The following is a 57,671-nucleotide window of genomic DNA, read 5'->3' on the forward strand; positions in this document are numbered from 1 at the left end:
GCCCCTGATCTCACTATGAAATGTGTCAGCTATGTCCTCGTACAAGTGTCAACTATGTCTCCGGTCTAAACACAAACGGCGACAAAGAAACGAAGCAAAGAAAACGCCTTTCAACCGCTAATTCTTAAGTGTCCACAGCGTGCAGTGACAACTATTTGGGACCCCAAAAGCACGCTCAGCGCATAACGCCGGACAGTTGAAACCCTCCCCCTCCGTCAAAGGCAACCCACACGCTTCGCCACCAGTGTGGTAATCCGTTAACCAGGCCTCCGCGCTGCGCGCGCTGGCGCCCAAACCAAAGGGTCCGCTGTACCGGTGACGAAGTCTCGAATCCAAGATGCTTTGAACTCGTTAAGGGCTATTTCATTGTTATGCGCAGACCAGGTGTCCGTATTAACGGATTCCCACACTGGTGGCGAAGCGTGTGGGTATCTGTGTTCGGAGGGGGAGGGTTTCAACTGTCCGGGGTTATGCGCTGAGCGTGCTTTTGGAGTACCAAATCGTTGTAAATGCACGCTTTGGACACTTATGTGCCGATTGTTGAAAGGCGTTTTCTTTGCTTCGTTTCTTTGTCGCCGTTGGACAAAGAAATGAAGTCCCGCCACGGACAGTGGCTAATAGTGCTAGAGAGAACAGCTAGAAACGAACGCGCGGTAGCCTAAAAAGCAGCAACCCAACCCCAACCCCTCCCCCGCATCCAAGCGCTAGCGGCCTTTCCGTGAAATCCGGCTAAAAACCCCATAACACGCGCAAGCGCCCAAAATAGAATCAATCGATGGAATGCTCGTGAAGGTAAAAACATCCTTCACCGTCATAAACCCGACCAACGACCCGATGATCCACGCAACAAAAGTCATCACCTTGATCTGCGACTCATCAGCAAGCACCTTCTCGTCATACCCCGCACGGCGATACAGCAAAAAATCCGCAATATAAATCCCCGCCACCGGCGGTGTCGCAATCCCGAGAAACAGCAAGAACGGGATGAACCATCCCATGATGTCCATGCTCCCCACAATCACAGCAAGAACGCCCAGCGCAACGGTGATCTGCCATTTGGGAAACCGCGTGAACAACGTCGATACAACCAGCGTCCCCTGGAACATATTCCCGGCATTACCCGTGACCGTCGCGAAAATCAAAAGCAGCGCGGCCGGAAGAACAGCCCCGAACACGGCCATCGATCCGAGCAACGAACTCTGTCCCGTCATTCCGCTCGGCGTCGCACCCGCCCAATACAGCAACGGATAAGCAATCAGAAACGTCAGTCCCGCGCCCAGCACCGCATGCTTGCGGTCATGCACGAAACTGCCGAAATCCGGCAACGTGGCGACCAGAACGATGATCGTGCCCACAACCGTCGATACCGCCACGCCCGTATTCATCTCGGCAAGACGCGCCGGTATCTCAACCTGCCCGTGCGCTGCGACATAAAGACAATACGCGAGCATCAACGCAATGACGGGCACCGCGAACTGCGCAACCTTGCCCAATAACTCGAAACCAAACGCGGTCGCGGCGACGAAGATCACGCATCCTATGGCGACCAGAACGGGTACCGGCAGGTTGAGCCCGTGCTGCGCCAGAAGGTCGTGCACGGAATGACCGAACATGTTGGCCGTGACGGCAATCCATCCGAACAAGCTGACGGCAAGAAGAATGTTGATCGCGATCGCGCCTTTTTCGCCGAACGGGTACTTCACGATTCCATACGTCGGCAATCGCGCTTTCTCACCCACGCAAATGGTGATGATCGACAAGATGGTCAGGATGATGCTGCCAATCACCACCACCTTGATGAGAGCCGAACTGGACAACTGACTGCCCAGACTCGACGATGAAAGCAGCACCGGCGTCACCGCAATGCCCAATAAAATCATGGCAATGCGATGTCCGGGCGCAGTATTCAAACGTTCGCTAGTTTCGCGCATACAAATAGTCCTCAGTGCTCGTGCGTTTCACGCGGAATAGAAATGGCCGGTGTACGCGCGCCAACTGCCGTGCGAGGTGATCTCCTTCTGGTTTTCGACGAGCCACGGTTCGGCAAGGACGCCAAGCACCTGGGTGCCATCGCGCAACGTGACCTTGCCGATCGACAATCCCGACGGCTCGCTCAGCAACAAACCCGCAAACGAAACCAGCGGCAATGCCCAAATCTCGAGCGCGACGGACGTTCCGCCTTCGGCGACGCGAATCATCCCCGGATGACGATCGCCGATGCTCCAGATCCGGTAGTGCGCATCGGTTTGATCCTCGCGAACGAAGACGCCCTGCGCGGCCATCATGTTCGGGTTCAGTTCCAGTCCGCGCATGAGCGTGCCGTTGACGGCGAGCAAGGTGGTTTCCATAATCGATATGCCTTTGTTATATGTTTAAAAATCTGGATTGCTAAATAATTAATATGTGATCAAAGAACGCTTATTGCGTGATCCACGTACCGGTTTTTTGATCGAGCGCACGATGAATCGCTTCAGGGCTCGTGATCAAGCCTTTCCCGTTGCCGCCGCTCGCCCGGCTATACGCAACAAAACGCATGATTGCTTCGATCTTCGGCAACATGCTTCCCGCGCCGAATTGATCCTGCGCTATCAAGGTTTTCGCTTCTTCAAGACTCAACGTGTCGAGCCAGCGCTGATCCGGTTTGCCAAAGTTGATCGCGACCTGTTCAACGCCCGTGGGAATCAGAAGCAGATCAGCGCCCAGCTGTTCAGCGAGCAGCGCGGAAGCCAGGTCTTTATCGATAACCGCTTCCACGCCCGAGATCTGCTGCTTCTCATCAACCAAAACCGGAATGCCGCCGCCTCCGCACGCAATCACGATGCAACCCTGCGCCAGCAGCGACGCAATCACCTCGCGCTCCATGATTTCGAGCGGTTGGGGCGACGCCACCGTACGGCGCCATCCGCGTCCCGCGTCTTCCATCAGCGTCCACCCAAGTTCCTGCTGACGCTTGCGGGCGGTGGGTTCATCGAAGAAAGCGCCGATGGGTTTTGCCGGATTGCGGAACGCCGGATCGTCGCGGCTTACGCGCGTTTGCGTGACGACGGTCACCACGCGCCGGTCGATTCCCCGCCGACGCAACTCGTTACTCAACGCCTTCTGAAACATATAGCCAATAGCGCCCTGCGTATCGCCGACCGCATAGTCGAGCGGCACGGGACGGACTTCGTCGGCGGCGATTTCGGAGCGCCGCAGAATGAAGCCGACCTGCGGCCCGTTGCCGTGCGTGAGCACCAGATCCCACCCGGCCGCGATCATTTCGGCGATGTGTCCCGCGCTCTCGACCACGGCTTCGTATTGATCAGGAATACTATTGTGTTCGTCGTCGCGAATCAGCGCATTTCCGCCAACCGCGACGATCGCCAGAGGCTTCGTCATGTTGCGTCCCAGTGTGGATTAAACGTATTCGGCCAGCGCGCGAATTGCATCGATAAACCCCGGCATCGGCGCCGTGGTAATCCCCGCGCCGATTTGCCCGACGCCCGCCTGCTTGTGCGCAATGCCCGTGTTGATGATCGGCAGGATGCCGCGGTCGACGACCTTGCGTGCATCGATGCCCGCGGCTGTCGGCGCGAAATTCAGCGCCGGCAGCGTGAACGCGGGATTCCCGCCGATCGTGATCGCCTGCATGCGGCGGCTGTTGTTCGTGGCATCGGCGGGCGTTCCCCCCACGAACTTGACGATAGCCGGCGACGACGCCATGGCGAATCCGCCCACGCCGGCTGTTTCGGTGATGGCGCTGTCGCCAAGATCGGCGGCCGCGTCCTCCACGCCGTATCCCGGAAAGAACAGGCCTTCGACCGGATTGGCCGGTGCCTGGAACCAGCGGTCGCCGGTGCCCGACATCTGAATGCCGAAGTTCACGCCGTTGCGCGCCATGACGGTGATCATGGAACTGAAGGGGACGTTGTGGGCGGCGTCCATCATCGCCTTGCAGGCGGCCATCGAAAGATTCAGGAAGAAGTGATCATTCCCCACAATGAACGCCGTCACGCGCTGGATGGTGTCGATTGGCAAACCGCTGGACAGCAATGCGGGAATCAGCCGTTTGACGAGCAATCCCGTGGCGGCGGCGTTGCGGTTATGCACTTCGTCGCCCATGTGCAGTGCTTGCGCCATCATCGGCTTGAGTTCGACTTCGCCGAGCACCTTCAGCGCGGCCTTCAATGCGGGCGCGAGTTCGTCTTTCATCCAGTGAAGACGGTCGAGCACTTCGCCATTGTTCGCGCCGAAGCGCAGCACCTTGCCGAGCCCTTCGTTGAAGTTGCTGAACGTGCGGCGGCCGTTCGTCTTGTTTTCGATGACCCACAGCGGCATCGACGGGCTGATGATGCCGGCCATCGGACCGACTGCGCCAAAGTGATGACACGGCTCGAAGCGGATCGCGCCGTCCTGCGCCATTTTTTCGGCGGCTTCATGCGTCGGAGCCCAGCCTTCAAAAAGGATCGCGCCGATGATCGCGCCCTTCACCGGCCCGCACATGTTCGGCCAGTCGATAGGCGGCCCCGCGTGCAGGATCAGCTTCCTCTGCGACATTGCGCTGATCGCGCTCGACGCGGTCATCACGTCGACAAGCACCGGTTGCGCCGCAATGTATTGATGGAACGCCTGCTCGTTGGCCTGCTCGACCAGCGGATGGCGGATCAGCGACGCGAGCGCGAGCCCCGCATCAACGTCGCCAAGCGCGGGCGGCTGCCAGCTCAGGTTGATCACGTCGCCGCCGGCGAGCGCGAGGTTATCGGCGAAACTGCTCAAGCCCGCGTTGACCACATGCAGTGGCTGTTGGAATAGCGTATTCATCATGGTTCCGTTATTTTTGCGCCTGGATTTGAGCGACGTGGCAAGCCCAGAGCGCGGCTTGCGCGTTGCAACCCGCGACCAGCACGCGGGCTTCGCGCAAGATATCGACTTGGCGGCTTCGGACTTGCGGGTCGGCCTGCGTGCCGCAAACGTGCGAGATCAGCACCGGCAGATCGCGTCCGGCCGCTTGCAAACGCGCGTGTTCGATCAGCGAGAGCAACTCGGTTGCGGGGTCCATCGACGCGCCGTAGCCCAACACGAGGTCGAAGAGGACGACGGCGGTTTGAGCATCGTTCAATTCAGAGAGAACGCGTTGGTTGCGCAGCGTTGGATCGATCATCGGATGCGGGCGGCCGCGCGTGAAATCGTCGTCGCCCATGTCGACCAGCGTGTGGCCGGAGCTGCGCCAGATGTCCTCGAGTTTGGTGTTCTGTGCAACCGGCGTATTCGATGAAGCCGGAAATCCGCGTTCGCGCAGCAGCAACTGGCTTTCGTAGCAGAACGTGCCGCCGGCAAACACCCCGCGAACGAAACGGCGGATGGGCGGCATGGTGCGGCTGTATTCATCGAGACGCTTGGCATCCGGCGCGGCCACGACCGCCACCGATTCCGGCAGCGCGGTTCCGGCCAGCAACGCGACGGCGAAGCCGGCCGCATCCGCCAGGGTGTGCGCGGGCGTGATGCCGGGCACGTTCATCTCGCTCGCATTAGCGCCAAGAAAATTGACGACGACCGGCTTTCCCGCCGCCCGCGCGCGCGCCAGGATCTTCTCCGCGACGGCTGGCGCCGGCGGCTTCGAAATCAGCACGATCACCTTTGTGTCCGGATCTTGGGCGAGCGCGTCGAGTCCGTACAACATGGAGATGCCGCCGATCTCCTCGTGCAGGTCGTGCCCGCCGGTACCGAGCGCCTGCGAGATCCCGGCTCCCAACTGGTCGATACGGCTCGTCACTTCCTGCAGCCCCGTCCCCGATGCCGCCACCACACCGATCGCCCCGCGCCGCACCACGTTCGCGAACCCGAGCGGCATGCCGTTGACGATGGCCGTACCGCAATCCGGTCCCATCACCAGCAGGTTTTTCTCGCGGGCGAGGGTCTTGATTGCGCGTTCCTGCTCGAGGCTGACGTTGTCGCTGAAGAGCATCACCGACATTCCCAGATGCAGCGCCTTGGTCGCCTCGGCCGCAGCGTAATCGCCGGGCACGGAAATCAGCGCAAGGTTCGAGGCGTTTTCCAGCTCCGCCGCCATCTCAAGACTCACGAGCGGCGGCGGGCGCACGCCGTCACCGCCCGATTCCTGCGGCTTTGCGCTCAGCGCTTCTTCGGCGAGCGTGAGCGCGGCGTCACAGGCGGCGTCACCGCCACGCACGGCGATGACCAGATCGTTCGGACCGGCCTTGACGCCATCGTCGAGATTCGCATCGCGTAGTTGCGCCAGGTTGGTCTCGGTGCCCATTGCCACCGAAGCCTGCTCGATATCCGGCAACGCACTGATGCGAGCCGAGATCTGCATCAGAGAGACGGAGTCCTGATACATGTTCTTGAAGACCTTCGTTCTTATGCTCATTTCCAATTCCGGTGATCGTTACACCCGATGCTTCAAAAGCGCCCGAATGGGGGCCTGGCGAATCCGGCGTTGCACACGCCGAATGCCATCGAACTGATGAACAGTTATTCGCTGAGTTTTGCCAGTCAGCGGGTTTCTTCCTGCGCTACCGTTTGAAGTGACCTGATTCCATGCAAGAAACCTCCGAGACAATCCACACCAGAAGACGCGCCGAATTCCATGACTTTGTTCGCGGCGATCGCAATATCCGGAACTTGCGATCCGCGAATCAAAATGCTGATCAAATGATCAATGGGTTCGGAATAATGTCCCTGAAGTCCGAGGGTCAGATAATGCCGGCTGATACTCGTGGTCCGATGCAGCTGACTCTTGATTGCCGGCCGCAACAGTTTCAAATGCGCACTAATAACTTCATTGTGTTGCCACGGCTGTAACGCCGCGAGATAACCTAAAAGATAGTCGTCGCCATCGGGCGTCAACCCCGTGCCGAAGCCGATCAACTCGGCTACGGCCGCGTCCAGCGCCGGCTTTTCATCAGCGACATCCAGGCGCGGCGCGCGTCCGTCCAAGGGCCAGCCCGGCAGCAATTGCAGATTGCTTCGTACCTCGCGCTGCCGGCAATAAGTAATGAGCTGGCTCGCGAGCGCCGGATAGACGCCGAGGAATGCATCGAGCGAACACGCCTCCGGCGCCTTTTCCGCGCTCGGCCGCCAGCAAGGCGCCCGGCTGAGATCGGCGCGCCAGCGTGCAGCGCGCAACACGTTGCCCTCCAGCACCACGGGCTCGCGCGGCCGCGACTGATGGCGCCAGTCCCAGCCCGGCGGCGTGACTATCCGGATAGCCGTTGGCAAGTTCTGGAAACGCGGACTCAGCAAGGTCAGCAACTCTCCGCTCGCCGACGACAGGTTCAACGCATGCTGAAAGTGACTGTGCACCCAGAACCGCAGCGCTTCGCGTGGGCCGTGCTCGGCCAAATAGCCGACGGAGGACACTTCGAACGTGAGGAGCGCCATGGTCCGGAGCCTGAAAAGTCAGCTTGAGATCAGCTGCGCAATCCATCGATAACCCCAGCCGAATTGCTCACCCAGCCGAAAATCGCGCCTTGCGCCTTGATCATTTCCAGCGCCGACTTCTGGAATTCCGGGAAATACGAACCTACGCAGTCGGCCGGGATGATGCATTCATAACCGCGGTCATTGGCTTCGCGAACCGTGGTCGTCACGCAGACTTCGGTGGTCACGCCGCACACGATGAGCGTCTTGATGCCGTGGTTTTGCAGGATCAACTGCAGGTCGGTTTCATAGAACGCGCCCTTGCCGGGTTTGTCGATGATGGGTTCGCCGAGCGCCGGATAAAGCTCGGGGATGATGTCGTGACCCGCTTCGCCGCGCACCAGGATGCGGCCCATGGGGCCGTCCGTGCCGATGAAACGCTTGCCGCCACGCGTGAGTTTGGCCGGCGGACAATCGGCGAGATCCGCCCGATGTCCTTCGCGCGTGTGGATGATCAGCAGCTGGGCGTCACGCGCAGCTTTCAACACTTTTTTGCATGGTTCGATAGCGCTGCGCACCAACGAAACATCGTTACCCAGTGCTTCCCCGAAACCACCCGGCTCAACGAAATCGCGTTGCATGTCGATCACGACCAATGCGGTCGTGGCTGGGTCGAACGGTAACGAGAATGGCTCAGCCTGAAACTGTCTTTGTGGCATTTCAATTTTCCTTGATTAATGTCAGGGCCCGAAATGTTGCGTCAGATATTGCATGCAATATGAATAAGCCGTCGAATTATTATATGGAGGTTCTTTCCGCCGCACGAATGAATTTTGATGGATTTAAAGATTATTCATTTTCTTTTAAAGTTAATTCCATTCGTTTCCTAAATTTAATAAAACCATTATCACAAATGCATAACGCCCTTATTGCGAATGGATAAACCGGCTGGCGACATAATGGCGCGCACCGTGAATAAGAACACGCCATCGCACGCCGAAATTGGGTTGGCAGCCCGAAGCAGTACAGCTAATTGTCTGATGTTTGACGCGCTTCCCCCGTTCGCGCACAAGCCAAGTTCCGAACCCCCGAATTACCCCGCTTTCCCGGCTCTTATCAGCCGATGGCGTTGCAGCGCCCCACGCAATAATTCACTCACTGGATAACGGCACGTCGCTTGAGCGCAAGACTCAAGCAACCGCGACCGTTCAACCGCAATAAAACAGCGTGGGCGCGAGCTCAACGGGGGTCAAATGAACATCCGCAAATTCATCGGTGCTACAAGTCGCGACGCGTTTCGTCTCGTGCGCGAGGCGCTGGGTCCTGATGCGGTGGTCCTGTCGAACCGGGTAACGGAAGACGGCAGCGTCGAAATCGTGGCCGTGGCCGACGGCGATCTCGCGAAGATTTCCCCGAAAGCGGCGGCGCAGCAGCGCGAACTGAAGCTGAGAGAAGCGCCGGTGAGCACGAGCGCGCCTGCGGCTCATCACGCCAACCCCTACGCAAGCGGCGATGTCTTCTCGTCGGTGTTCGGCGCAAACCCGGAACCGCTCGACGATATCGAGCCTGAAGTTCGCCGCCCGGACGCGCAGGAGCCGCAGGAATCATCGCGCACGATGGCCGAGTCGAATCCCTGGCTGATCGAACACGCGCGCCGCGTCGCGCAATCGGTCACCGAAGGCATGCCGCAGCGTTCGCTGAGTGCATCGGCGGCGATTGCCAAGGGCCTCGGAAGTCCCGTTACCGTCGTGCCGCAAGACACGCGTGAAAAGGCCGATGCCCCGGAATGGACCCGCGAAGCCGCCCAGCTCGCCGCCCGCCGCGCCGAGAACAAGCTCGCCCAGCGCCAGGCCGCTGAAATGCCGATGCCGGCGCAAGTCCAGGCGCCCGCCGCCAGCATGACGCAGGAAGGCGCGTTCGCGGGCCTGCCGGCATCGGCGGCAGCGGCAGTGACTGAAGCTATCCGTGCGCGCATGGAACAGGTCGTCAACGACACCGTCATGCACGAACTCTCGTCCATGCGCGGCATGATGGAAGAGCACTTCGCCGGCTTGTTGTGGGGCGACCGCCAGCGCCGCAGCCCGAATCACGCCGCGCTCACCAAGCGCCTGTTCGCCGCCGGTTTCTCGGCGCAACTCGTGCGCATGCTGATCGACAACATGCCGGAGATCGAACACGCGGAAGCATCGATGCAATGGGTCCAGCAAGTCCTCGAGAACAACCTGCCCGTCATGGACAGCGAAGAATCGATGATGAACCGCGGCGGCGTTTTCGCGCTGATGGGTCCCACGGGCGTCGGCAAGACGACGACTACCGCGAAGCTCGCCGCGCGCTGCGTGATGCGCTTCGGCGCGAGCAAGGTCGCGCTCCTGACGACCGACAGCTACCGGATCGGCGCACACGAACAACTGCGCATTTTCGGCAAGATCCTCGGGGTATCGGTGCACGCAGTGAAGGACGCAGCCGACCTGCAACTCGCGCTTTCCGAATTGCGCAACAAGCACATCGTGCTGATCGATACCATCGGCATGAGCCAGCGCGACCGCACCGTTGCCGATCACATCTCCATGCTGTGCGGCGCCGGGCGGCCCGTGCAACGCCTGCTGCTGCTCAACGCAACCAGCCATGGCGACACGCTCAACGAAGTCGTGCAGGCGTACCAAAGCACGCCGGACCAGCCGCCGCTCGCGGGCTGCATCCTGACCAAGCTCGATGAAGCCACGAACCTGGGCGGCGTGATCGATACCGTGATTCGCTACAAGCTGCCGGTGCATTACGTATCGACGGGACAGAAGGTGCCGGAAAACCTGTACGTCGCGACCAAGCGCTTCCTGATTAAAAGCGCGTTCTGCATTCCGCGCGACGGCTCGCCATTCGTGCCGCAAGACGAAGACGTGCCGCCGCTCCTGTCCGCGCTCTCCGCGCGCGCTTCCACCGAACTGCATGAGGTTCACTTTGGATAAGTTCGTGTCCGATCAGGCTGAAGGCTTGCGCCGTCTGCTGACGCGCAACAGTTCACGAGTGGTCGCCGTGTGTGGGGCGCCCGTAGGCGGAATGCCCGGGACCGGCAACACCTCGACGGTCGTCAACCTCGCGGCCGCGCTCGCGGCGCAAGGCAAGGACGTTCTGGTTATCGATGAACGGCAGAACGCGATGTCGGCAAGCAGGTTGGCGAACGTGCCGTCCACGGGCGCGCTCGGCGCCGTGCTGACCGGCAAGCGCTTCTTGCAGGACGCCGTCACGCGTACGCCGTTCGGCTTTTCGATGATCGCCGCACCCCGCGACGAACGCATCAGCCACGACGCCGCCCATTGCCGCATTTTGCTCGATGGCCCCGCTGATATCGTTCTCATCGATACCCAGCCGGACCGCAGCGGCGCGCTGTCCACGCTCGCCGCCCAAGCGCACGACTTCGTGATCGTGACGCGCGTGGCGCCCGCCGCGATCACCGAGGCGTATGCCTGCATCAAGCGCCTGCATTACGCACACGCCATCTCGCGCTTCCGGATCGTGGTCAACCACGTGAAGAACGCCGCCGATGCGCAAATCGCCTTCGACAACCTCGCCGGCGTCGCCAGCCGCTACCTTGCCGTGCAGCTGATGCAGGCCGGATGCGTGGCGGAAGATCCGCGCGTGGCGAAGGCGCATGAACTGTCGCGCTGCGCGGTCGAAGCATTCCCCACGACCGCTGCCGCGCGCGATTACCGTCACATCGCGGCCGACCTGCAGTATTGGCCGATGCCAGAAAGTTCGCACTTCGAATGGCCGGTGCAAGCCGTCCATATGGAAACGCCACGCAATATCGAGCGTTCGATCAACCCGGGAGCGACCTCGCGCCGCACCGAAACAACGTTGCCGGAGTTTGCAATGCGCAGCCCGGCGTCGGTGTGACGAAGCAAAAGAAGGAACAAAGGTGAATGCGATGTATAACGCCCAGGGAAAACTGTCACAAGCCGAGGTCCTGACCCGCTACGCGCCGCTCGTGCGCCGGCTGGGTCTGCAACTGGTCGCCAAGATGCCGGCCAGCGTGGATCTCGACGATCTGATTCAGGCCGGCATGATCGGTCTGCTCGATGCCGCCAGCCGCTACAAAGAGGACCAGGGCGCGCAGTTCGAGACCTACGCCAGCCAGCGGATTCGTGGCGCGATGCTCGACGAGTTGCGCGCCAACGACTGGTTGCCGCGCAGCATGCGCAAGACCTCGCGCGAAGTCGAGTCCGCGGTGCACAAGGTCGAACAGAATCTTGGCCGGTCGGCAAGCGAACAGGAAGTCGCCGAGCATCTCAAGATGCCGCTCGACGAATACCAGACCATGTTGCAGGACCTGCACGGCAGCCAGCTGATCTATTACGAAGACTTCGACCGGTCATCGGATGACGAGCCCTTCCTCGACCGTTATTGCGTCGATAAAGCCGATCCGCTCTCCGCTTTGCTCGATGGCAGCTTGCGTTCGGCACTCGTTGAAGCCATCGATAAATTGCCCGAGCGCGAAAAATTGCTGATGAGCCTGTATTACGAAAAGGGCTTGAATCTGCGCGAAATCGGCGCCGTGATGGAAGTCAGCGAATCGCGCGTGTGCCAGTTGCATAGCCAGGCCGTTGCGCGTTTGCGGGCGAAGTTGCGGGAACAGGCGTGGTCGGGCGTGGAGGCTTGAGTCGAGGACCTTTGAAGCGGCTCAAGTCGCTTCAAAGTCCGCGCCTTCGGCAAATACCGTCCGGCCTTTGCCGAGCGCTTTAGCACGATACATCGCACGATCCGCCGCGCGCATGAGTGCGGCGTTATCGGTGTAGATGGATTTCAGGTCCGGCGAGATCAGGCACGCGCCAATACTCGCCGACACATTCACCATCCGGTCCTGAACCGACGTCATTTCAGCCAGCACCGCGTGAATCCCGTTCGCGACCGTGTGCACGGCGTGGCTGCCCGTCACGTGGCGCGCGAGGACCACGAATTCATCGCCGCCGAGACGTGCGACTGTATCGGTGGTCCGCACGCGGCGTATCAGCGAATCCGCGAAGGTTCGCAGCACGACGTCGCCGACTTCGTGGCCGTAGGTATCGTTGACTTCCTTGAAGCCATCGAGATCGATCAGCAACAACGCCGTTGCGCCCTCCTGTCCCGTCGATACCGCCGTCACCGCCCGCCCGATGGTTTGTTCCAGTGCGTACCGGTTGCTCAGGCCGGTAAGCGGATCGGTGCCCGCCCGGAGCGCCAGGTCGCGATTCGCGTTGCCGAGCCGCCCGATCAGCACGCTCAGATAAACCGATGCCGCCAGCACGCTCAAACCAATCCCAAGCGCTGCTGGCCAATTGAGTTGCCACCATGGCTGCAGCATCGATAGCGCCGCTATGCCGACAAGCGCCGTGACGCACGATAAAGCCAGCGTCCTTTTGCCGTAACGTCCCCCCGCACCGATCAGGAAAAGGAAGATGGCCCAGAGCATGGGCAGTGCGAGTGCGCCGCCGGCGGCAAGTATCAGCGCGAGAAGCGCCTGATCCGCGATCGTGGTGATGGCGAGGCGCACGTCGGAATGACGCGGCATCCAGCCGATGATCACCCGGCTCGCAACGCCATAGACCATGTACAGCGCCAGCACGCGAAAGCATGCCGTGGCCGCGGGAGACGGATCGAACCACGCCAGCGCGCCGTACGCGACGGCGGCAAGTCCGCCGAGTGCGACTCTGAGCGTGGCCTGCTCCCTTTCCGGATCGCGATGCGGCGACCACACGTAGCCGCGCGGCCGCTGCACGGGGTCGTTCGCCTGCCCCATTTGTGTCCCCTTTTTTCTGGCTTAGTGGTTTAAAACCGCGTTTTCTGAAGTGGCTGCGTAGTGCGCAACCGCAATCCTACTGCGTCAGAGGACGTTGTAAGTAAAGGGAAAATTGGGGCGCGGATGGATCGGCGGACGGGGATTTGGGGCGGGAGTGAAAGGGTCAATGGCGGAGGTGGCTCTTGTTTCGGCCCGGTTGGGAGGTTGAGGGTAGCTACGATGCGTTGTTTGCGGCGCGCGGAGCCGAGGTTTGGATTGCCCGGCTTCCGCGCCCACTTAACTACGCACGTTTTCTTCGAACCGATGCAGAGACGGTTGCAAAGCGGGTTCAAGCAAGGCGCGACTTTTACAGATGGCACCCGACACATAAAAGTCTACTTAAACGGACGGCAAACCACGCTACCAAGGCATCCGAGCCAAGAAATTTCAGAACCACTCCGAAAGGCGATTCTCAAACAACTAGGCATTAATTGATTGCAAGCCCGTCGTGGCTGGCGCCGTGCTAAGAAAACAGGAAAACATAATGTTCCGCTATCCCGCCCGACTCAAAGCCGACGAGGCTGGTTTTACGGTCACCTTTCGCGACATCCCCGAAGCCATTACCGCAGGCGCCACTCGCGAGGAAGCTATTGAAATGGCAACGGACGCGCTCGCGACGGCGATGGATTTCTATTTTGAAGACAAGCGCCCGGGTCCAATGCCTTCCGACGCAAAGCGTGGGGAGACACTGATAGAGCTTCGCGCCAGCGTCGCGGCAAAAGTACTGTTATTAAATGCGATGCTCGCGCAACACGTCACGCCCGCCGAACTGGCTCGACGCATGCACACGCGCCCTCAGGAAGTGAACCGTGTAATTGATCTTGGGCACGCAACGAAAATCGATACGATCGCTTCTGCGCTGGCAGCGCTTGGCATGCGTTTGGAGCTAAATGTGATCCCGGCATAACCGGGCAACTCGATTTGCGCTAATTCTTGGTGCGCCCGGCTGGGATCGAACCAGCAACCCCTGCCTTCGGAGGGCAGTACTCTATCCATTGAGCTACGGGCGCATATGAGCGAGGGGCTCCGCGTTCCATATACAAAATCATGGAGGCAGGACCGCTGCGAGTCCGAAACAATACCTGTTTTCGGCCGGTTCGTCCATCGCGAGGCCTCTAACGTCAAATGCCCGCCCTTCGCGAAACCTGGGCATAAACCGCAAAAATCCGGGTTAACACGCGCTGCGACAAGCCTTTGCGAGCACGCCGCCACGTAAACGTTCCGTCTATAATCGACCGTGCTGGCGAAAACGTTTAAAAGCATTCGAGAGATCTGCCCCTGCTGTCACGCTGTCGCTGGACCGACTCACAAATAAAAAGGGAGACGAGACGAGCATGAGTGAAGCACCCCACGGAGTCCCGATCAAAACGCCCGGCCAACTCATCGCGGCAATCGTCGCCGGGTTCGCCATTCCTATCGTCGTGATCGTCCTGCTGGCCGTCTACGTCAACAACACGACCCGCACCGGCGCCGGCACCGACTCGCTGTCGGATGCCGCCGTCGCCCAGCGTATCGCCCCGGTCGCACAAGTCGATATCCGCGCCGCCAACGCCCCCCGCGTCTACAAAACCGGCGAGGAAGTCTTCAAGGCGGTCTGCACGACCTGTCACACGGCAGGCGTAGCCGGCGCGCCGAAGTTCGGCAATGCGGGCGATTGGGCGCCGCGCATCGCGGAAGGCTACGACACGCTGCTTCACAACGCGCTCAACGGCAAAGGCGGCATGCCGGCACGCGGCGGCACGAGTCCCGACGACTATAGCGACTTCGAAATCGCCCGGGCAGTCGTCTATATGGCTAACGACGGCGGTGCAAAATTCGCCGAACCCGCGCAACCGGCGCCGGGCGCGGCAGCGGGCGCCTCGGCTGCAGCGGCAGGTCCGGCCAGCGGCGCGGCGGCCGGAGCAACCGATAACGCCCAGGCCGCAGCGGCGGTCGCCGCCTTGGCGAATGTCCCGCAGGCAGGCTCGGCCCCCGCCGCAGGTGCGCAAAGCGCGGACGCATCGCAAGCTGGCAAGGCGCTGTACACGCAGGTTTGCCAGGCGTGTCACGCCGCCGGCGTGCTCGGTGCGCCAAAATTCGGCGATAAGGAAGCTTGGGCCGCACGCCTGAAAGAGCCAATGGACACCGTCTACGGCTACGCGCTGCACGGTAAAGGCGCAATGCCGCCAAAGGGTGGATCGAATGCATCCGATGCCGACGTAAAAGCCGCTGTCGATTACATGGTTGCGGCGTCGAAATAGGGCGGATTTTCGGCCGATTTTTTAATCCAGCGACGAAATCAAGCCGGCTTCTGCAACAGCTCCTTGAGCCTCGCCATCCGGTCTTTCGGCGACATCGGCGCTTCCTCTTCGGTGGGTGGCGGGGCATCGTCGAGAAGCATTTCCGGGATAAACCGCGACGCCTCGCAGACCACCGTCTCGCGCGCCCGCTTGCGCTTCTTGCACCAGTTCAGATGCAAACTGCGCTGCGCACGCGTGATCGCGACGTACATCAGCCGCCGCTCTTCCTCAATACGGCCCGTGTCCACAGGCGCATCGGCATCGGCGTCCGGATTGCCACGGTGCGGCATGATTCCCTCTTCCACGCCGACCAGAAAAACGTGCGGATATTCGAGTCCCTTCGATGCATGCACCGTCGATAACCTTACGGCATCGGGATTTTCGTCCTTGCCTTCGAGCATGGACATCAGCGCGACCGTCTGGATCAGGCCGAGCAGGTTCTTGCCTTCATCGCCGAAACCGTCGGCATTGTCGTAGCCCGTTGCTTCCGCGCCCGCTACCTCCGGCTTCGTGCCCTTCTTCTTCAGCCACTCGCAGAATTCGAGCACGTTCTGCCATTTGGACTGGGCTTGCCGCTCGTCGTGGGCATCGTAGAGATAGGCCTCGTAATGGATGGCTTCCATCATGTCGTCGAGCACTTCGGTCGCCGGATCACGCCCCGCCCGGTCGGACAAACGCTGCATCCAGTCGCAAAACGCGCGCAACGGCTCGACTTGCCGGGCCGACAAACGCGCCTCGATCCCGCCCATGAACACGGCCTCGAACAACGAAACCTTCGCCTGGCCCGCGAACGCGCCGAGCGCCTCGAGCGTCGTATTGCCGACACCGCGCCGCGGCGTGGTGATCGCGCGGATGAAAGCGGGATCGTCGTCGGGATTTGCGATCAACCGCAGATACGCGACGATGTCCTTGATCTCGGCTTTATCGAAAAAGGATTGGCCGCCGGAAAGCACGTACGGAATCCGCTCGCGCCGCAAGACTTGCTCGAAAATCCGCGCCTGGAAATTCCCGCGATACAAAATCGCGTAATCGCGAAACGCCGAGCGCCGCTCGAATTTATGCGCCGATAACCGGAACACGACCGATTCGGCCTCGTGTTCTTCGTCGTTGCAGGCAGTCACCGTGATGGAATCGCCCATGCCGTGTTCGGACCAGAGCTTCTTCTCGAACAGCTTGGGATTGTTCGCGATCACGTTGTTCGCGGCGGTCAGAATGCGAACCGTCGATCGATAATTCTGTTCGAGCTTCACCACATGCAGCTTCGGAAAATCCTTGCCCAATTGTGCGAGGTTTTCCAGCGTCGCGCCGCGCCAGCCATAAATGGCCTGATCGTCGTCGCCTACGGCCGTGAACGCCGCACGCGGGCCGGCCAACAGCTTCAGCAACTCGTATTGGCAGGCGTTCGTGTCCTGATATTCATCGATCAGCAGGTAACGCAGCCGGTTCTGCCACTTTTCGCGAACCTGTTCGTTCTCCGCGAAAAGCTGCGCGGGCTTGAGAATCAGGTCATCGAAATCCAGCGCCTGATACGCGTGCAACGTCGCCACATAGCTCCGGAACACAATCGCGGCCTGCATCTCGTCCTCGTTCGATGCCATCGCCGCCGCCTGATCCGGCGACACCATGCCGTTTTTCCACAGCGAGATGATCGATTGGACCTTGCGGATCATGCCCTTGTCCGTGGTTCCGAGCTGTTCCTGGACCATGCCGAAACAATCGCTGGAATCCATGATCGAGAATTGCGGTTTCAGGCCGACGTGCTCCGCTTCCTGCCGCATGATCTGGACGCCGAGCGAGTGAAACGTCGAGATGGTCAGCTGATTCACCGGCACGCGACGGCCTTCCTTGCCAGGCGTGGTCAGCGTCTTCCCTTCGAGCAACTTGGCCGTGCGTTCCCGCATTTCGAGCGCGGCCTTGTTCGTGAAGGTCAGCGCGGCGATGTGCTTGGGCTCGAAACCCTTGCCTTCGATCAAATGCGCGATCTTCTGCGTGATCACGCGCGTCTTGCCGCTGCCGGCGCCGGCGAGCACGAGACACGGACCATCGAGATAGCGCACCGCTTCGGATTGCGCGGCGTTCATACCTGCTGCGGACATCGTTCGGACACTTTGAGATGCGTAAATCGGGCGGACGTTTCAGCCGCCGGAGCTACGCGTTGGTGAGCAAGAAAGCGAGAAAAATCGTGCGGTTAAGTGAACCGCTCGATTTCGAGAGCGCGATGTTAACACGGAAGAAACTGTCGATCGAAGGCATTGGTTCTGACCCTTTCGCTTTGAAAAATGAGCTCGACCGATGGCGTTCCGGGCCGAAACTGCCCCGTGCCACAATACCGGCGTCGCCAATACAAACAGGATGCCTGCATGACAGCAATTCTAAAAGTAGGCCTGATGGGCTATGGCTTTGCCGGCGAGACTTTTCACGCGCCCGTGATCGAGCACTGCGGCCGTGCAACGGTCGCCGCCATCGCGACGGGCAAGCCCGAGCGCGCGCAAGCCGATTATCCCAATGCGAAAATCGTCGAGGATTTCGACGCGCTGCTGGCGCTCGACGACATCGATTGCATCGTGATCGCGACGCCGAACGACACGCACTTCGACATGGCCAAAAAGGCGCTCGAAGCGGGCAAGAACATCGTTGTCGATAAACCCGTCACGCTCTCCGGCGCAGACGCCAAAACGCTCGCCGATCTCGCCAAATCCCGCGGCTTGCTGTTCGCGCCGTTCCACAACCGCCGATGGGACGGCGATTTCATGACCGTGCGCGCGCTGATCGAAAGCGGCCGTCTCGGGCGAGTGACGCATTACGAGTCGCATTTCGACCGGTTCCGCCCGAAAGTGCCGCAGCGTTGGCGCGAGGAGGCATCGCGCGGCGGCGGTCTGTTGTTCGATCTGGGGCCGCATCTCATCGATCAGGCGCTCGCGCTTTTCGGCGCGCCGCAGACGGTTTTCGCGAGCGTCAAGGCGCATCGCGATCACGCCAGCGCGCCGGATTACGTCCATTTGCTGCTTGGCTATCCGGACAAGGAAATCGTGCTGCACGCGACCGCGCTCGCCGCGCTCGAACCGCCGCGCTTCGCCATTCACGGCACACGCGGCAGTTATGTAAAGACGGGACTCGATGTGCAGGAAGACCAGCTGAAAGCCGGTCTGCGCCCGGGCAACACGGAATTCGGCAAGAATCCGCCGGGCCTTTTGCGCGAAGTCGACGGCGACCACGACCTGCGCCAGGAATTCGCCACGCGCGATGGCGCTTATGTTGAGTTTTATCGATCGCTTGCGGCGTCCGTGCTCGATGGCAAGGCGTTCCCCGTCACGGCGCAAGATGCCGTCAACGTCATGACGATCATCGATATTGCCATTCAGAGCAACGCCGAAGGACGCCGCCTGGACTTTACGCCGCAGCCATAACAAACGCCCCACGCCGGACTTTCAAACACACAGCGTTACATTTGCGGGCCGCTCCGGCGTCAGCCGGCGCCGCTCGCGGACCGTTCTTCTCCGGTCGTCCAGGTCTTATCTTAAAAAACCAGAAGGGGAGAACTTTCATGCTGACGCTCAAGCAAAGTTGCGCACGTGCGCTCATTGGCGTGGCGCTCGCGGGGTCGCTCGCGGCGTGCGTCGTCGAGCCAACCCGCCAAGTCGATGTCGTGCGCGAGGCGCCTGCGCGTCCCGATCCGCATGCCGAGGCGGTGCATCGGATGGATCAGGTCAATGGCCGCATCAATTCGCTCTGGCATCACGTCGATCAGCGGGTGAATCAAGGGTTCTATCCGCCGCCACAGGGCGATGCGTTTCATCATCGCCTGGATGTGATCCGGCAAGAGTCGCGGGACATGGCTTCGCAGCACGGCGGCGGTTTGTCGGGCGAAGAACAGCGCACGTTGAACGGCGAGCTGGACGGGCTTCAACACGCAATCCAGTAAGTTCGATCGCGCTGGCGGACGTTCCCAGCGTCCGCCAGCCATTAGTCTTTCTCATGGCGCTATCAGCAAAGCTCGTTTGACATTCGTATATCGGTCGCGTAAATTCGCCGCACGCGTCGGGAGAGAGCGCTGGTTGTGTTCGTTGCATCTGGAACAACAATCGAGCGCCGCCGAAGGGGCACACCCACAAACTCTCAGGCAAAAGGACCGGCTGCGTCGAAATTCCGTTTGTGCAACATCGAATGGAAAATCGCACTCTGGAGAGCGGCATCGGCTGATCAGGCAGTAACGGCCAGTTGCCCACCGAAGGGGCGCGCGTTGGAAGTCGAAACATCGGCTCAACAACGTGCAATCTCTCAGGTACCGAGGACAGAGGGGTCATGTACCGGATCGCTACGCGGTTTGGGCTTTGCGTTTAAAAGCCCCAGCTCCGAGCGGGTTCGTCGCATGGCCTTTTTTTGTTTTCGCGTACGCCCGAGGCCCGCTCCATGTCTGATCTTCAACACACGCCCTTGCACGCCACGCACCTCGCGCTCAACGCGCGCATGGTCGATTTCGGCGGCTGGGACATGCCCGTCAACTACGGTTCGCAGATCGACGAACACCACGCGGTGCGCACCGACGCAGGCATGTTCGACGTGTCCCACATGCGCGTCGTCGATTTCACCGGCGACAAAGCGCGCGAATTCTTCAAGTACGCCATCGCGAACAACGTCGACAAGTTGACCGTTCCAGGCAAGGCGCTTTATTCATGCTTGCTGAACCCGGACGGCGGCGTGATTGACGACCTGATCGTCTATTTCTTCGCCGATGACAATTTCCGCGTCGTCGTGAACGCCGGCACGGCCGAAAAAGACATCGCGTGGTTCGGCCATCTGAATGCGGAAGGCGGCTTCGGCCTGACGATCACGCCGCGCCGCGATTTCGCGATCGTCGCCGTGCAAGGTCCGAATGCGCGCGAAAAGGTCTGGCAAGTGTTGCCGGAAACGCGCGAAGCGACCGCCGATCTCAAACCCTTCAACGCGGTGCAATTTCCCGAATCGTCATTCGGCGACGTGATGCTCGCGCGCACCGGCTACACGGGCGAAGACGGCTTCGAAATCATTGTTCCGGCCACGCAAGTGGAAAAATTCTGGAACGCGCTGGTAGCGCTTGACGTAAAGCCGGCGGGTCTCGGCGCACGCGACACGCTGCGTCTGGAAGCCGGTATGAACCTCTACGGCCAGGACATGGACGATAAAGTCTCGCCGCTCGACGCCGGCCTTTCGTGGACCGTCGACCTGACCGATGCAAATCGCGCTTTCGTCGGACGCGCGGCGCTCGAGGCAAATGGATCGAAGGCGCGCTTTGTCGGCCTGATTCTGCAGAAGGAAAACGGCCGCGCCGGTGGTGTACTTCGTGCTCATCAAAAGGTCGTCACGGCCGACGGCGAAGGCGAGATCACGAGCGGCACATTCTCGCCTTCAATGCAGGAATCCATTGCGTTTGCACGGGTGCCGGCGAACGTGAAACCGGGCGATCAAGTGCACGTCGTCATCCGCGACAAACAACTGCCGGCAAGCGTGGTAAAACTGCCGTTCGTGCGCAACGGCAAGGTTCTGGCGGCACTTTAAGCCGCTTCCGAATACTCGGCAAAAAGCCACGCACGTCCCACCCTCAAAGACAAATTGGAGCATCCGAATGAGCATCCCGGCCGACCTCAAATACACCGAATCGCACGAATGGGTGCGCACTGAATCAGACGGCACCTTTACCGTCGGCATCACGGATCACGCGCAGGAAGCACTCGGCGACGTGGTGTTCGTCGAATTGCCGCCGATCGGCAAGACCGTCGCTGCGGGCGACGCCATTGCTGTGATCGAATCAGTAAAAGCCGCGTCCGATATCTACGCGCCCGTTTCGGGCGAAATCGTCGGCGCGAACGATGCGTTGACCGGCTCGCCGGATCAGATCAACGGCACGCCGTACGAAAGCTGGCTCTTCAAGATCAAGCCCGCAGCCGATGCCGGCACGGATCGATTGATTGACGCCGGCGCTTACGGCACCTCGATCGGCGAGTAAAACTTCTTAACGACTGTGCGGCGTGCTTAGCAATAAAACAAACACGCCGCACCTGCAGGAATTCTCATGAAGCTCGAACACCCGGATCGTCTGATGAACCGCTCATCCTTGTCCCTCGCCGCGCTCGAATGCCACGATGCCTTCGCCCAGCGGCACATTGGCCCGGATGCGGCCGACCAGCACGCCATGCTCGACGCGCTTGGTTTCGCGTCGCGCGCGGCGTTCATCGACGCGGTGATTCCCGAAGCTATCCGGCGCCACGAAACGCTGCCGCTCGGCGCGTTCACGCAGCCGAAAAGCGAGGCGGAAGCGCTGGCATCGCTGAGAAAGCTGGCGGATCAGAATCTGGTGTTCAGAAACTATATTGGTCAGGGTTATTACGGCACGCACACGCCGGCCGTGATCCTGCGCAACGTGCTTGAAAACCCGGCCTGGTACACGGCTTACACGCCGTATCAGCCGGAGATTTCGCAAGGCCGTCTGGAAGCGCTGCTGAACTTCCAGCAAATGGTGATCGACTTGACAGGTCTCGCCATGTCGAACGCGTCCTTGCTCGATGAAGCCACCGCCGCCGCCGAAGCCATGACGCTCTTGCAACGCGTGGGCAAGCCGAAGTCGAACCTGTTTTATATCGCCGACGACGTGTTGCCGCAGACCATCGAAGTCGTGCAGACGCGTGCGAAACCTGCTGGCATCGAAGTGAAGGTGGGGCCCGCCGCCGATGCCGCTTCGGCCAACGCGTTCGGCGTGTTGCTGCAATATCCCGGCGCGAATGGCGATGTGCATGATTACCGCGCGTTGACGGAAGCCGTGCATGCGGCGGGCGGTTTTGTGATCGCCGCCGCTGATCTGCTCGCGCTCACGCTGCTCACGCCGCCGGGCGAATGGGGCGCGGACGTGGCGATCGGCAATACGCAGCGCTTCGGCGTGCCGGTCGGTTTCGGCGGTCCACACGCGGCGTACATGGCCGTGCGCGATGACTTCAAGCGCCAGATGCCGGGCCGTCTTGTAGGCGTCACCGTCGACGCCCAGGGCAAGCACGCGCTTCGCCTCGCGCTGCAAACGCGTGAACAACATATTCGCCGCGAAAAGGCGACATCGAATGTATGTACGGCGCAGGCTTTGCTCGCGATCATGGCGAGCATGTACGCCGTGTATCACGGGCCGCACGGTTTGAAGACCATCGCATTGCGCGTGAATCGCGTGGCGTCGATCTTCGCGGCCGGCGTGCAAAAGCTTGGCTACACGCTCGCGAACGAAACTTTCTTCGATACGGTCACGATCGTTAGCGGCGCGAATACCACGGCGTTGCATCAGGCCGCATCCGCCTTGCGCGTGAACTTGCGCCACATCGATGCAACACGCGTAGGCGTTTCCGTCGATGAAACCACTTCGCGCGACGACCTGCTCAAGCTCTTCGCATTGTTCGCGGAAGTGGCGGGCAAGACGGAAACGTTCGATATCGACGCGCTGGATTCGGACGCCAAATCCTCCTTGCCGAAAGCATTGGAACGCACGAGCGAATACCTCACGCATCCGGTCTTCAACCGCCATCATTCCGAGCACGAAATGCTGCGCTACTTGCGCAGTCTCGCCGACAAAGATCTCGCGCTCGATCGCACGATGATCCCGCTCGGCTCCTGCACCATGAAGCTGAACGCGACATCGGAAATGCTGCCGGTGACGTGGCCGGAATTCGCGCAGATTCATCCGTTCGCGCCGGCTGAGCAGACCGTCGGTTACCGGACCATGATCGATCAGCTCGAGCAGATGCTGGTGGCGTGTACGGGCTACGCGGCGGTATCGCTGCAACCGAATGCCGGCTCGCAGGGCGAATACGCCGGCTTGCTGATCATTCACGCGTATCACGCGTCGCGCGGCGAAGGGCATCGGAATATTTGCTTGATCCCGTCGTCGGCGCATGGGACGAATCCCGCATCGGCGCAAATGGCAGGCATGCAGGTCGTGGTCGTTGCCTGCGATGAACAAGGCAACGTCGATATCGCCGACTTGAAAACGAAGGCCGAAAAGCACGCGGCGAATCTCGCCGCGATCATGATCACGTATCCGTCGACGCACGGCGTGTTCGAAGCTAATGTCCGCGAAATTTGCGAGATCGTGCACGGGCACGGCGGCCAGGTTTATGTGGACGGCGCGAACATGAACGCGATGGTCGGTCTCACCGCGCCGGGCCAGTTCGGCGGCGACGTTTCGCATTTGAATCTGCACAAGACGTTCTGCATTCCGCACGGCGGCGGCGGACCGGGCGTGGGTCCCGTTGCTGTCGGCGCGCATTTGGCGAAGTTCCTGCCGAATCAGCAATCGACCGGTTATCAACGCGATGCATCGGGCATTGGGGCGGTATCGTCGGCGCCTTATGGCTCGGCCGCGATCTTGCCGATCTCGTGGATGTACATCGCGATGATGGGCGCAGAAGGCCTCACGGCCGCGACCGAAAGCGCGATTCTCGCCGCGAATTATGTGGCCAAGCGCCTCGCGCCGCATTACCCCGTGCTGTACAGCGGCGCGGGCGGTCTGGTCGCGCACGAATGCATTCTCGATCTGCGTCCGTTGAAAGAGACGAGCGGCATTTCGGTCGAGGATGTGGCGAAGCGTTTGATCGATTACGGTTTTCATGCGCCGACCATGAGCTTCCCGGTTCCCGGCACGCTGATGGTCGAACCGACGGAATCCGAGTCGAAGGAGGAATTGGATCGGTTTATCGATGCAATGATCGCCATTCGCGACGAAATCCGTGCGGTCGAAGAAGGCAAGTCGGATCGCGAAGACAATCCGCTGAAGCACGCACCGCATACGGCGGCGGTGGTTGTGGCGGACGAATGGACGCACAAGTATTCGCGCGAAACGGCGGCGTATCCGGTGGAATCCCTGGTGGCGCGCAAGTACTGGCCACCGGTGGGCCGTGCGGACAACGCTTACGGCGACCGGAACCTGTTCTGCTCGTGCATTCCGCTGTCGGAGTACGGCGAATAAAGCAGCAGACCTGCCATCGATTCAACTGTGCGGCTTTTCCCGAAGCCGTACAGTTTTGCCGGATTCGCGCAACACCAGATACCATCTCACCCGAACGAAGCCAATCAGGGAGTTTTGCATGGCGCGACAGGTGCGAATGGTGAATAAGACGTGGCGTGTTCCGGCGATTATCGCGGCCCTTGCAGCAACGGCGTTGAGCGCGCAGAACGCTTGCGCCGCAATGAATTTTTGCGCCGCGCCCGCGATGCAAAACAGCGAGCGCACGAACGCCGATCCGGGCGTGAAAGCGCTGGTGAAAATGGTGCAGGCGCATTTGAACGAGCAGCCGAAAGCCCGCGCGACGTTACATACGGAAGGCACGTTGCCGCATCAGGGGATTCGCGACGAAAGCGAGGAAGCGGAGAAAGATCTCGCGTTGATGCGCGACGCCGCGCTCGCATGGCGAGCGACGGGAAATGAAGCGTATTTGCGTCTCGTCGACCGGTTTTTATTTGCATGGGCGACGACGTATCAGCCGAGTTTTAATCCTATCGATGAAACGAATTTCGAGTCGCTGATTCTCGCCTACGACCTGACCGCGAGCGCGTTGCCCGTGAAGACGCGCAATCCCGCGAATGCGTTCATTACGAAAATGGTGACGGGCTACATAGCGGATATCGATAAACAGAAACGGCCGCTCACCGGTACGTATCGGAACAACTGGCAGAGTCACCGGATCAAGTTGATATCGATGGGCGCGTTCACCATCGACGACCGCAAGCTCATCAACGCCGCGCAGCGTTTGTACGTGGAACATATCGGCGACAACATCGCGCCAGATGGCTCGACCGTCGATTTCGCCGAACGCGACGCGCTGCACTACGTGACGTACGACCTCCAGCCTTTGGTCACGGCCGCACTCGCCGCGCGCCGGCACAACCGCAACTGGCTTGCCGAACGCGCGCAATCCGGCGCGACGCTGGCCGGCGGGTTGAATTGGCTGACGCCCTACGCGCTCGGCACGCGCACGCACGAAGAATTCGTGAATTCGAAAGTCCCCTTCGATGCCTCCCGCCGCGAAGCCGGCCTGCCCGGTTTTTCGGGCCAATGGGATCCAAAGAACGCTGCCGAACTGTTTCATCTTTCAGCGCGGCTGGACGGGCGTTACACGCCTATCGCGTTGCGTCTCGCACCTACTCCACCCGCCTGGCTTGCGGTTTGTCTACCGCTGCCGGCGCGATGATTTTCTAGCGGCACTTTGCAGGAGCAGTCATGGCAGTCAGCGTTTTCGACCTTTTCAAAATCGGCATCGGTCCGTCGAGTTCGCATACGGTTGGGCCCATGCGAGCGGCCTTGATGTTCGTGCAAGGACTCGAACGCGATGGTCTGCTTGACGCCACGGCTTCGGTGAAATGCGAGCTGTACGGCTCGCTGGGTGCAACGGGCAAAGGTCACGGCACGGATCGCGGCGTAATGCTCGGCTTGATGGGCGACGCGCCCGATACCGTCGATGCCAGCACGATCACTCCGCGCCTCGAAACCGTGCGCACGACCAAAAAGTTATCGTTGCTCGGCCGGCGCGAGATTCCGTTCGTGCAGAAGGAACACATCGCGTTCTTGCGGCAAGCGCTGGCTGAACATCCGAACGGCATGAAGCTCCACGCCTTCGATGCCAACGGCACATCGCTGCGCGACGCGACGTATTTATCGGTGGGCGGCGGGTTCGTGGTGACGGCGGGGGCGTCGAATGCGAAGGTGCTGACGGCCATCGAACAATTGCCGTATGCGTTTCAGTCCGGCGACGAACTGCTCGCGCTCTGCCGCGATACTGGTAAATCCGTCGCGCAACTGATGTGGGACAACGAGCGCGTCTGGCGCAGCGACGAAGAGATCCGTTCGGGCCTGCTGCGCATTTGGGACGTGATGCAGTCGTGCGTGAAGCGCGGATGCGGTATCGACAATCCCGATGCCGACGGTTGCCTTCCCGGTCCGTTTCAGGTCAAGCGGCGCGCGCCGGTTTTGTATCGGGCGTTGATTGGCAAGCCTGAGCAGGCGTTGCGCGATCCGCTTTCCATGATCGATTGGATCAATCTTTACGCCATCGCCGTGAACGAGGAAAACGCGGTGGGCGGGCGCGTGGTGACGGCGCCGACCAACGGCGCGGCCGGCATCATCCCTTCGGTGCTGCATTACTACGACCGGTTCATGCCGGGCGCGAACCAGCAGGGCGTGATCGACTTCTTGCTGACGGCGGCGGCCATCGGGATTTTGTACAAGATGAACGCATCGATATCCGGCGCCGAAGTCGGATGTCAGGGCGAAGTTGGCGTTGCCTGTTCGATGGCCGCGGCGGGATTGGCGGCGGTGATGGGCGGAACGCCGTCGCAGGTTGAGAACGCGGCTGAAATCGGGATGGAGCACAACCTTGGGCTGACGTGCGATCCCGTTGGCGGGATGGTGCAGATTCCGTGCATTGAACGAAACGCGATGGGTTCGATGAAAGCCGTCAATGCGGCGCGCATGGCGATGCGCGGGGACGGGAGTCATTATGTTTCGCTCGATTCCGTCATTAAAACCATGATGCAGACCGGCGCCGATATGAAAACGAAGTACAAGGAGACTTCGCGGGGTGGGTTGGCGGTGAATATTGTTGAGTGTTGAGCGCTGGCGCTTGGGGGGGTGGTTTTGGTGGTCGGGGTCGAGGTTGGTGCTGGGTTGCTGCTTTTTGGGTCTTCGCGCGTTCTTTCTTGGCTGTTCTCTTTAGCACTGTTAGCCACTGTCCGTGGCGGGACTTCATTTCTTTGTCCAACGGCGACAAAGAAACGAAGCAAAGAAAACGCCTCTCAACCGCTAATTCTTAAGTGTCCAAAGCGTGCAGTGATAACGGTTTGGTACCCCAAAAGCACGCTCGGCGAATAACCTCGAACACTTGAAACCCTCCCCCTCCGAACACAGATACCCACACGCTTCGCCACCAGTGTGGGAATCCGTTAATACGGAAACCTGGACTACGCATAACAACTGAATAGCCCATAACGGGTTCACTTGAACCTAAAGCCTCGTCACCGGCGCAGCCGACCCCTCGGTTTGGGCATCAGCGCGCGCAGCGCGGAGGCCTGGTTAACGGATTCCTACACTGGTGGCGAAGCGTGTGGGTTGCGTTTGACGGAGGGGGAGGGTTTCAACTGTCCGGGGTTATGCGCTGAGCGTGCTTTTGGGGTACCAAACAGTTGTCACTGCACGCTGTGGACACTTAAGAATTAGCGGTTGAGAGGCGTTTTCTTTGCTTCGTTTCTTTGTCGCCGTTGGACAAAGAAATGAAGTGCCGCCACGCACAGTGGCTAACAGTGCTAAAGAAATCAGCCAAGACGGAACGCGCGAAGACCTAAAAAGCACCCACCCAGCACCACCCCACCACCACCCCCGACCACTAAAAACCCACCTCCACCCAAGCGCCAGCGCCCTCCAAAAGCGTAAGCTACGAAATCCAACCCCGCTCGCGACCCTTCCGGGAGATTTCATCGAATGGCATCTGCTGTCACAGCACTCCACCCCCCGTCGACGACCGGCGCGAAGCTCCTCGTCGACGCCCTGCTGACCCACGGCGTCGATCGCGTCTTCTGCGTCCCAGGCGAAAGCTTCCTCGCCGTCCTGGATTCCCTCCACGATGAAACCAGCCGCATCCAGACCATCGTCTGCCGCCACGAAGCCGCCGCTGCAAACATGGCCGAGGCCGTAGGCAAACTGACCGGCCGCCCGGGCGTCGCGCTCGTCACACGCGGTCCCGGCGCCACGCATGCATCCATCGGCGTGCATACGGCCTTCCAGGACTCCACGCCGATGATCCTGCTCATCGGCCAGTGCGCGCGCGAACACATGGACCGCGAGGCGTTTCAGGAAATCGACTACCGGCGGATGTTCGGGCAAATGGCGAAATGGGTCTCGCAAATCGATGACCCCAAACGCATCCCCGAATACCTCAGCCACGCGTTCCACACAGCGACGTCCGGCCGTCCAGGTCCCGTCGTGCTGGCATTGCCCGAAGACGTGCTCAGCGACGCCTGCGATGCCGTGCCCGCCGCGCCGCGTTATCAGCGCGTTGCCGCAGCGCCCGCGCCCGCGCAAATCGAGCGCGTGCGTGAACTGCTGGCGGCATCGAAGAAACCGTTTGTGATTGCCGGCGGCAGCGGCTGGACCGAAGAAGCCACGGCCGATTTCGCGCGTTTCGCCGAGGCGTGGCAACTGCCGGTTGGCTGCGCATTCCGCTTCCAGGACACGCTCGATAACAACCATCCGAACTACGCCGGCGACGTCGGCCTCGGCATCAATCCGGCACTCGCCGCGCGCATCCGCGACGCCGATCTGCTGCTCGTCCTCGGACCGCGCATGGGTGAATCGACGACAGGCGGCTACACACTGCTCGATATCCCGAAGACGAAGCAGACGCTGATCCACGTTCATCAAGGCGCGGAAGAACTCGGGCGCGTGTACTCCGCCGACTTGCCGATAGTCTCAGGCATGCCCGAGATGGCGGCTGCCCTGGCCTCGTTGCAACCACCGGCGAACGTAGCGTGGAGCGGTGCGATCGAAGAGGCGCACGACGCGTATCTCGCGTGGCGCAAACCCCGTCCCATGCTCGGCGATGTCCAGCTCGGCGAGATCATGGAGCAACTCAGCGCGCGCCTTCCCGCTGATTCCATCGTGACGAACGGCGCCGGGAATTACGCGACGTGGCTGCACAGGCACTACGCGTACCGGCATTACAGGTCGCAGGTTGCGCCGACCAGCGGCGCGATGGGTTATGGCGTACCCGCAGCAATCGCGGCGAAGTCGTTATACCCGGATCGCGTGGTCGTGGCGTTCGCGGGCGACGGTTGTTTCATGATGTCGAGCCAGGAATTGGCGACCGCGATGCAGTACCAGCTTGCCGTGATATTCGTGGTCGTGAACAACCAGCAATACGGCACGATCCGCATGCATCAGGAACGTCACTATCCGAATCGCGTCCATGGAACCGCGCTGACGAATCCCGATTTCGTGGCCTACGCGCGCGCGTTCGGCGCCCATGGCGAGCTTGTCGAAACCACCGCGCAATTCATGCCGGCGTTCGAGCGCGCGTTGAAAACCGGATTGCCATCGGTGATCGAAATCAGGATTCCGCAAGATGCGAGCACGCCGGCCGCGACGCTCGATCAAGTCCGTCAGCAAGGGGAAAAGTTGCGCCAAAAGTAAACACCTGAGCCACATACAAACAAAACTGAAGGAGACGCAAGACCATGGCATCGCAAGCATTTTTGCAGGCACGAGACTTTCTGCTGCGTCATCGCGACGACTACGAAACCGCGTACAGGGACTTCGCATGGCCGGAACTCACCGAGTTCAACTGGGCGCTCGATTGGTTCGATGAATACGCACGCAGCAACATGAACCCGGCGCTCTGGGTCGTGGAAGACAACGGCGACGAGATCAAGCTCTCGTACGCGGAGTTATCGGCTAGATCGAATCAGCTTGCGAACTGGCTGAGGCAGCAAGGCGTAGCGCGCGGTGACCGGATCTTGCTGATGCTGCCGAACCAGCCCGCGCTCTGGGAAACCATGCTCGCCGCGATGAAACTCGGCGCGGTCACGATTCCCGCGACCATGTTGCTGACGCCGGCCGACATAGCCGATCGCATGACGCGCGGCGAGGTGAAGCATGTGATCGTGGCGTCGAATGAAACGGCGAAATTCGATGCCATCGATAAAACCAAAACCCGCATCGCCGTCGCCATTCCTCAAAGCGCGGCGTTGCCCGAAGGCTGGCTGAATTTCGCCGATGCCTTCAACGAAAGTCCATCGTTCGAACCCGAAGGAAGGACGCTCGCAACCGACCCGTTGCTGCTGTATTTCACGAGCGGTACGACAAGCCGCCCGAAGCTCGTCCTGCATAGCCATCAAAGCTATCCGGTCGGGCATTTATCGACCATGTACTGGATCGGTTTAAAGCCCGGCGATGTCCATCTGAACATCAGCTCGCCCGGCTGGGCGAAACACGCGTGGAGTTGCGTGTTCGCGCCGTGGAACGCGGGCGCGACGGTGTTCATCCACAACACGCCGCGCTTTAGCGCCAAGTCCACGCTCGAGGCGCTGGTCAAGCATCAGGTCACGACGCTCTGCGCGCCGCCGACCGTCTGGCGCATGATGATCCAGGAGGATTTATCGGCGTACAAGGTGCATTTGCGCGAGGTCGTGGGTGCGGGCGAACCGCTGAATCCGGAGATCATCGACCGCGTGAAGAAGGCGTGGAATCTGACATTACGCGATGGTTTTGGCCAGACCGAAACCACGGCGCAAATCGCCAACTCGCCCAGCCAGCCGATGAAGCCCGGATCGATGGGCAGGCCGTTGCCGGGTTACAAAATCACGCTGCTCGATCACGACGACAACCCCGCACAAGAAGGCGAACTTGCGCTGATCCTCGACCCGAAACCGCTGGGCTTGATGGACGGCTACGTGGACGATGCATCGAAGACTCAAGACGCAATGCGCGGCGGCCATTACCGGACGGGCGATGTGGCGTCCATCGACGCCGATGGTTATTTCACCTACGTTGGCCGCGCCGACGATGTCTTCAAAGCCGCCGATTACCGCATCAGCCCGTTCGAGCTCGAAAGCGTGCTGATCGAACATCCGGCGGTGGGCGAAGCGGCCGTGGTGCCGAGTCCCGATCCGCTGAGGTTGTCGGTGCCGAAGGCGTTCGTCGCGTTACGCAACGGTTACGAACCGACGAAGGAAACCGCCGGCGAAATACTAAAGTTCGCGGCGCAAAAACTCGCGGCCTACAAGCGGATTCGACGCATCGAGTTCTATGAATTGCCGAAGACCATCTCGGGAAAGATTCGGCGCGTGGAACTCAGGAGAACCGAGGAAGCGCGCGGCAGCGATGCACGTCGCGACAACGAATACTGGGAGGAGGATTTCGGCGCTTAGAAAACCGAACGCTCGGCGCAGTCGCTGGAACAGAACCGGGTTGTCGGGCCGATTTGGGAGTCGGCTCCATTCGGAAAAAGCTGAATTCGCATTGAATCTGCGATCAAAACTGACGCACCCGGTTCCCAACTGAAATATCTATTGATCGACGACAAGCCACGCAACGCTCGACGGCTACATGCTCCGAGGCTTCCGCCGAAACAATGGATTTTTCAACATGCAAAAGCCCGAACTGGTCTGCCCGGCCGGCAATCTGCCGGCGCTGAAAACGGCGATCGATCACGGCGCCGACGCCGTTTACATGGGCCTGAAAGACGCCACCAATGCGCGCAATTTCACCGGCCTGAATTTTGATATCGATACCGCGCGTGAAGGGATTCGCTACGCTCACGCGCGCCATCGCCGGGTGCTGATGGCAATCAATACCTTCCCGCAAGCCGGAGAGGAAAAGCGCTGGCACCAGGCCGTGGACATGGCCTCGGATCTTGGCATCGATGCCGTGATCATGGCCGACATGGGCTTGCTCGACTACGCCACACGCACGCATCCCGACCTGCGCCGGCACCTCTCCGTGCAAGGCTCGGCGACCAATTACGAAGCCATCAACTTGTGCCGTGATCTGTTTGGCATCGAACGCGTTGTGCTGCCGCGCGTCTTGACGCTGGCGCAAGTCGAGCACGTTATCGCCAACACGTCCGTGCAAGTCGAAGTCTTCGGCTTTGGCAGCCTGTGCGTCATGGTGGAAGGCCGCTGCCTGCTTTCGAGCTATGCCACAGGGGAGTCTCCCAACACGGCCGGCGTATGTTCGCCGGCCAAGGCCGTGCGCTGGCAGGAAACGGCGAACGGCACGCAGGCGCGCTTGTCGGGCATTTTGATCGATGAGTACGGGCAGGACGAAGCGGCCGGCTATCCGACGCTCTGCAAAGGCCGTTTCAAGGTCAACAACGACATCTACTACGCGCTGGAAGAACCCACCAGCCTCAACGTGCTGGAACTGCTGCCCGAACTGCTGCGGATCGGCGTTTCCGCCATCAAGGTGGAGGGACGGCAACGCAGTCCCGCCTACGTTGGCGAAGTGACGCGCACGCTGCGCGCCGCCATCGATGACGCAACGGCCGAAGGGCAACGCTTTCACGTAAAACGCGCATGGCAGCAATCGCTCGGGAAGGTGTCGGAGGGCCAGCAGGCAACGTTGGGCGCTTATTCGAGGCCGTGGAAATGACAGGAGCACGAACGATGAAACTGACACTGGGTCCGTTGCTGTATTTCTGGCCGCGCGATGAGGTCATGAAGTTCTACGCCGAGGTCGCGTCATGGCCGGTCGATACCGTGTATCTCGGCGAAGTGGTTTGCAGCCGCCGCCGGGAATTGCGCACGGACGACTGGATCGCCATCGCCCGAAATCTGCGCGATGCCGGCAAGGAGGTGGTGTTGTCCTGCCAGGCGCTGCTCGAATCGGAGAACGAACTCAGGGCGCTGCGACGCTTTACGGAGAATGGCGAGTTCATCGTGGAGGCCAACGACCTGGGCGCCGTACGTCTGTTGAAAGACACGCGATGGGTGGCCGGCACGACGCTGAATATCTATAACGTCACTACGCTTGCCTTGTTTTCGCGCCAGGGCGCCATGCGATGGATTCCACCGGTCGAAATGTCGCAAGACAAGCTGGCGACGGTGCTTCAGGATTCCCCACCCGGCATGGAGACCGAAGTGTTCTCGTGGGGCCGTTTGCCGCTGGCTTTATCGGCGCGATGTTTTACCGCTCGTCACTTCAATCTGAAAAAAGACGATTGCGAGTACCGCTGTCTCGAGTTCCCAAATGGGCTTGATCTTGAAACACGCGAGGGTCAGGCATTTTTGACCATCAACGGTATCCAGACCCAGTCGGCCGCTACGCAATCGCTACTGCCGCATTGGCCGGCCATGGCCGAGATGGGCGTTACAGGCGTTCGGATCAGCCCGCAACGCCAGCATACCGGGCGCGTGGTCGAGCTTCATCGAGCGTGCATGGCGGGCGGCGGGATCGATCACGCTGAGCTGGCTGCGTACGCCCCTGTATCGCTATGCAATGGTTATTGGCAGGGTCAGCCTGGCATCCAAATGGAGAATGCTGCAAATGTTCGCGTTTAAATTCCCCTCGCCGATACCGCTTCTCGCGCGAATCGGTCCACACCTTCCAAAGCGATGCTGGTCGGACGCAATGGCGTTCGCACTGGAAATGATCCGGCGAGCCAACGGTCTTCCCAAGGATCTATCCATATTGGACGACAAGACCGTGTGTATTCGCATCGACGATCTCGGTGCGCGGGCGGCAATTCGCTTCCGTAATGGACGCTTTTATCCGGCTGACGCGCATAAAGCCGCCGACGTCAGTTTTCAGGCGTGTACGGCCGACTACCTCAGGCTGCTGCGTCGCGAAGAAGATCCCGATACGCTGTTCTTTCAGCGCAGGTTGCGGATCGAAGGCAATACTGAATTGGGGCTGGCGTTGAAAAACATGCTGGACAGCATTGAGTCGCCCGACTGGCTCATGAAAGCGATGAGCGTTCTCTAGTCTGTGCAGAAGTCGCACGCATGAATGCAAAAGCCCCGCAGCGCGGAACGCGTGCGGGGCTTCTTCAACCAAGGCGCAAAACTATTACTTCCCGCCCACGCTTTGCAGCGTCGTCCACTTGCCGCCGACGACCTTGTACAGCGTGATGCCGCCGTTCTTCAGATCGCCCTTCGCGTCATACGCGAGTTGCTTCGACGTCACGCCGGGCATGTCCGTCTTGGCCAGCATCGGCAGGTACTTTGCCGGATCGGTCGAGTTCGCCGTCTTCATTGCCGTGAACATGGCCATTGCGCCGTCGTATGCGTACGGCGAGTACGTTTGCACGTCTTCATTGAAGCGCTTCTTGTACTTCGCGACATACGCCGCGCCGCCCGGCATTTCATCGAGCGGCAAGCCAGCCAGCGACGCCACCGTGCCGTCGGCTGCATCGCCGGCGATCTTCAAGAACGTATCCGTCTTGACCATTTCGCCTGCCATCAACGGCGCGCGAATGCCGAGCGTCTTCATCTGCTTGACCATCGGGCCGGCTTGCGAATCCGCGCCGCCGTAATACACGAGGTCGGGGTTCATCGACTTGATCTTGGTCAGGATGGCCTTGAAGTCGACGGCTTTATCGTTGCCATATTCACGATCCACGATCGTCGCGCCCGCAGCCTTCGCGGCCTTCTCGAACTGATCGGCAAGACCCTGACCGTATGCCGTGCGGTCATCGACGATTGCGATCTTCTTCATCTTCAGCGTCTTCACCGCGAACTCGCCCGCAACCGATCCTTGCTGCGTGTCGGACGTCATCATGCGAAACGTGGTTTTGTAGCCTTGCGTGGTGTATTCCGGCGCGGTCGCCATCGCGATTTCGGGGATGCCGGCGTTCGCGTAGATGCGCGAAGCGGGGATCGTCGTGCCCGAATTGAAGTGGCCGAGCATGCCCTTGATGTTGTCATCCACCAGCTTTTGCGCGACGGTCGTGCCGGTGCGCGGGTCGGCCTGGTCATCGGCGGAATCGAGCACGATGCGAACCGGCTTGCCGCCAATTACGGGCTTCGTTGCGTTGAAGTCTTCGACCGCGAGCACGATGCCGTTCTGGAAATCCTTGCCGTAGTGCGCCTGCGCGCCGGTCATTGGACCCGCGAAACCTACTTTTACGTCTTCAGCCGTTTGCGCCTGAGCCGTTGCAGCAACTGACAAACCCGTGACCAACATTGCTGCTGCCAGCTTCTTCATCGTGTAATCCATAAACTCTCCTGATTCCCATGTGAGTGGCAGCGCGTGCCGGTGTCGCCGTGCCCGCTGCCGTTTGTTTGAGCCGATCTGCCGCTCTGAATTGTGTTCAGCCGATCGTCATCAAATTCGCATTGCCGCCCGCGGCCGCCGTGTTCACGCTCACCGAGCGTTCCGTCAGCAACCGTTCGAGCGCGTATTCCTGCTCGCCGTCGTGGGCTTCGTCGGCGAACGCTCCCGCCGATACACCCTGCACCGAGACAATCGGTCCCGGGCGTTTCGCAACTTCCTTCACCAGCGCCATCAGTTCGTCGCTGTCGCCCTCAAACAGGACGGCATCGAAAAGAACATCTAGGTTCTTGCGCACCGACGCACGCGCTTTGAGCGATGCCGGCAGCGCGGCCACGAGCTGCTCGCCGGCCGCGCCAGAAAACAGCGCCTTGTTGCCCGTCGCCAGCACGGCGGCGAACTGGGCGCGCGCGCCGCTTGCCGTCGATGCCACGCACAAGACCGTGCCGCGTGCGCCGAGCGTGTACGTGTTGCGCTCGCCGGTCGGTCCCGGCAGCACGGCGGTTGCGCCCGCCATCACGTGCTGGAGATGGCCGTCGCAACGTGCGGCCGTTTGCGGGTCGCGCTCGGCGATAGCCCAGTCGCGCAATGCGGTGAGCGCGGCGGGCGTATCGTTCGATGCCGTCTGGTCAGCGATCAACGCGCTTTCCAGCGACTTCGGCAGACCTGTAGGACGCTTCGCGAGAAGACGCTGCAAGTACAGCGCGCCACCGGCCTTCGGTCCCGTGCCCGACAAGCCTTCGCCGCCGAACGGCTGCACGCCGACCACCGCGCCAATCACGTTCCGGTTCACGTAGATGTTGCCAACATGCGCGCGGCTGACGACGTGCGCGATGGTTTCATCGATACGCGTATGGATTCCGAGCGTCAGCCCGTAACCGGTCGCCTTGATTTGGTCGAGCAGTTTATCAAGTTGCGCGCGCCGATACCGAACCACATGCAGGACCGGGCCGAACACTTCGCGCTTGAGCTCATCGATTGAATCCAGTTCGATCAACGTCGGCGGCACGAACGTGCCTTGCGCGCAACTGTCGGGCGTCGGCAATTGCACGACGTTGCGGCCTTTTTCCCGCATCGATGCAACGTGGCCGTCGATGCTTTGCTTGGCTTCCGAATCGATTACCGGACCTACGTCCGTGGACAAACGATCGGGGTTGCCCATCGCCAGTTGCTGCATCGCGCCCGTGAGCATTTCGAGCGTGCGGTCGGCGACATCGTCTTGAAGGCACAGCACGCGCAGCGCGGAACAGCGTTGACCGGCGGAATCGAAGGACGATTGCAGCACGTCCGCGACCACTTGCTCGGCGAGCGCCGACGAATCGACGATCATCGCGTTCTGTCCACCCGTTTCCGCGATGAGCGGGATCGGCCGGCCGTCCGGATCGAGCCGTTCGGACAAGGTCTTGTTGATCAAGCGCGCGACGTCCGTGGAACCGGTGAACATCACGGCGCGGGTACGCGGATCAGCGACGAGCGCCGCGCCCACGGTTTCGCCATTGCCCGGCAAGAGTTGCACCGCGCCCGCCGGCACGCCGGCTTCGCGCAGAATACGCACGGCCTGGGCCGCGATCAGCGGCGTTTGCTCAGCAGGCTTCGCGAGCACCGGATTTCCGGCGGCGAGCGCTGCGGCAACTTGTCCCATGAAGATCGCCAGCGGGAAATTCCACGGGCTGATGCAGACGACCGGACCGAGCGGACGATGGGTATCGTTGGAAAACTCGCCGCGGATTTGCGCCGAGTAATAGCGCAGGAAATCGATCGCCTCACGAATCTCGGACACCGCATTCGCGAGCGACTTCCCCGCTTCGCGGACGACCAGACCCATCAGCGTATGCATTTGCGCTTCGAGCAGATCGGCGGCACGGGCAAGACAATCGGCGCGTTCGTCGACGGGCGTCGATTGCCAGATTGGCGCGGCGGCGACCGCGTTGTTCATTGCCAAAGCGACTTGTTCCGGCGATGCATCCGTCACCGTTCCAACGAGATCGCGCAAGTCGGCAGGATTGCGGACATCGCGTGCAACGCCTTCGATGACATCGGTCGATTCGAGCATCGGCGCGGCGCGCCACGGATGATTCGCGCTGGCAAGCAAAGCCGATGACAACGACGCCAGCCGATGCTCATTCGACAGATCGAAGCCCATCGAATTGAGGCGTTCGCTGCCGTACAACTGACGCGGCAACGGGATTTTCGCGTGCGGCAAACCTAGCGGCGTGAGCTTCGACGCTTCATCGATAGGATCCTGCACGAGTTCGCTGACGGGGATCGCCTTGTCCGCAATGCGGTTCACGAACGACGTGTTCGCGCCGTTCTCGAGCAAGCGCCGAACGAGGTATGCGAGCAGCGTTTCGTGCGTGCCGACGGGCGCATAGACGCGACACGGCCGGTTGAGCTTGTCGCGGCCGGTGACCTCTTCGTAAAGCGGTTCACCCATGCCGTGCAGGCACTGGAACTCGTACTGCCCGGGATAATAATTTCCCCCGGCCAGGTGATAAATCGCCGACAACGTGAACGCGTTGTGCGTGGCGAATTGCGGATAGACGGCATCGGGCGCGCCGAGCAATTTCTTCGCGCACGCCACGTACGAAATGTCCGTGTAGATCTTGCGCGTATAGACGGGATAACCTTCGAGGCCATCGACTTGAGCGCGCTTGATTTCCGAATCCCAGTACGCGCCTTTGACCAGCCGAACCATGATCCGATGCCGGCTGCGACGCGCCAGATCGATCAAATAATCGATGACAAACGGGCAGCGCTTTTGGTACGCCTGCACCACAAAACCAATGCCGTTCCATCCAGCCAGTTCCGGATCGAAGCAAAGCGCTTCGAGCAGATCGAGCGAGATCTCGAGCCTGTCGGCTTCTTCGGCATCGATGTTCAAGCCAATGTCGTAACGCCGCGCGAGCAACGCCAGCGCCTTCACGCGCGGCAGCAACTCGGTCATCGTGCGTTCTTGTTGCGAGCGCGAATATCGCGGATGCAGCGCCGAGAGCTTGATCGAAATGCCCGGGCCTTCATAAATGCCGCGCGATCCCGCCGCCTTGCCGATTGCGTGAATCGCCTGCTCGTACGACGCGTAATAGCGCAGCGCGTCTTCTTCTGTCGTCGCGGCTTCGCCGAGCATGTCGTAGGAATAACGGAAACCGCGCGCTTCGAACTTGCGGCTGTTCGCAAGCGCTTCCGAGATCGTCTCGCCCGTGACGAACTGTTCGCCCATCAGGCGCATGGCCATATCGACGCCCTTCCTGATCAGCGGCTCGCCGCCACGCCCAATCAAGCGCGTCAACGCCGATGACAACCCGGCTTCGCTGTTCGTCGTCACGAGCTTGCCGGTGATCATCAAGCCCCACGTCGCCGCGTTCACGAACAACGACGGCGCCTGGCCCATATGCGAGCGCCAGTCGCCCTTGCTGATCTTGTCGCGAATGAGCGCGTCGCGCGTCGCGCGATCGGGAATTCGCAGCAAGGCTTCGGCGAGACACATTAGCGCGACGCCTTCCTGACTCGACAACGAGAACTCGTGAATCAAGCCTTCTACGCCGCCGCCCGTCTGCTTTTTGCGCAGCGCTTCGACGAGCTTCGTCGCCATCGCATTCGTCTCGTTGGCAACACTCGCCGACAAACGCGCTTGCCCGATCAGGAAAGGCACGCATTCCGGCTCAGGCCGCCGATACGCCGCCGTGATCGCCGCGCGCAGCACGGATTGCGGCTGCACGTTCTGGGCGAAATCGAGGAAAGGATGCGGCGCGCCGTCTTCGTCGGAATCAGGGTGCGTGGACGGTTCGAGCGAGTCGCCCGCGCCAAGTGCACCGGAGAGTTCCGGCGGCAACTGTCCATGTTCGATGCGTTCCAGGTACGCGAAGATCGCCTGCTTGATGAGCCAGTGCGGCGTGCGTTCGAGGCGCGTAGCTGCGTCCCTCAGTCGGCTGCGCAGCAGATCATCGACTTTGACGCCCAGGGTGGTGCTCGCCATATCTCATTCCTTGCCGACGCGGAAAGCCGGCGATAGCTTAAAAAGTGGCCGAATCGTAACTCGCACATAAAAAAGGTGCAACCGACATTTAGAGATGGGTTGCACCTGTGGAAACCCTTATACGCCAACGGTTTAGGGGTAATTGAGGATGGCGGCGATGGCGGCGGATGCCTAGGATTCTGGCGACTGGTGATTTTTTCAGCACCACCCTAATTAATTCCTTCTTGCTGCCGATAACTCGGGTACGGCCAAAGTAGCGACGAATCCATAGCGGCCGAATTCTAATCAGCCGCGGTTTCGGGAGCAGAGGAAATGAGCAACTGGATGGTTTTCATGATCGTATGGGCGATGGTTGCAATGTGCGTGGTCTTGTTCATCCGTGGCGCGCACCCGCATGTGGAGCGTCCGGACGGTGAGAACCGTGGCGGGAATCGCGATCGGAAAGCCGGTGGGTTTGCGCCCAGTGCGGACGCAGCGCGCTAAAACCGTGGGTTGGGGCGGGCCTAGATATCGAGTGGATCGACTTCAACGTTCCATCGAATCAGGCCTTTGACCTTTATTGCACGCAACATGGGCTGCCAGGCCCTGAGCGCATTCTGCAGAACTGCCCGTGAGGCACATTCGAGCAGCAATTGCGCGCGATGCACATTGAACACCTTCACGATGGTCAGCGGCACCGCGTCGTACACCGTCACCCTCTCGGCCCCGGCCAACGTAGCGAACTCCACCGCCGCAGCGCCTAGAAAGTCCAGCGCGACTTCGAGCGTCCGCCCTTCTGCGCGCAACATCGCCTGATAAACGAACGGCGGTAAATGCGCATCGCGCCGTTCGGCCAAAGTCGAATTCGCAAAGCCAACGTAATCGTGCCGCGCCAGCGCGTGATAAAGCGCGTGCCGTGCATAGCGCGTCTGGATCATCACTTCGCCAGGCAATCCCGCGCGCCCTGCACGTCCGCTGACTTGCATCAACTGCGCGAACAGCCGCTCGCTTGCGCGGAAATCGTGGGAGAAAAGCGCGGTATCGGCATTGAGAACACCGACCAAAGTCACGCGCTGAAAGTCGTGTCCCTTCGCGATCATCTGCGTGCCGACGAGGATATCGACTTCGCCCGCGTGGACATCGGAGAAAAGCGCTTGAGCGCTGCCTTTGCGCCGGGTGCTGTCGGCATCGATACGCAACACCCGCGCGCCCGGCACCGCCGTCGCCAGCGTTTCCTCGACGCGTTGCGTGCCGCGCCCCATCGGCGCGATGTCCACGTTGCCGCAGTCCGGGCAGGACTTCGGGATGCGCGATTCCCAGCCGCAATGGTGGCAGCGCAACGCGCGTTCGGGCTTGTGGAGTACGACGTAGGCGCTGCATCGCGGACAGCCGGCGACCCAGCCGCAGGCATCGCAGGAAAGGATGGGCGCGTAGCCGCGGCGGTTCAGGAAAACGAGGCTTTGCTCGCCGCGCTCGAGGCGCGTTTTCATCGCGGCGATCAACGGCCCCGACAAACCCTCCACCGATGCCCGCCCGCGTTGCCTTTCCTCTTCCAGATCGATCAGCCGCACGCTCGGCAGGACGGCCGTTGCGACCGCGCGGCGCGTCAGCGTGAGCTTGGTGTATCGGCCCTGTTCGGCTTGCCACCAGCTTTCCAGCGATGGCGTGGCCGACCCGAGCACGACCGGGATCTCGATTTCCTTCGCCCGATACACCGCCAGATCCCGCGCCGAATACCGGAGACCTTCCTGCTGCTTGTACGCGGGATCGTGTTCTTCGTCGACGACGATCAACGCCAGCTTCGGCATCGATGCCAGGATTGCGAGCCGCGTCCCGAGAACGAGCCGCGCGCGGCCGGTATGGGCCGCGAGCCAGTTGCGCGCGCGTTCGCCTTCGGCGAGGCCGCTGTGCATCGTGACGATGGCGCCTTCCGGCAACGCCGCGAATCGTGTGCGGAACGCGGCTTCGAACTGCGGCGTGAGGTTGATTTCAGGAACGAGCACGAGCGCCTGCGCGTCCGGGCGCGCGGCGAGCAGATCGGCCAATGCGTGGAGATAGACCTCGGTCTTGCCGCTGCCCGTCACGCCGTGCAGCAGGAACGCCGCAAACCCTTGCGCGTGGCGAATAGCACTGACGGCTTCGGCTTGTTCGGCCGTGAGCTGCGGCAAAAGCGCATCGCCGGCGTGGAGCAATGCAAGCTTTTCCAGCGATGGTTCGAGCGCAACGTCCTCGGCCGGAACGTCACCCGTTTCTATCGATACCCACCCGAGCGACTGCCATTCATCGAGCGTTGCGCGGGCTTTCGGATGCAGCGCGCGGGCATCGGCGGCGGGAAGCGCGGGGTTAGCGGCGAGGGCATCGGCCAGCCGTCGCAGCGCGGTGGCGCGCGCGGGCAAGCCATCGGGCAGATGCGCGCGGCCTTCGGCGGTCAACCGGTAGCGCTCGTCGGGCGCGAGCAACTTCGCCCAGCGCGAGGCATCGCGTAAAACCTGTGGCAACGCAGGCAAAGCGACTTCGCCTAAACCACGCTGGTAATAATCAGCCGCGAACAGCGTCAACGCTCGCCACTCTTTTGCGAGCGGGGCGAGCGCGCTGCAAATGGCGGTTACGTCGCGCAGCTTGTCCGCGGGGACATCGCTGTGATCCGTGACTTCGCAAATCATGCCGACGGCATCGCGACGCCCGAATGGAATCTGTACCAGCATGCCGGGCAACGGCGTGGGCGCAAGGTCGTATCGATAGTCGAAAAGTGTCGCCAGCGGATGGTCCAATGCGACGCGAACAAAGACGTTCAATTGCCGCACCGCCCGCGATCCATCGCGCCGCAACGCTTCCACCTTGCGGTCAGGCGGGGCAGGACGAAGTTAAAGTGAAACATCACAATCGCCGCTAAGCCGTGGATTATTTTTGAGATTTCGTAGCTTTCCACAGCCCTGTGGATAACTTTGTTGAGAACTTTGGTTGACAGGGGCAAAAATTCGCGATCTCGCTCCTTGTGTTCGGTACCCCACATAACGGGAGAAATCTGAATTTCTCTTATTAATCATGTATTTGGATGAACAATTCGCATGTCCCGAAGAGGCTTTTAGTCTGAGTTGAGGATTGCGCGCCGCAACGTACAAAATGTGCATAAGTCAACTCTTGACATTGGCGAAATGGCCGATCCACGGGCATCTCAAGGCAACATTGCCGCCTTACTAAATGGCTTGCGTAAGCTTTTCATGACGCAAAGCAGCAATCTTTTTTGGTCAAAAGTCAGTTCTTTAAACGAATCGCGCGACTGTGCCGATGCACTTCGTCAACCAGTTCAGCGACGTTCTCAGGCCGCGTGAATTGCGAGATTCCGTGGCCGAGATTGAACACATGGCCTGGGTGATTGCCGAAGCTGTCGAGCACGGCACGCGCTTCGGTGCGAATCACCGCCGGCGATGCGAACAACACCGTCGGATCGATATTTCCCTGCAACGCGACTTTATCGCCCACTTTCTCGCGCGCTTTGCCGAGATTCACGGTCCAGTCGAGACCCACTGCGTCCACGCCTATCGATGCAATCTGCTCCAGCCACAAGCCGCCGCCCTTCGTGAACGTGATGACCGGAACTTTCACGCCGTCATGTTCGCGCTTGAGACCGGCGACCACCTTCGCGATGTAATCCAGCGAGAAGCGCTGATATGCGCCATCGGCAAGAGCGCCGCCCCAGGTGTCGAAGATCATCACGGCTTGCGCGCCCGCTTCAATTTGCGCGTTCAGGTACGCGGTCACGGACTGTGCGTTGATGTCGAGAATTCGATGCATCAGGTCCGGGCGCGTGTAGGCCATGGCCTTGACCGTGTGGTGATCGGGCGAGCCGCCGCCTTCCACCATGTAGCAGGCGAGCGTCCACGGGCTGCCCGAAAAGCCGATCAGGGGCACTTTCTGGCGGCCTTGCGCGTCGGTCAGCGTGCGGCGAATCTGCGATACGGCGTCGGTCACGTAACGCAACGTGGCATCGATATCCGGCACTGCCAGCTTCGCAACATCCTCCTCGGTGCGCACGGTGCGCTCGAACCGGGGGCCTTCGCCCTGCACGAAATTCAGGCCGAGCCCCATGGCGTCGGGGATGGTCAGGATGTCCGAGAAGAGGATGGCCGCATCGAGCGGAAAGCGTTCGAGCGGTTGCAGCGTGACTTCCGTTGCGTAATCCGGATTGGTCGCGAGGCCGAGGAAACTGCCGGCGCGCGAACGCGTGGCGTTGTACTCGGGCAGGTAGCGGCCCGCCTGACGCATCAGCCAGATCGGCGTGTAGTCGGTCGGCTGGCGCTGGAGCGCGCGCAGGAAGGTATCGTTCAGAAGTGTGGAAGGCACGTGACTCGGGCTTTAGCGTTAGGCAAAAGGGCATTCTACCGGACGCAGCGGTCGGATTTCGGCGGCCTTCTCACGTGCTTCAAGCCCGGGGCATCGCCAATATCCAAGCCTTTGTTGCACCGATATGATCGGCCGCTCAAAACGTACAACAAGGAGCACTGATGAGAGCCTTCGCCTTCTGCGCCGCCGTATCCGTCATGTCGATGGGCTTTGCCACCAGCGCATATGCGCAGACCGTGCAGGCCGGCAGCATCACCGGCAAGGCAGCGCCCGCGGCGAGCGCGCCGTCGGCGTCCGCGGCGCCCGCCTCCCGGCTGGACGAAATCCTCTCGCGCGGCACCCTGCGCATCTGCACGACGGGCGACTACAAGCCGCACTCGTTCTTGCGGACAGACGGACAGTTCGAAGGCATCGATATCGACATGGCGCAAAGCCTCGCGCGTTCCCTGAACGTGAAGCCGGAGTTCGTGAAAACGTCATGGTCGAATCTGATGAGCGATTTCACGGCGAAGTGCGACATTGCGGTCGGCGGGGTTTCCGTGACGCTTGAGCGCCAGAAGCGCGCGTTTTTCACGCAGCCCTACATGGTCGATGGCAAGACGCCCATCGTGCGTTGTGCCGACGCCGATAAATACCAGACCGTCGAACAAATCGATCAACCCGGCGTGCGCACGATCGTGAATCCGGGCGGCACGAACGAAAAGTACGCGAAGCAGGTCCTCACGCATTCGCAATTGATCGAATACCCGGACAACGTGACGATCTTCAAAGAGATCCTCGATGGCCGCGCCGACGTCATGGTCACCGACGCATCCGAGACCTTGCTCCAGCAAAAACTCAATCCCGGCTTATGTTCGGTGCATCCGGACAAGCCGTTTCAGTTCGCCGAGAAAGCGTATTTGCTGCCGCGCGGAGACGTGGTGTTCCAGCAGTACGTGGACCAATGGCTGCATCTGTCGCGATCGACCGGCGAGTACCAGTCGATTTTCGATAAATGGCTTAAATGACGGCCCGTCGACGCTTGGAGATATGCTAGTAAGCGCCACGTAATGCAATGGCGCTGGCCATCCAAAAGTCAACGCGGTGCGTGTAACAATTCACCGAGCCGCTTCGATGTTTTCTTCATCCACGCTTCCGCGGATTTGGAGTGCGCCTGGATTCGTCCGAAGCCGTGCGTCATGTCTTTTGCATCGATAACCTCAACGCGGCCTCCATTCGCCTCAAGAAAGCGGGCGAATTCGTGGGCGTCATCGTAAAGCGGATCGTAGGCCGCGCCCACAATCAGCGCCCGCGCCGGCGTCCGGTCGTATGACTCGGCGAGCGGAAACGCGCGGACATCGTCGTCGGCGGGAGGCTGGGAAGTCAGGAATTGCGCCCAGTACCACTTCATCTCTTCGGTGGAGAGGCCCGGCCCTTCAGCGTTCGCTGTAAAGCTGCCGCCCTCGAAGCGGCATCGCGCGACGGGATAAATCAGCAGTTGCACGCTCACGAGACCTGCCACGCGATCGTTCGCCGCGCGCGCAGCTACGGCGGCAAGATGACCACCAGCGCTATCCCCTGCTACGCCGAGACGGTTCGTGACGAAACCCAATCTCGACCGATGTTCGGCAAGCCACAACAGCGCGTCCAGCGCATCGTCCACGGGTATCGGGAACGCAAACTCGGGCGCGAGCCGATAGTCCACGCTGACCACCGCGCAATGCGAATCCAGCGCAAGACGCGCCACCATCAGGTCGTGCGTATCCAGGTCGCCGAGAACCCAGCCGCCGCCATGAAAATAAACGACGAGCGGCAAAGGTCCGCGGGCCTCCTCCGGCCGATAAACCCGCGCGCGCAGATCACGTCCGTCCAGCGGCAGCAGGATTTCCTCGAATTTGACTCCGGCCGGACGCGGCGTCGCGAACTTGCGCGACACATCTTGGAATTGTTGCCGCATGGCCTGGGCGTTGGCGTCGGCGGGGAGTTTCGGGAAGGCTTCAGCGACCTTGGCGTAGTACGCGAGCAGGTCTGCGTCGATGGTCATGCGTTTTGTCTCCGTGCAATGCGCCGTCTGATGACACCGGCTGGGATTGCGATTGTGCTCAATATTATGGGAATGCGCTTGAGCCCCGCTTGTCGTCAAAACGCCATGAATGTCGCCCAAATGGACAAATTTACGACAAAAATTGACGTGAAACCTTGCACGGCAAGGGTTACAACCTGAAACACTTTGTTACGGTGATGCCCGGATTATTCGCCCACAATCACTTCAACGGTCTCAACACATATGTGACTGGGTTCAGCGTGGAAAAAGAGCAACACCATCCACTTGCGCTCGTCGGTCGGAAAGGTTCCGAAACCCATTCTCTGGGGCATGTCTGTTGGGCTCGTTGGTCGATAAAAACAGTTAATCGACCCTTTCCCACCTTTGGTCTCCTCGCGCTAACCCCGTAGCGTGTGGTTTTTAGCGGGCTCCAGGCCCGCTTTTTTTTCGTCTGTACAAACGTTTGCGCAAGAATGAAATGGTCGCCGAGATTGTTCCGGCGACCATTTTCAATTTTCAACGAGCCCTGTTCAGGCAGTTTTCGCTTCGGACAGCTTCAGTTCGTCGATCATCTTCGCCCGCATGATGAACTTCTGAACCTTGCCGGTGACGGTCATCGGGAGTTCATCGACAAAGCGGATGTGCCGAGGGATCTTGTAGTGCGTGATCTGCCCTTGGCAAAACTCGCGGATATCTTCAGGCGTTGCGTGCTCCCCTTGCCGAAGAACAATCCACGCGCAGACCTCTTCGCCGTATTTGCTGTCGGGAACGCCGAAGACTTGCGCCGATTGAATCTTGGGATGGCGAAACAGAAACTCTTCGATCTCGCGGGGATAAATGTTTTCGCCGCCGCGAATCAGCATGTCCTTCAGGCGTCCGACAATGTTGCAATACCCTTCTGCGTCGAGCGTGGCGAGATCGCCCGTGTGCATCCAGCCATCGACGATCGCTTCTTGCGTCTTCGCCTCGTCGCCCCAATAGCCTTTCATCACCGAATAGCCACGCGTACAAAGTTCGCCCGTCTCGCCGACCGGGACGATTTCGCCGAGCGGATCGACCAGCTTCACTTCCAGATGCGGCTGGATCTGGCCGACGGTTGTCGTGCGTTTATCGAGGGGATCTGTGGTCGAGCTCTGGAAGGACACCGGGCTTGTCTCGGTCATCCCGTAGGCGATGGTGATTTCGCGCAGGTTCATCTTCGCAACCACGCGCTTCATGGTTTCGATAGGACACGGCGAGCCCGCCATGATCCCGGTGCGCAGGCGGCTCAGGTCGTATTTATCGAAGTCGGGAAGATCGAGTTCCGCGATGAACATTGTCGGCACGCCGTGCAACGCGGTGCAGCGTTCTTCATCCACAGCGGCGAGCGTTGCGGCTGGATCGAAGGCTTCGCCGGGAAAGACCATTGTCGTTCCCGCCGATACACACGCCAGCACCGCCAGCACCATGCCAAAACAGTGGTAAAGCGGCACGGGAATGCACAGCGAATCTTGCTCGGTGAGCAACATGGAATGCGCGATGTAGCGGCCGTTGTTCAGTACGTTGTGATGCGTGAGCGTGGCGCCCTTTGGATTGCCCGTGGTTCCGCTCGTGAACTGGATGTTGATGGCATCGAATGCGGTAAGGTTTGATTCCAGCGCGTCGAGTTGCGTTGTGTCCAGGCGCTCGCGGCCGCGCGACATGACATCGGGGAAACGCAGCATGCCGGACGTCGTGCCGTCGCCCATGCGGATCACGGCTTTCAGATCGGGGAAACGCGCCGCGCGAAGCTCGCCAGGCTCGGCCGATGCAAGTTCGGGAGCGAGCGTTTGAAGCATCTCAAGATACTTCGATGACTTGAATTGTTCCGCCGCGATCAGCGCCTTGCAGCCGACCTTGTTCAACGCGTACTCGAGTTCGGCCAGCCGATACGCCGGGTTGATGTTCACCAGGATCGCGCCGATCCTCGCGGTCGCGAATTGCGTCAATAACCATTCGGCGCGATTCGGCGACCAGATGCCCACGCGATCGCCTTTTGCGACGCCAAGCGCCTGTAGTCCGGAAGCCAATACGTCGACTTCATCGGCGAATTCACGCCAGGTCCAGCGGATGTTCTGCTCGCGGAAAATCACCGCAGTGCGATCGGGAAACCGCGCGACGGTATCGAGGAGAAAGCGGGAAACCGTGGCGTCGCTGAGCGGAATCTCGGTCGAGCCGCGAACATAGGACAGGCCGTCGAGTGGTTCGATCTGTGGCCCGGCGTGCGTCGATGGGATAGCCATATCGAAGGTCTCTTCCATGTAGTGTGGAACGCTGCACGGCGCACTGCCGTGAAAGCCATTCGGAAGGCTAATTGTGCATCGACGGGGCGAGGCGCGGCATTGAGTGTTACCCGCAACCGGCGACGAATGCGCGCCTGTCGGATGTGCAGAAATGCACGGAGGCTTTTCGTTTGCAGCGGCGGCAATAAAAAAAGCAGCCCGAAGGCTGCTTTTTCCTGAAGCTGAAACGAGCGAAAGCTTAGTGCTGACCGCGAATCTTCCGCAGCCGCTGAATCGCCGCGATCTGAGCCGTCGCGTACGCGAGTTCCGCTTGCGCGGTTGCGTACTCGAGGTTCGAACCCGTGTTCTGCAGCGCTTCTTCCGCGCGCTTCTTTGCTTCCACTGCCTTGGCTTCATCGAGATCCTGACCACGGATCGCGGTATCGGCGAGAACCGTCACCACGCCCGGCTGAATCTCGAGAATTCCGCCCGCGACAAACACGAACTCTTCCTCGCCGTTCTCCGCTTCGATGCGCACCGCACCCGGACGAATCCGCGTGATCAGCGGCGTGTGGCCCGGCAAAATGCCGAGTTCACCCGCTTCGCCCGGCAGCGCAACGAACTTCGCCCGGCCCGAGAAGATCTGCTCTTCCGCGCTGACGACGTCTACTTGAATTGTTGCCATATCGACTCCGGTCCCATGCGTATCAAGAGGCGCAGATTTCTTTCAAAATCCGCGCCCGCCAGACCCTTACTGGATCTTCTTGGCTTTCTCGAAAGCTTCGTCGATCGTGCCAACCATGTAGAACGCCTGCTCCGGCAGATGATCGCACTCACCTTCAACGATCATCTTGAAGCCGCGGATGGTTTCCTTCAGCGGCACGTACTTGCCCGGCGAGCCCGTGAAGACTTCCGCGACGTGGAACGGCTGCGACAGGAAACGCTGGATCTTACGAGCGCGCGCAACGGCGAGCTTGTCTTCCGGCGCGAGTTCGTCCATGCCCAGAATCGCGATAATGTCGCGCAATTCCTTGTAGCGCTGCAGCGTTTGCTGCACACCGCGCGTGATGGCGTAATGCTCTTCGCCAATCACGTTCGGGTCGATCTGACGCGAGGTCGAATCGAGCGGGTCGACCGCCGGATAAATACCCAGCGAAGCGATATCACGCGACAACACGACGGTTGCGTCCAAGTGACCAAACGTGGTCGCCGGCGACGGGTCGGTCAAGTCATCGGCAGGAACGTACACGGCTTGCACCGAGGTGATCGAGCCGGTTTTTGTCGACGTGATCCGTTCTTGCAGACGGCCCATTTCTTCAGCCAGCGTAGGCTGATAACCCACTGCCGAAGGCATACGTCCCAAGAGAGCCGACACTTCCGTACCAGCCAGCGTGAAACGGTAGATGTTGTCCACGAAGAACAGCACGTCCAGACCTTCGTCGCGGAAATGCTCGGCCATCGTCAGGCCGGTCAGCGCCACGCGCAGACGGTTGCCCGGCGGCTCGTTCATCTGGCCGTACACCAGCGCAACCTTGTCCAGAACGTTCGAATCCTTCATTTCATGATAGAAGTCGTTCCCTTCGCGGGTACGCTCGCCAACACCGGCGAACACGGAATAACCACCGTGCTCTTTAGCGATGTTGTTGATCAGTTCCATCATGTTCACGGTCTTGCCCACGCCGGCGCCGCCGAACAGGCCAACCTTGCCGCCCTTTGCAAACGGACAGATCAGGTCAATAACCTTGATGCCTGTTTCGAGCAGTTCCGTTGAAGGCGACAGTTCGTCGAACTTCGGCGCCTTTTGGTGAATCCCGCGCGTGACGTCCGTGTTGATCGGGCCGGCTTCGTCGATAGGACGACCCAGCACGTCCATGATGCGGCCAAGCGTCGGCTTGCCGACTGGCACGCTGATGGGCTTGCCCGTATTCTTCACGATCGTGCCGCGGCGCAATCCGTCCGATGCACCCAGACAAATGGTCCGGACCACGCCGTCGCCCAGCTGTTGCTGGACTTCAAGCGTCAGTTCCGAGCCTTCCAAAACGAGCGCGTCGTAAATCCTCGGCATGTCGGAACGCGGGAATTCCACGTCGATAACTGCGCCGATGCACTGTACGATCTTGCCTTCTACCAAAGCAGTAGTACTCATCGCATTTCCTTTAGATACTTGATTCTTCACTCGCGCGACAGGCGCAGTTCGATTCGACGCTGACGATCAACCGACCGCTGCAGCGCCACCGACGATCTCTGACAATTCCTTCGTAATCGCTGCTTGCCGGCTCTTGTTGTACACGAGCTGCAATTCGCCGATCACCGTCTTCGCGTTATCCGACGCGGCCTTCATGGCGACCATGCGAGCCGATTGCTCCGATGCCATGTTTTCCGCCACTGCCTGATACACGAGCGCTTCGACATAACGCACCAGCAGTTCGTCGACAACCGTCTGCGCATCCGGCTCGTAGATGTAATCCCACGAGCTCGTCGGCGTGACCGCTTCGCTGTTTTTATCCAGGCCGTCCTTGCGCGCGAAATCGCTTGCCGACAAAGGCAGCAATTGTTCGATCACGGCTTCCTGCTTCATCGTGTTGACGAAGCGGGTGAACGCCAGATAAACCGCGCTGATCTTGCCTTCCGAATACAGGTCGAGCTGAACCTTGATCGCGCCGATCAGCTTTTCCAGATGCGGCGTGTCGCCCAGATGCGTGACTTGCGACACGGTCTTGGCCTTCAGCCGGTTCAGGAAGCCCAGACCCTTGCTGCCGATCGCGGATGCTTCGATCGTCTGACCTTTCTGCTCGAGCTCCTTGAACTTCAGGAGCGCAGCGCGAAGGATGTTCGTGTTCATGCCGCCGCACAGACCTTTATCGGTCGTGACGAGGATCATGCCGGCCGCTTTCGCGCCCTGGTTCTCGACCATGAACGGATGGCGATACTCAGGCGTCGCAGCGCTCATGTGCGCGGCGACTTCGCGGATCTTGTCGGCATACGGGCGAGCGGAGCGCATACGCTCCTGCGCGCGGCGCATTTTCGACGCAGCCACCATTTCCATAGCCTTGGTGATCTTGCGCGTGTTTTGCACGCTCTTGATCTTGCCGCGGATTTCCTTCATTCCAGCCATTGCTTACTCCTTGTCGGCCCCGAGTCATCGCCTAAGCGTTACCCGGGTCTCATGCCAAGCGATCGAAGTGGTGCGGGATGCTTCGTTTGTTCCAGAAGCGGCCCGCGCCGCTTCAAATTTCGATCAAATCCGAAGACCAATCGAAATCAATAAGCGCCCGACTTCTTGAAGTCCTTCAGCGCGGTATGCAATGCGCCTTCGTCGTCCTTCGACAAGTCCTTGTTATCTTCGATGCGCTTGATCATGTCCGCTTGCTTCGTCTTCAAGTAGTCACGAAGACCCTTTTCGAACGGCAGGACCTGAGCAACTTCGAGATCGTCGAGATAGCCGTTGTTCGCAGCGAACAGCGAAATCGCCAGCTCCCACACTTGCAGCGGCTGATATTGCGGCTGTTTGAGCAGTTCCGTCACGCGGCGGCCGCGTTCCAGCTGCTTGCGGGTCGCTTCGTCGAGGTCCGACGCGAACTGCGAGAACGCCGCCAGTTCACGATACTGCGCCAAGTCGGTACGAATACCGCCCGACAGCTTCTTGATGACCTTGGTCTGCGCCGCACCGCCGACTCGCGACACCGACACGCCCGCGTTAATAGCAGGACGGATACCGGCGTTGAACAAATCGGTTTCCAGGAAGATCTGGCCGTCGGTAATCGAGATCACGTTCGTCGGAACGAATGCGGTCACGTCGCCGGCTTGCGTTTCAATGACCGGCAATGCCGTCAGCGAACCGCTCTTGCCCTTCACTTCGCCGTTCGTGAACTTCTCAACGTAGTCTTCCGACACGCGAGCAGCACGTTCCAACAGACGCGAGTGCAGGTAGAACACGTCGCCCGGATACGCTTCACGGCCCGGCGGACGGCGCAGCAACAGCGAAATCTGGCGATACGCCCAAGCTTGCTTGGTCAAATCGTCATAAACGATCAGCGCGTCTTGACCGCGATCGCGGAAGTATTCGCCCATCGTGCAGCCGGCGTACGGCGCCAGGTATTGCATGGCAGCCGATTCCGAAGCCGAAGCCGCAACCACGATCGTGTATTCCAGCGCGCCGGTTTCTTCCAGCTTGCGGACCACGTTCATGATCGACGAAGCCTTCTGGCCAATCGCGACATAGATACAGAAGAGGTTCTTGCCCTTCTGATTGATGATCGCGTCAATGGCAACAGCCGTCTTGCCGCACTGACGGTCGCCAATGATCAGCTCGCGCTGGCCACGGCCAACCGGCACCATTGCGTCGATGGATTTCAGACCCGTTTGAACCGGCTCCGAAACCGACTTACGCCAAATCACGCCCGGCGCGATCTTTTCGACAGCGTCGGTCATCTTTGCGTTGACCGGACCCTTGCCGTCGATCGGGTTGCCCAGAGCGTCGACCACGCGGCCGAGCAGTTCCGGACCCACCGGCACTTCGAGAATGCGGCCCGTCGTCTTGACGATGTCGCCTTCCGAAATATGTTCGTATTCGCCCAAAATCACGGCGCCAACCGAATCGCGCTCGAGGTTCAGCGCGAGGCCGAAGGTGTTGCCCGGGAATTCGAGCATTTCGCCCTGCATCACGTCCGACAAACCGTGAATACGCACGATACCGTCGGTCACGGAAATCACAGTGCCTTGGTTGCGAACATCGGAGCTCGCTTCCAGGCCCTGGATCCGGCTCTTGATCAGCTCGCTGATCTCAGAGGGATTGAGTTGCATTAGTCACTCCAGATAGTCAATTCTTAACCGCGCCGGCGCATGAAGCGTCAGGCGGACAGCGCCGTCTGCATGCTCGCGAGGCGCGCGCGGACCGAGGTATCGAGTACTTCGTCGCCTACCGTCACGCGAACGCCGCCAATCAGCGACTTGTCGACTTCAACAGTAGGTTTCAGCTTGCAGTGGAACTTGCGTTCGAGATTCGCGAGCAGGTCGGTCAACTGTGCGCCTTCCAGCGGGAATGCGCTGACAATCAGCGCATCGGCCGCACCTTCGCGGGAATTCTTCAGCTCGTCGAACTGCACGGCAATTTCCGGCATCAGCGTCAGCCGGTGGTTGTCCACCAGCATCTGCACAAAGTTCTTCGCCTCCGGCTGCTTCGCAAGCGGCGATTTCACCGCCGTCAACAACAGCTCGCTGACCTGGTCGCGGCTCACTTTCGGGCTCGTCGCGATGGACAGCACTTCAGGCAGACGCGCAACCTGAGCCAGCTCCTCGACGAAGTCAGACCAGGCGGCGAGCTCACCCGCTTCGGCCACGCGGAACAAAGCTTCTGCGTACGGTCGGGCGATGGTTGCAAGTTCGGCCATGATCAGAGCTCGGTTTTGAGTTGATTCAGCATCTCGGCGTGAGCCGATTGATCGACTTCACGCTTCAGGATCTGCTCGGCGCCCTTCACGGCCAATGCCGCGACTTCGCCGCGCAATGCTTCGCGCGCTTTCACGATTTGCTGTTCTGCGTCGGCTTTCGCTTGTGCAATGATGCGCGCAGCTTCGGCTTGAGCGTTAGCCTTGATTTCGTCGGCGACAGCCACTGCGCGCTTTTCGGCGTCCGCAATGCGCTGCTGACCGTCGTTACGGGCTTGCGCGAGTTCCTGGTCGACGCGCTTATGTGCGGCTTCGAGTTCGGCCTTACCCTTTTCGGCGGCTGACAAGCCGTCGGCGATCTTCTTCGAGCGCTCATCCAGGGCGTTGATCAACGGCGGCCACACGAATTTCATCGTGAACCACGCGAGGATCAGAAACACGACCATTTGCGCAAACAGGGTTGCGTTGAGATTCACGGTGTTTCCTTAAACGTTGCTAATCCGGAGAGTGAAACGGCAAGGCGCTTGATCGAGGGTTGCATCGATTAAGCGCCGTCACCCGTTCCGTCCTGCGCTTGTCGCCAGAGGCTCAAGCGCACACTTCCGAGGAAACTCAGCCTGCGGCGAGCTTCGACAGCAGCGGGTTTGCGAACGCAAACAGCATTGCCACACCAACGCCGATCAGGAACGCCGCGTCAATCAGACCAGCCAAGAGAAACATCTTGGTTTGCAGCGGGTTCATCAGTTCCGGCTGGCGAGCACATGCTTCGATGTACTTGCCGCCCATCAGGCCGATACCGATACAGGCGCCGATTGCACCCAGGCCGATGATGATGCCGATACCGATGGCGGTCAGACCCTGGATGTTGGCGATGAAAGCGTTCATGACTACTCCTATGTGAAAAGACTTTGGAACTAGATTTATAAAAATTGAAACTCGATACGATTCTGCTGATTCTTGGTTTGCCGCTGCGCTGTTCCGCAGCGTTTTACCGAACTACTGTGCGTCTTCCTGCTTAGTGCGAGTCATGCGCCTGGCCGAGGTACACCAGCGTCAGCATCATGAAAATGAACGCCTGCAGCAGCACGATCAGAATGTGGAAGATCGCCCAGACCGTTCCCGCAACCACGTGGCCCAGGAAGCCGAGGACAGAAGCGTCCGCGCCGAAGTGCCACATGCTGCCGAGCAGGGCGATCAGCAGGAACAACAGTTCGCCTGCGTACATGTTGCCGAACAGCCGCATGCCGAGGGAAACCGTCTTGGCGACGAACTCGATGATGTTGAGTGCAAGGTTCGGGATCCACAGCAGCGGATGTGCGCCGAACGGAGCCGACAGCAATTCATGCACGAAGCCGCCTGCGCCCTTGATCTTGAAGTTGTAGTAGATCATCAGCACGAACACGCCGATCGCGATACCCAGCGTGCCGTTCAGGTCGGCCGTCGGGACCACGCGCATATGCGGGAACGTCTCGGTCAGGCCGAGCCAGCCGATCACGCGCGTGGGCAGATCAACCGGGATGAAGTCGAGCGAATTCATGAGCGCGACCCACACGAAAACCGTGAGTGCGAGCGGTGCGATGAAGCGGCGATTGCCGTGGATCATCGACTTGGACTGGTCTTCAACCATCTCGACCAGCATCTCGATTGCGCACTGGAAACGTCCCGGCACGCCGGACGTGGCTTTACGCGCTGCCAGACCAAGAATGATGATCGTGACAATGCCGCAAAGAATCGACCAGAACAGCGTGTCGAGATTCCAGACGTGGATATCGAAAATCGATGTCTGCGACGAAGTGGAGAGATTCTGCAAATGGTGCGCGATGTACTCCGACGGATCCATCGCGTGCGTTCCTTCGCTAGCTGCCATAACTTTAAAGCCACCCAAATTGTCGAAAATCTTCCGCCGCCCGTGTGATCCTCGAACCGCCATTCGTGGGCGGTCAGCAGGGCACAGGCCCGCGTGCAGGAGATGATGCATTCCGCACGTATTAATCTGCTCTGTTACCGTTGGTACGTCACTTACCTGGCACGTCAAGTTTGTCAGTCGCGTTCGGCGCGCCTACTTCCATGCCATTGCAATCCAGTACGTCTTTAATGCGATGAGGTACGTCACCAGCAGCGGGATCCAAAGGACGCCTTTGAATCCGTAGGCAATGCCGACGAACATCGCAATCGTCGCGCCCATCTTCATGGCTTCGCCGACCACCCAGCTCGCGATGGTCTCAGCGCCGCTTTTTGCCTTCAGCCGTGCTGCGAACAACGCGCTCGGCACCCAGCAAATGGCGCCCCCGAGGAACGCCGATAACGCCACATCTCCCGGCACAGCAGTACCCGGTGGGCTGTAGAACAGCCACCAGACCAACGTCGCAACCAGGGACAAAACAATTTGCGCCGCCACGACCTTAAACGGCGTGACACGCGATGAACGACTCACCTCGGGACCAAACAGCGTCTCCGCCTCTGCCCGCGTCAGCGGAACAGTATTGTTATCTTTCGCTTCGGCGTCCCACGAATCGTCGAATGGATGATTCGACGTTTGGCGCGATTGACCCGGCGAAACCGGTGTGGGATTTGAACTGGTCGGACCTCGGTCAGTCAAATCTGCGGCAGGGCCTGAAACGTGCCCATCTTTTCCGCCTTCCGGCGCTCGATCCTGCTCTCGCACCGCCATCACACATCTCACTAAAGTCAGTCACAACCGGCGCATTAACCGTTAGTTTGCTGCTGGATTCAGCAACATCTTACGCTGCGCTTTCGGAGTCGCTAAGCTGTTAAATCCGGGCGATTGTAAGCGATTGTTGTCACGGATTCAATAGCTTAGGGTCACCAAAAAACAACCGGCGACGCCTTAAAAACACGTCTCGAATCAGAGATTTCACTTGTACGGACAACGACCGCGGGCAGGACTGAAAGGTAGTTCTCCAACCGGACTTCGCGCGGCTTACACGAGCCATGCGCCGACGGCGCCCGCGACGATCCAGAATGGAATTGAGATGAGATGAAATGGTCCCCACATGCCGCGCTCGCCCGATAAACGCACCGCAATCAGATTCGCGAGCGAACCGATTGCAATGCCAAATCCGCCAACGCTCACGCCAAATGCAAGCGCGCGCCAGTCCTTTGAGAACTCGGCAAGCATGATCGCGGCGGGAACATTGCTGATTCCCTGCGATAACACCGCGCCGGCCGCATACGTTTTCAGCGGGGTGTCGAGGCCGAGGCTTGCGATTGCGTGATGGACCCACGGCAGCGCGGCCACGCTGCGCAGCACGATGAACATCAGCACGAAGATCAACAGCAACAACCAGTCGATTTTCAGCACGACCTGACGACGCCACAAAAGAAACCCGATTGCGACCGCGGCAAGGCCGGGGCCGGCGTGATGGGCATCGGCGAGAATGACGAACGCAATGAAGGCAACGCCCGCAACCGCACACAAAAGGACATCGACTTTGTGGGCTTCTTTATCGCCGGAAAGGTCGAGGGGCCGATTGCGGAACATCACGGCGGCGAGCGCGTACAGCATGACCATGAGCGCAGCACACAACGGCAGCAGCGCCCACACGAACGCGCCGAACGAAATCCCGCTGGTTTGCCAGAGGAACAGGTTTTGGGGATTGCCGAGCGGCGTCAGGACAGAGCCGGCGTTAACTGCAATCGCGATAAAAATGATCAGGCGCTTGATGGGAAGCGGCGCGAGTTTATGCAGCGACAACGTCAGCGGCACGACGGCGAAGAGCGCGACATCGTTGGTGAGCAAGGTCGAGAGCGCTGCGGCGAGGCCGATCAGCAGGAAAGCAAGCCCACGCTCGCCATGTATCCGATGCACCACGCGGTGCGCCATCCACATCAGGAAACCAGAAAGCTCGACGGCTTTTGTGAGCATCAGCAAACCGGCAAGCGTCAACACGGTCTGCCAGTCGATCAAGGCCGGCAGCTGCGCCCAAGGCTTCGGATGCAGAACCTGGAGCGCGATCAACGCCACGATCAGGATGACAAGGACCGGCTCCTTGGCGATCAGCGCCCATGCTTTCGCTGCCAGATTCAGCCGGGCTGGCTTGGCTTCCGCCGGCAAGCTCACGGGTTACGCCTGCGTTGCGGACGCGCTGTCTGTCGCCGGCGCCTTGTCGTTCACGACGCCCGTGCGCAAGCGACCGAGAATACCTTCGAGTGCATCGAGATCGCCGAAATCGATCTGCAGCTTGCCGCGCCCTCGCCCGCCCATTTTGATTTTGACGTTCGCCGACAACAGGTCCGAGAGTTCTTCCTCGAGCCGGCGTGTATCGCGGCCGCCATCGTTGGCAACGCGCGCCTTGACGGCAGGCATCTCTTTTGTCGTCGATGAAACCAGCTTCTCAGTTTCACGCACCGACATGCGCTTGTTCACCACCTGGTTCGCGAGCTGGATCTGCGTGGCGGCATCGACGGCGAGAAGCGCGCGGGCGTGGCCCATGTCCAGGTCGCCGGCGAGCAGCATTGTTTGAACTGGCGTTGCGAGGTTTAGTAAACGCAG

Annotated in this window: 46 protein-coding genes, 1 tRNA gene and 2 riboswitches (1 of these 49 running past the window's edge); of the genes, 20 read left to right on the top strand and 27 right to left on the bottom strand. The window is 60.3% G+C overall.

The features are described from left to right. Positions 1 to 704 precede the first annotated feature (704 nt). The 7 genes from HB633_RS20625 to HB633_RS20655 all read right to left on the bottom strand — a co-directional run bounded on the left by HB633_RS20625 (position 705) and on the right by HB633_RS20655 (position 8,078). Positions 705 to 1,880 (bottom strand): cytosine permease, encoded by a 1,176-nt coding sequence (locus HB633_RS20625; protein ID WP_255581044.1) that lies wholly within the window; start codon positions 1,878 to 1,880, stop codon positions 705 to 707. Between the two features lie 78 nt (positions 1,881 to 1,958). Next, positions 1,959 to 2,348, bottom strand: coding sequence for a glutamyl-tRNA amidotransferase (locus HB633_RS20630; RefSeq protein WP_218626818.1), 390 nt, complete (start codon positions 2,346 to 2,348; stop codon positions 1,959 to 1,961). Between the two features lie 70 nt (positions 2,349 to 2,418). Then, positions 2,419 to 3,378, bottom strand: coding sequence for a carbamate kinase (arcC, locus tag HB633_RS20635; protein ID WP_213780027.1), 960 nt, complete (start codon positions 3,376 to 3,378; stop codon positions 2,419 to 2,421). Positions 3,379 to 3,396: 18 nt separating this feature from the next. Next, positions 3,397 to 4,800 (bottom strand): DUF1116 domain-containing protein, encoded by a 1,404-nt coding sequence (locus HB633_RS20640; protein WP_213780028.1) that lies wholly within the window; start codon positions 4,798 to 4,800, stop codon positions 3,397 to 3,399. A gap of 10 nt (positions 4,801 to 4,810) precedes the next feature. Then, positions 4,811 to 6,367, bottom strand: a complete 1,557-nt coding sequence (gene fdrA, locus HB633_RS20645) for an acyl-CoA synthetase FdrA (protein WP_213780029.1) — start codon at positions 6,365 to 6,367, stop codon at positions 4,811 to 4,813. Between the two features lie 125 nt (positions 6,368 to 6,492). Beyond that, positions 6,493 to 7,380, bottom strand: a complete 888-nt coding sequence (locus HB633_RS20650; RefSeq protein ID WP_213780030.1) for a DUF2877 domain-containing protein — start codon at positions 7,378 to 7,380, stop codon at positions 6,493 to 6,495. Between the two features lie 29 nt (positions 7,381 to 7,409). After that, complete coding sequence (locus HB633_RS20655; protein ID WP_213780031.1) at positions 7,410 to 8,078, bottom strand: cysteine hydrolase; 669 nt, start codon at positions 8,076 to 8,078, stop codon at positions 7,410 to 7,412. Between the two features lie 534 nt (positions 8,079 to 8,612). On the opposite strand from HB633_RS20655, the gene flhF reads away from it, so the two are divergent. From flhF to HB633_RS20670, 3 genes are read left to right on the top strand one after another with little or no spacing between them, the layout of a single operon-like run. Next, positions 8,613 to 10,322 carry a flagellar biosynthesis protein FlhF gene (flhF, locus tag HB633_RS20660; RefSeq protein WP_213780032.1) on the top strand — a complete coding sequence of 570 codons (1,710 nt, stop codon included), beginning with the start codon at positions 8,613 to 8,615 and terminating at the stop codon, positions 10,320 to 10,322. Next, entirely contained in the window at positions 10,315 to 11,250 is a 936-nt protein-coding gene (locus HB633_RS20665; protein ID WP_213780239.1) for a MinD/ParA family protein, read from the top strand. Before flhF ends, HB633_RS20665 begins: the two co-directional genes overlap by 8 nt. A gap of 31 nt (positions 11,251 to 11,281) precedes the next feature. Continuing rightward, complete coding sequence (locus HB633_RS20670) at positions 11,282 to 12,013, top strand: RNA polymerase sigma factor FliA (protein WP_056364589.1); 732 nt, start codon at positions 11,282 to 11,284, stop codon at positions 12,011 to 12,013. Positions 12,014 to 12,034: 21 nt separating this feature from the next. Here the strand turns inward: HB633_RS20670 and HB633_RS20675 are convergent, their stop codons facing one another. After that, a complete protein-coding gene (locus HB633_RS20675) occupies positions 12,035 to 13,129 on the bottom strand; it encodes a GGDEF domain-containing protein (protein WP_213780033.1) in 1,095 nt (364 codons plus the stop codon). 303 nt (positions 13,130 to 13,432) lie between these two features. Here HB633_RS20675 and HB633_RS30975 point away from each other — a divergent pair, with 303 nt between their 5' ends. Both HB633_RS30975 and HB633_RS20680 read left to right on the top strand, forming a co-directional pair. Then, positions 13,433 to 13,603, top strand: coding sequence for a type II toxin-antitoxin system HicA family toxin (locus HB633_RS30975; protein WP_255581051.1), 171 nt, complete (start codon positions 13,433 to 13,435; stop codon positions 13,601 to 13,603). A 49-nt stretch (positions 13,604 to 13,652) separates the two neighbouring features. After that, positions 13,653 to 14,075, top strand: coding sequence for a type II toxin-antitoxin system HicB family antitoxin (locus HB633_RS20680; RefSeq protein WP_213780034.1), 423 nt, complete (start codon positions 13,653 to 13,655; stop codon positions 14,073 to 14,075). A gap of 27 nt (positions 14,076 to 14,102) precedes the next feature. Here HB633_RS20680 and HB633_RS20685 read toward each other — a convergent pair. Continuing rightward, positions 14,103 to 14,178, bottom strand: a tRNA-Arg gene (locus tag HB633_RS20685). 324 nt (positions 14,179 to 14,502) lie between these two features. Here HB633_RS20685 and HB633_RS20690 point away from each other — a divergent pair. Then, complete coding sequence (locus tag HB633_RS20690) at positions 14,503 to 15,408, top strand: c-type cytochrome (RefSeq protein ID WP_213780035.1); 906 nt, start codon at positions 14,503 to 14,505, stop codon at positions 15,406 to 15,408. 38 nt (positions 15,409 to 15,446) lie between these two features. On the opposite strand, the gene HB633_RS20695 is transcribed toward HB633_RS20690, so the two are convergent. Beyond that, on the bottom strand, positions 15,447 to 17,543 hold the full coding sequence (locus HB633_RS20695) for a UvrD-helicase domain-containing protein (RefSeq protein WP_213780036.1): 2,097 nt from the start codon (positions 17,541 to 17,543) through the stop codon (positions 15,447 to 15,449). Between the two features lie 264 nt (positions 17,544 to 17,807). On the opposite strand from HB633_RS20695, the gene HB633_RS20700 reads away from it, so the two are divergent. From HB633_RS20700 to HB633_RS20755, 12 genes are all read left to right on the top strand, one after another. Further along, the gene (locus tag HB633_RS20700) at positions 17,808 to 18,854 is read left to right on the top strand and encodes an oxidoreductase (protein WP_213780037.1); all 1,047 of its coding nucleotides are present in this window, start codon (positions 17,808 to 17,810) and stop codon (positions 18,852 to 18,854) included. Between the two features lie 137 nt (positions 18,855 to 18,991). Next, on the top strand, positions 18,992 to 19,369 hold the full coding sequence (locus tag HB633_RS20705) for a hypothetical protein (RefSeq protein WP_213780038.1): 378 nt from the start codon (positions 18,992 to 18,994) through the stop codon (positions 19,367 to 19,369). Between the two features lie 107 nt (positions 19,370 to 19,476). Further along, positions 19,477 to 19,590: riboswitch (glycine riboswitch) on the top strand. Between the two features lie 26 nt (positions 19,591 to 19,616). Next, positions 19,617 to 19,752: riboswitch (glycine riboswitch) on the top strand. Between the two features lie 105 nt (positions 19,753 to 19,857). Beyond that, on the top strand, positions 19,858 to 20,982 hold the full coding sequence (gcvT, locus tag HB633_RS20710; protein WP_213780039.1) for a glycine cleavage system aminomethyltransferase GcvT: 1,125 nt from the start codon (positions 19,858 to 19,860) through the stop codon (positions 20,980 to 20,982). A gap of 67 nt (positions 20,983 to 21,049) precedes the next feature. Then, positions 21,050 to 21,430, top strand: a complete 381-nt coding sequence (gene gcvH / locus HB633_RS20715; RefSeq protein ID WP_213780040.1) for a glycine cleavage system protein GcvH — start codon at positions 21,050 to 21,052, stop codon at positions 21,428 to 21,430. A 66-nt stretch (positions 21,431 to 21,496) separates the two neighbouring features. Next, a complete protein-coding gene (gene gcvP / locus HB633_RS20720; RefSeq protein ID WP_213780041.1) occupies positions 21,497 to 24,424 on the top strand; it encodes an aminomethyl-transferring glycine dehydrogenase in 2,928 nt (975 codons plus the stop codon). A gap of 118 nt (positions 24,425 to 24,542) precedes the next feature. Beyond that, a complete protein-coding gene (locus HB633_RS20725) occupies positions 24,543 to 25,646 on the top strand; it encodes an alginate lyase family protein (protein WP_213780042.1) in 1,104 nt (367 codons plus the stop codon). A 29-nt stretch (positions 25,647 to 25,675) separates the two neighbouring features. Next, the gene (locus HB633_RS20730) at positions 25,676 to 27,064 is read left to right on the top strand and encodes an L-serine ammonia-lyase (RefSeq protein ID WP_213780043.1); all 1,389 of its coding nucleotides are present in this window, start codon (positions 25,676 to 25,678) and stop codon (positions 27,062 to 27,064) included. 864 nt (positions 27,065 to 27,928) lie between these two features. Beyond that, on the top strand, positions 27,929 to 29,635 hold the full coding sequence (locus tag HB633_RS20735; RefSeq protein WP_213780044.1) for a thiamine pyrophosphate-binding protein: 1,707 nt from the start codon (positions 27,929 to 27,931) through the stop codon (positions 29,633 to 29,635). Between the two features lie 44 nt (positions 29,636 to 29,679). Continuing rightward, a complete protein-coding gene (locus HB633_RS20740; RefSeq protein WP_213780045.1) occupies positions 29,680 to 31,371 on the top strand; it encodes an AMP-binding protein in 1,692 nt (563 codons plus the stop codon). A 217-nt stretch (positions 31,372 to 31,588) separates the two neighbouring features. Beyond that, on the top strand, positions 31,589 to 32,593 hold the full coding sequence (locus HB633_RS20745; protein WP_213780046.1) for a peptidase U32 family protein: 1,005 nt from the start codon (positions 31,589 to 31,591) through the stop codon (positions 32,591 to 32,593). A gap of 14 nt (positions 32,594 to 32,607) precedes the next feature. Beyond that, positions 32,608 to 33,501: a U32 family peptidase gene (locus tag HB633_RS20750; RefSeq protein WP_213780047.1), complete on the top strand. Its 894-nt coding sequence runs from the start codon at positions 32,608 to 32,610 to the stop codon at positions 33,499 to 33,501. A gap of 70 nt (positions 33,502 to 33,571) precedes the next feature. Beyond that, complete coding sequence (locus HB633_RS20755; RefSeq protein WP_213780048.1) at positions 33,572 to 33,925, top strand: SCP2 sterol-binding domain-containing protein; 354 nt, start codon at positions 33,572 to 33,574, stop codon at positions 33,923 to 33,925. Positions 33,926 to 34,009: 84 nt separating this feature from the next. Here the strand turns inward: HB633_RS20755 and HB633_RS20760 are convergent, their stop codons facing one another. Both HB633_RS20760 and putA read right to left on the bottom strand, forming a co-directional pair. Further along, positions 34,010 to 35,158 carry a branched-chain amino acid ABC transporter substrate-binding protein gene (locus HB633_RS20760; RefSeq protein WP_213780049.1) on the bottom strand — a complete coding sequence of 383 codons (1,149 nt, stop codon included), beginning with the start codon at positions 35,156 to 35,158 and terminating at the stop codon, positions 34,010 to 34,012. A 94-nt stretch (positions 35,159 to 35,252) separates the two neighbouring features. Further along, complete coding sequence (gene putA / locus HB633_RS20765) at positions 35,253 to 39,185, bottom strand: trifunctional transcriptional regulator/proline dehydrogenase/L-glutamate gamma-semialdehyde dehydrogenase (RefSeq protein ID WP_213780050.1); 3,933 nt, start codon at positions 39,183 to 39,185, stop codon at positions 35,253 to 35,255. A gap of 312 nt (positions 39,186 to 39,497) precedes the next feature. Here putA and HB633_RS20770 point away from each other — a divergent pair, with 312 nt between their 5' ends. Then, positions 39,498 to 39,668 carry a hypothetical protein gene (locus HB633_RS20770; RefSeq protein ID WP_213780255.1) on the top strand — a complete coding sequence of 57 codons (171 nt, stop codon included), beginning with the start codon at positions 39,498 to 39,500 and terminating at the stop codon, positions 39,666 to 39,668. A 20-nt stretch (positions 39,669 to 39,688) separates the two neighbouring features. Here the strand turns inward: HB633_RS20770 and HB633_RS20775 are convergent, their stop codons facing one another. Then, positions 39,689 to 41,959, bottom strand: coding sequence for a primosomal protein N' (locus HB633_RS20775; RefSeq protein WP_213780051.1), 2,271 nt, complete (start codon positions 41,957 to 41,959; stop codon positions 39,689 to 39,691). Positions 41,960 to 42,419: 460 nt separating this feature from the next. Continuing rightward, positions 42,420 to 43,508: a uroporphyrinogen decarboxylase gene (gene hemE, locus HB633_RS20780; protein ID WP_213780052.1), complete on the bottom strand. Its 1,089-nt coding sequence runs from the start codon at positions 43,506 to 43,508 to the stop codon at positions 42,420 to 42,422. A gap of 161 nt (positions 43,509 to 43,669) precedes the next feature. Here hemE and HB633_RS20785 point away from each other — a divergent pair, with 161 nt between their 5' ends. Next, positions 43,670 to 44,515, top strand: coding sequence for a transporter substrate-binding domain-containing protein (locus tag HB633_RS20785; RefSeq protein ID WP_213780053.1), 846 nt, complete (start codon positions 43,670 to 43,672; stop codon positions 44,513 to 44,515). 68 nt (positions 44,516 to 44,583) lie between these two features. Here the strand turns inward: HB633_RS20785 and HB633_RS20790 are convergent, their stop codons facing one another. From HB633_RS20790 to HB633_RS20850, 13 genes are all read right to left on the bottom strand, one after another. Further along, complete coding sequence (locus tag HB633_RS20790; protein ID WP_213780054.1) at positions 44,584 to 45,531, bottom strand: alpha/beta hydrolase; 948 nt, start codon at positions 45,529 to 45,531, stop codon at positions 44,584 to 44,586. Between the two features lie 530 nt (positions 45,532 to 46,061). Further along, positions 46,062 to 47,792 (bottom strand): AMP-binding protein, encoded by a 1,731-nt coding sequence (locus HB633_RS20795; protein ID WP_213780055.1) that lies wholly within the window; start codon positions 47,790 to 47,792, stop codon positions 46,062 to 46,064. A 238-nt stretch (positions 47,793 to 48,030) separates the two neighbouring features. Then, positions 48,031 to 48,456 (bottom strand): F0F1 ATP synthase subunit epsilon, encoded by a 426-nt coding sequence (locus HB633_RS20800; protein WP_056356279.1) that lies wholly within the window; start codon positions 48,454 to 48,456, stop codon positions 48,031 to 48,033. A gap of 66 nt (positions 48,457 to 48,522) precedes the next feature. Further along, the gene (gene atpD / locus HB633_RS20805; RefSeq protein ID WP_056356281.1) at positions 48,523 to 49,917 is read right to left on the bottom strand and encodes a F0F1 ATP synthase subunit beta; all 1,395 of its coding nucleotides are present in this window, start codon (positions 49,915 to 49,917) and stop codon (positions 48,523 to 48,525) included. Between the two features lie 66 nt (positions 49,918 to 49,983). Further along, a complete protein-coding gene (gene atpG / locus HB633_RS20810; protein WP_213780056.1) occupies positions 49,984 to 50,886 on the bottom strand; it encodes a F0F1 ATP synthase subunit gamma in 903 nt (300 codons plus the stop codon). Between the two features lie 146 nt (positions 50,887 to 51,032). Continuing rightward, positions 51,033 to 52,574 carry a F0F1 ATP synthase subunit alpha gene (gene atpA / locus HB633_RS20815; RefSeq protein ID WP_213780057.1) on the bottom strand — a complete coding sequence of 514 codons (1,542 nt, stop codon included), beginning with the start codon at positions 52,572 to 52,574 and terminating at the stop codon, positions 51,033 to 51,035. Positions 52,575 to 52,621: 47 nt separating this feature from the next. Next, a complete protein-coding gene (locus HB633_RS20820; protein WP_062168436.1) occupies positions 52,622 to 53,161 on the bottom strand; it encodes a F0F1 ATP synthase subunit delta in 540 nt (179 codons plus the stop codon). A 2-nt stretch (positions 53,162 to 53,163) separates the two neighbouring features. Next, on the bottom strand, positions 53,164 to 53,634 hold the full coding sequence (locus tag HB633_RS20825; protein WP_056356289.1) for a F0F1 ATP synthase subunit B: 471 nt from the start codon (positions 53,632 to 53,634) through the stop codon (positions 53,164 to 53,166). A 136-nt stretch (positions 53,635 to 53,770) separates the two neighbouring features. After that, entirely contained in the window at positions 53,771 to 54,043 is a 273-nt protein-coding gene (gene atpE, locus HB633_RS20830; RefSeq protein ID WP_047895197.1) for a F0F1 ATP synthase subunit C, read from the bottom strand. Between the two features lie 130 nt (positions 54,044 to 54,173). Beyond that, the gene (gene atpB, locus HB633_RS20835) at positions 54,174 to 55,025 is read right to left on the bottom strand and encodes a F0F1 ATP synthase subunit A (RefSeq protein WP_056356291.1); all 852 of its coding nucleotides are present in this window, start codon (positions 55,023 to 55,025) and stop codon (positions 54,174 to 54,176) included. Positions 55,026 to 55,217: 192 nt separating this feature from the next. Then, complete coding sequence (locus tag HB633_RS20840) at positions 55,218 to 55,829, bottom strand: ATP synthase subunit I (protein ID WP_213780058.1); 612 nt, start codon at positions 55,827 to 55,829, stop codon at positions 55,218 to 55,220. A gap of 270 nt (positions 55,830 to 56,099) precedes the next feature. Further along, positions 56,100 to 57,206, bottom strand: a complete 1,107-nt coding sequence (locus HB633_RS20845) for an SLC13 family permease (RefSeq protein WP_255581052.1) — start codon at positions 57,204 to 57,206, stop codon at positions 56,100 to 56,102. A 36-nt stretch (positions 57,207 to 57,242) separates the two neighbouring features. Further along, positions 57,243 to 57,671 carry the 3' end of a ParB/RepB/Spo0J family partition protein gene (locus HB633_RS20850; RefSeq protein ID WP_213780241.1) on the bottom strand. It continues 501 nt past the right edge of the window, so only the last 429 of its 930 coding nucleotides appear in the window; the start codon falls outside the window, past its right edge; the stop codon is at positions 57,243 to 57,245.

It is taken from the genome of Caballeronia sp. dw_276 (assembly GCF_018449635.1).
In the GTDB taxonomy this organism is placed as follows: domain Bacteria; phylum Pseudomonadota; class Gammaproteobacteria; order Burkholderiales; family Burkholderiaceae; genus Caballeronia.

Excerpts from the sequence above, each read along its gene's own strand:
- HB633_RS20625 (WP_255581044.1), bottom strand. The coding sequence starts at position 1,880 with ATGATTTTATTGGGCATTGCGGTGACGCCGGTGCTGCTTTCATCGTCG.
- HB633_RS20630 (WP_218626818.1), bottom strand. The coding sequence starts at position 2,348 with ATGGAAACCACCTTGCTCGCCGTCAACGGCACGCTCATGCGCGGACTG.
- arcC (WP_213780027.1), bottom strand. The coding sequence starts at position 3,378 with ATGACGAAGCCTCTGGCGATCGTCGCGGTTGGCGGAAATGCGCTGATT.
- HB633_RS20640 (WP_213780028.1), bottom strand. The coding sequence starts at position 4,800 with ATGAATACGCTATTCCAACAGCCACTGCATGTGGTCAACGCGGGCTTG.
- fdrA (WP_213780029.1), bottom strand. The coding sequence starts at position 6,367 with ATGAGCATAAGAACGAAGGTCTTCAAGAACATGTATCAGGACTCCGTC.
- HB633_RS20650 (WP_213780030.1), bottom strand. The coding sequence starts at position 7,380 with ATGGCGCTCCTCACGTTCGAAGTGTCCTCCGTCGGCTATTTGGCCGAG.
- HB633_RS20655 (WP_213780031.1), bottom strand. The coding sequence starts at position 8,078 with ATGCCACAAAGACAGTTTCAGGCTGAGCCATTCTCGTTACCGTTCGAC.
- flhF (WP_213780032.1), top strand. The coding sequence starts at position 8,613 with ATGAACATCCGCAAATTCATCGGTGCTACAAGTCGCGACGCGTTTCGT.
- HB633_RS20670 (WP_056364589.1), top strand. The coding sequence starts at position 11,282 with ATGTATAACGCCCAGGGAAAACTGTCACAAGCCGAGGTCCTGACCCGC.
- HB633_RS20675 (WP_213780033.1), bottom strand. The coding sequence starts at position 13,129 with ATGGGGCAGGCGAACGACCCCGTGCAGCGGCCGCGCGGCTACGTGTGG.
- HB633_RS30975 (WP_255581051.1), top strand. The coding sequence starts at position 13,433 with ATGCAGAGACGGTTGCAAAGCGGGTTCAAGCAAGGCGCGACTTTTACA.
- HB633_RS20680 (WP_213780034.1), top strand. The coding sequence starts at position 13,653 with ATGTTCCGCTATCCCGCCCGACTCAAAGCCGACGAGGCTGGTTTTACG.
- HB633_RS20690 (WP_213780035.1), top strand. The coding sequence starts at position 14,503 with ATGAGTGAAGCACCCCACGGAGTCCCGATCAAAACGCCCGGCCAACTC.
- HB633_RS20695 (WP_213780036.1), bottom strand. The coding sequence starts at position 17,543 with ATGTCCGCAGCAGGTATGAACGCCGCGCAATCCGAAGCGGTGCGCTAT.
- HB633_RS20700 (WP_213780037.1), top strand. The coding sequence starts at position 17,808 with ATGACAGCAATTCTAAAAGTAGGCCTGATGGGCTATGGCTTTGCCGGC.
- HB633_RS20705 (WP_213780038.1), top strand. The coding sequence starts at position 18,992 with ATGCTGACGCTCAAGCAAAGTTGCGCACGTGCGCTCATTGGCGTGGCG.
- gcvT (WP_213780039.1), top strand. The coding sequence starts at position 19,858 with ATGTCTGATCTTCAACACACGCCCTTGCACGCCACGCACCTCGCGCTC.
- gcvH (WP_213780040.1), top strand. The coding sequence starts at position 21,050 with ATGAGCATCCCGGCCGACCTCAAATACACCGAATCGCACGAATGGGTG.
- gcvP (WP_213780041.1), top strand. The coding sequence starts at position 21,497 with ATGAAGCTCGAACACCCGGATCGTCTGATGAACCGCTCATCCTTGTCC.
- HB633_RS20725 (WP_213780042.1), top strand. The coding sequence starts at position 24,543 with ATGGCGCGACAGGTGCGAATGGTGAATAAGACGTGGCGTGTTCCGGCG.
- HB633_RS20730 (WP_213780043.1), top strand. The coding sequence starts at position 25,676 with ATGGCAGTCAGCGTTTTCGACCTTTTCAAAATCGGCATCGGTCCGTCG.
- HB633_RS20735 (WP_213780044.1), top strand. The coding sequence starts at position 27,929 with ATGGCATCTGCTGTCACAGCACTCCACCCCCCGTCGACGACCGGCGCG.
- HB633_RS20740 (WP_213780045.1), top strand. The coding sequence starts at position 29,680 with ATGGCATCGCAAGCATTTTTGCAGGCACGAGACTTTCTGCTGCGTCAT.
- HB633_RS20745 (WP_213780046.1), top strand. The coding sequence starts at position 31,589 with ATGCAAAAGCCCGAACTGGTCTGCCCGGCCGGCAATCTGCCGGCGCTG.
- HB633_RS20750 (WP_213780047.1), top strand. The coding sequence starts at position 32,608 with ATGAAACTGACACTGGGTCCGTTGCTGTATTTCTGGCCGCGCGATGAG.
- HB633_RS20755 (WP_213780048.1), top strand. The coding sequence starts at position 33,572 with ATGGCGTTCGCACTGGAAATGATCCGGCGAGCCAACGGTCTTCCCAAG.
- HB633_RS20760 (WP_213780049.1), bottom strand. The coding sequence starts at position 35,158 with ATGGATTACACGATGAAGAAGCTGGCAGCAGCAATGTTGGTCACGGGT.
- putA (WP_213780050.1), bottom strand. The coding sequence starts at position 39,185 with ATGGCGAGCACCACCCTGGGCGTCAAAGTCGATGATCTGCTGCGCAGC.
- HB633_RS20770 (WP_213780255.1), top strand. The coding sequence starts at position 39,498 with ATGAGCAACTGGATGGTTTTCATGATCGTATGGGCGATGGTTGCAATG.
- HB633_RS20785 (WP_213780053.1), top strand. The coding sequence starts at position 43,670 with ATGAGAGCCTTCGCCTTCTGCGCCGCCGTATCCGTCATGTCGATGGGC.
- HB633_RS20790 (WP_213780054.1), bottom strand. The coding sequence starts at position 45,531 with ATGACCATCGACGCAGACCTGCTCGCGTACTACGCCAAGGTCGCTGAA.
- HB633_RS20795 (WP_213780055.1), bottom strand. The coding sequence starts at position 47,792 with ATGGCTATCCCATCGACGCACGCCGGGCCACAGATCGAACCACTCGAC.
- HB633_RS20800 (WP_056356279.1), bottom strand. The coding sequence starts at position 48,456 with ATGGCAACAATTCAAGTAGACGTCGTCAGCGCGGAAGAGCAGATCTTC.
- atpD (WP_056356281.1), bottom strand. The coding sequence starts at position 49,917 with ATGAGTACTACTGCTTTGGTAGAAGGCAAGATCGTACAGTGCATCGGC.
- atpG (WP_213780056.1), bottom strand. The coding sequence starts at position 50,886 with ATGGCTGGAATGAAGGAAATCCGCGGCAAGATCAAGAGCGTGCAAAAC.
- atpA (WP_213780057.1), bottom strand. The coding sequence starts at position 52,574 with ATGCAACTCAATCCCTCTGAGATCAGCGAGCTGATCAAGAGCCGGATC.
- HB633_RS20820 (WP_062168436.1), bottom strand. The coding sequence starts at position 53,161 with ATGGCCGAACTTGCAACCATCGCCCGACCGTACGCAGAAGCTTTGTTC.
- atpE (WP_047895197.1), bottom strand. The coding sequence starts at position 54,043 with ATGAACGCTTTCATCGCCAACATCCAGGGTCTGACCGCCATCGGTATC.
- atpB (WP_056356291.1), bottom strand. The coding sequence starts at position 55,025 with ATGGCAGCTAGCGAAGGAACGCACGCGATGGATCCGTCGGAGTACATC.
- HB633_RS20840 (WP_213780058.1), bottom strand. The coding sequence starts at position 55,829 with ATGGCGGTGCGAGAGCAGGATCGAGCGCCGGAAGGCGGAAAAGATGGG.